The organism is Oceanispirochaeta sp. M1 (genome assembly GCF_003346715.1).
Lineage (GTDB): Bacteria > Spirochaetota > Spirochaetia > DSM-2461 > DSM-2461 > Oceanispirochaeta.
On the sequence record NZ_QQPQ01000003.1, the window covers coordinates 57,672 to 115,342 of the forward strand.

Annotated in this window: 50 protein-coding genes (2 of these 50 cut by a window edge); 31 read left to right on the forward strand and 19 right to left on the reverse strand. The window is 43.2% G+C overall.

From position 1 onward, the window contains the following. The 4 genes from DV872_RS02450 to DV872_RS02465 form a co-directional block, all read left to right on the forward strand. Positions 1–645 carry the end of an RNA-binding domain-containing protein gene (locus DV872_RS02450; RefSeq protein WP_114628257.1) on the forward strand. Its footprint begins 876 nt before the window's first position, so 645 of the gene's 1,521 nt are visible here — the last part of the coding sequence; the start codon falls outside the window, past its left edge; the stop codon is at positions 643–645. Positions 646–1,009: 364 nt separating this feature from the next. Next, entirely contained in the window at positions 1,010–3,370 is a 2,361-nt protein-coding gene (locus tag DV872_RS02455) for a DEAD/DEAH box helicase family protein (protein ID WP_230391404.1), read from the forward strand. A 432-nt stretch (positions 3,371–3,802) separates the two neighbouring features. Then, positions 3,803–3,988, forward strand: coding sequence for a hypothetical protein (locus DV872_RS26355; RefSeq protein WP_147283087.1), 186 nt, complete (start codon positions 3,803–3,805; stop codon positions 3,986–3,988). Positions 3,989–4,370: 382 nt separating this feature from the next. Next, complete coding sequence (locus DV872_RS02465) at positions 4,371–4,994, forward strand: DUF6088 family protein (RefSeq protein WP_114628259.1); 624 nt, start codon at positions 4,371–4,373, stop codon at positions 4,992–4,994. A 182-nt stretch (positions 4,995–5,176) separates the two neighbouring features. Here the strand turns inward: DV872_RS02465 and DV872_RS02470 are convergent, their stop codons facing one another. Further along, positions 5,177–6,337 carry a tyrosine-type recombinase/integrase gene (locus DV872_RS02470; protein WP_114628260.1) on the reverse strand — a complete coding sequence of 387 codons (1,161 nt, stop codon included), beginning with the start codon at positions 6,335–6,337 and terminating at the stop codon, positions 5,177–5,179. A gap of 239 nt (positions 6,338–6,576) precedes the next feature. On the opposite strand from DV872_RS02470, the gene DV872_RS02475 reads away from it, so the two are divergent. From DV872_RS02475 to DV872_RS02490, 4 genes are read left to right on the forward strand one after another with little or no spacing between them, the layout of a single operon-like run. Then, entirely contained in the window at positions 6,577–6,939 is a 363-nt protein-coding gene (locus DV872_RS02475; protein WP_158546793.1) for a DUF1893 domain-containing protein, read from the forward strand. Continuing rightward, positions 6,939–7,601, forward strand: coding sequence for a metal ABC transporter ATP-binding protein (locus DV872_RS02480; protein WP_114628262.1), 663 nt, complete (start codon positions 6,939–6,941; stop codon positions 7,599–7,601). The genes DV872_RS02475 and DV872_RS02480 overlap by 1 nt, the downstream gene beginning before the upstream one ends. Next, positions 7,598–8,410 carry a metal ABC transporter permease gene (locus tag DV872_RS02485; protein WP_114628263.1) on the forward strand — a complete coding sequence of 271 codons (813 nt, stop codon included), beginning with the start codon at positions 7,598–7,600 and terminating at the stop codon, positions 8,408–8,410. Before DV872_RS02480 ends, DV872_RS02485 begins: the two co-directional genes overlap by 4 nt. Continuing rightward, positions 8,394–9,146, forward strand: coding sequence for a hypothetical protein (locus DV872_RS02490; RefSeq protein WP_114628264.1), 753 nt, complete (start codon positions 8,394–8,396; stop codon positions 9,144–9,146). The genes DV872_RS02485 and DV872_RS02490 overlap by 17 nt, the downstream gene beginning before the upstream one ends. 35 nt (positions 9,147–9,181) lie before the next feature. On the opposite strand, the gene DV872_RS02495 is transcribed toward DV872_RS02490, so the two are convergent. Together DV872_RS02495 and DV872_RS02500 are read right to left on the reverse strand one after the other, a co-directional pair. Then, positions 9,182–12,328 carry an efflux RND transporter permease subunit gene (locus DV872_RS02495; protein ID WP_114628265.1) on the reverse strand — a complete coding sequence of 1,049 codons (3,147 nt, stop codon included), beginning with the start codon at positions 12,326–12,328 and terminating at the stop codon, positions 9,182–9,184. Further along, positions 12,325–13,485, reverse strand: coding sequence for an efflux RND transporter periplasmic adaptor subunit (locus tag DV872_RS02500; protein ID WP_158546794.1), 1,161 nt, complete (start codon positions 13,483–13,485; stop codon positions 12,325–12,327). The genes DV872_RS02495 and DV872_RS02500 overlap by 4 nt, the downstream gene beginning before the upstream one ends. 354 nt (positions 13,486–13,839) lie before the next feature. On the opposite strand from DV872_RS02500, the gene DV872_RS02505 reads away from it, so the two are divergent. Together DV872_RS02505 and DV872_RS02510 are read left to right on the forward strand one after the other, a co-directional pair. After that, positions 13,840–14,226, forward strand: coding sequence for a hypothetical protein (locus DV872_RS02505; RefSeq protein ID WP_114628267.1), 387 nt, complete (start codon positions 13,840–13,842; stop codon positions 14,224–14,226). 290 nt (positions 14,227–14,516) lie between these two features. Further along, entirely contained in the window at positions 14,517–14,882 is a 366-nt protein-coding gene (locus DV872_RS02510; protein ID WP_114628268.1) for a hypothetical protein, read from the forward strand. Between the two features lie 35 nt (positions 14,883–14,917). On the opposite strand, the gene trpA is transcribed toward DV872_RS02510, so the two are convergent. The 7 genes from trpA to DV872_RS02545 form a co-directional block, all read right to left on the reverse strand. Further along, positions 14,918–15,661, reverse strand: a complete 744-nt coding sequence (gene trpA / locus DV872_RS02515; RefSeq protein WP_158546795.1) for a tryptophan synthase subunit alpha — start codon at positions 15,659–15,661, stop codon at positions 14,918–14,920. After that, positions 15,651–16,871: a tryptophan synthase subunit beta gene (gene trpB, locus DV872_RS02520; protein ID WP_114628270.1), complete on the reverse strand. Its 1,221-nt coding sequence runs from the start codon at positions 16,869–16,871 to the stop codon at positions 15,651–15,653. The genes trpA and trpB overlap by 11 nt, the downstream gene beginning before the upstream one ends. Then, complete coding sequence (locus tag DV872_RS02525; RefSeq protein WP_114628271.1) at positions 16,858–18,288, reverse strand: bifunctional indole-3-glycerol phosphate synthase/phosphoribosylanthranilate isomerase; 1,431 nt, start codon at positions 18,286–18,288, stop codon at positions 16,858–16,860. The genes trpB and DV872_RS02525 overlap by 14 nt, the downstream gene beginning before the upstream one ends. Continuing rightward, positions 18,285–19,886 carry a bifunctional anthranilate synthase component II/anthranilate phosphoribosyltransferase gene (locus tag DV872_RS02530; protein WP_114628272.1) on the reverse strand — a complete coding sequence of 534 codons (1,602 nt, stop codon included), beginning with the start codon at positions 19,884–19,886 and terminating at the stop codon, positions 18,285–18,287. Before DV872_RS02530 ends, DV872_RS02525 begins: the two co-directional genes overlap by 4 nt. Further along, positions 19,883–21,289: an anthranilate synthase component I family protein gene (locus DV872_RS02535; protein ID WP_114628273.1), complete on the reverse strand. Its 1,407-nt coding sequence runs from the start codon at positions 21,287–21,289 to the stop codon at positions 19,883–19,885. The genes DV872_RS02530 and DV872_RS02535 overlap by 4 nt, the downstream gene beginning before the upstream one ends. 167 nt (positions 21,290–21,456) lie before the next feature. Further along, complete coding sequence (locus tag DV872_RS02540; RefSeq protein WP_114628274.1) at positions 21,457–22,104, reverse strand: rhomboid family intramembrane serine protease; 648 nt, start codon at positions 22,102–22,104, stop codon at positions 21,457–21,459. Between the two features lie 68 nt (positions 22,105–22,172). Then, a complete protein-coding gene (locus DV872_RS02545; RefSeq protein ID WP_114628275.1) occupies positions 22,173–22,934 on the reverse strand; it encodes an exodeoxyribonuclease III in 762 nt (253 codons plus the stop codon). Between the two features lie 310 nt (positions 22,935–23,244). Here DV872_RS02545 and DV872_RS02550 point away from each other — a divergent pair, with 310 nt between their 5' ends. The 4 genes from DV872_RS02550 to DV872_RS02565 all read left to right on the forward strand — a co-directional run bounded on the left by DV872_RS02550 (position 23,245) and on the right by DV872_RS02565 (position 26,797). Continuing rightward, entirely contained in the window at positions 23,245–24,537 is a 1,293-nt protein-coding gene (locus DV872_RS02550; protein ID WP_114628276.1) for a pyridoxal phosphate-dependent aminotransferase, read from the forward strand. 119 nt (positions 24,538–24,656) lie between these two features. Continuing rightward, positions 24,657–25,124: a low molecular weight protein-tyrosine-phosphatase gene (locus tag DV872_RS02555; RefSeq protein WP_114628277.1), complete on the forward strand. Its 468-nt coding sequence runs from the start codon at positions 24,657–24,659 to the stop codon at positions 25,122–25,124. Further along, positions 25,124–26,023, forward strand: a complete 900-nt coding sequence (locus DV872_RS02560) for a fructosamine kinase family protein (protein WP_114628278.1) — start codon at positions 25,124–25,126, stop codon at positions 26,021–26,023. Before DV872_RS02555 ends, DV872_RS02560 begins: the two co-directional genes overlap by 1 nt. Positions 26,024–26,047: 24 nt before the next feature. Further along, entirely contained in the window at positions 26,048–26,797 is a 750-nt protein-coding gene (locus DV872_RS02565) for a sulfite exporter TauE/SafE family protein (protein ID WP_158546796.1), read from the forward strand. 69 nt (positions 26,798–26,866) lie between these two features. Here the strand turns inward: DV872_RS02565 and DV872_RS02570 are convergent, their stop codons facing one another. Both DV872_RS02570 and trkA read right to left on the reverse strand, forming a co-directional pair. Beyond that, a complete protein-coding gene (locus tag DV872_RS02570) occupies positions 26,867–28,324 on the reverse strand; it encodes a TrkH family potassium uptake protein (RefSeq protein WP_114628280.1) in 1,458 nt (485 codons plus the stop codon). 4 nt (positions 28,325–28,328) lie between these two features. After that, positions 28,329–29,729, reverse strand: a complete 1,401-nt coding sequence (gene trkA, locus DV872_RS02575) for a Trk system potassium transporter TrkA (protein WP_114628281.1) — start codon at positions 29,727–29,729, stop codon at positions 28,329–28,331. Positions 29,730–30,006: 277 nt separating this feature from the next. On the opposite strand from trkA, the gene DV872_RS02580 reads away from it, so the two are divergent. The 10 genes from DV872_RS02580 to DV872_RS02625 all read left to right on the forward strand — a co-directional run bounded on the left by DV872_RS02580 (position 30,007) and on the right by DV872_RS02625 (position 41,022). Further along, the gene (locus DV872_RS02580) at positions 30,007–31,332 is read left to right on the forward strand and encodes a PhoH family protein (protein ID WP_114628282.1); all 1,326 of its coding nucleotides are present in this window, start codon (positions 30,007–30,009) and stop codon (positions 31,330–31,332) included. 1 nt (position 31,333) lies between these two features. Beyond that, entirely contained in the window at positions 31,334–31,660 is a 327-nt protein-coding gene (locus DV872_RS02585; protein ID WP_114628283.1) for a hypothetical protein, read from the forward strand. A gap of 35 nt (positions 31,661–31,695) precedes the next feature. After that, positions 31,696–31,938: a hypothetical protein gene (locus DV872_RS02590; RefSeq protein WP_114628284.1), complete on the forward strand. Its 243-nt coding sequence runs from the start codon at positions 31,696–31,698 to the stop codon at positions 31,936–31,938. 47 nt (positions 31,939–31,985) lie between these two features. Continuing rightward, the gene (locus tag DV872_RS02595; RefSeq protein WP_114628285.1) at positions 31,986–34,250 is read left to right on the forward strand and encodes a polysaccharide deacetylase family protein; all 2,265 of its coding nucleotides are present in this window, start codon (positions 31,986–31,988) and stop codon (positions 34,248–34,250) included. A 177-nt stretch (positions 34,251–34,427) separates the two neighbouring features. Then, entirely contained in the window at positions 34,428–34,844 is a 417-nt protein-coding gene (gene fliS, locus DV872_RS02600) for a flagellar export chaperone FliS (protein ID WP_114628286.1), read from the forward strand. A 3-nt stretch (positions 34,845–34,847) separates the two neighbouring features. Beyond that, the gene (locus DV872_RS02605) at positions 34,848–35,261 is read left to right on the forward strand and encodes a hypothetical protein (RefSeq protein ID WP_114628287.1); all 414 of its coding nucleotides are present in this window, start codon (positions 34,848–34,850) and stop codon (positions 35,259–35,261) included. After that, entirely contained in the window at positions 35,258–37,948 is a 2,691-nt protein-coding gene (polA, locus tag DV872_RS02610; protein WP_114628288.1) for a DNA polymerase I, read from the forward strand. Before DV872_RS02605 ends, polA begins: the two co-directional genes overlap by 4 nt. Before the next feature lie 2 nt (positions 37,949–37,950). After that, on the forward strand, positions 37,951–38,541 hold the full coding sequence (coaE, locus tag DV872_RS02615) for a dephospho-CoA kinase (RefSeq protein WP_114628289.1): 591 nt from the start codon (positions 37,951–37,953) through the stop codon (positions 38,539–38,541). A 5-nt stretch (positions 38,542–38,546) separates the two neighbouring features. Beyond that, the gene (locus DV872_RS02620) at positions 38,547–39,206 is read left to right on the forward strand and encodes an SPOR domain-containing protein (protein ID WP_114628290.1); all 660 of its coding nucleotides are present in this window, start codon (positions 38,547–38,549) and stop codon (positions 39,204–39,206) included. A gap of 88 nt (positions 39,207–39,294) precedes the next feature. Beyond that, on the forward strand, positions 39,295–41,022 hold the full coding sequence (locus DV872_RS02625) for a sugar phosphorylase (protein WP_114628291.1): 1,728 nt from the start codon (positions 39,295–39,297) through the stop codon (positions 41,020–41,022). On the opposite strand, the gene DV872_RS02630 is transcribed toward DV872_RS02625, so the two are convergent. Further along, the gene (locus tag DV872_RS02630; protein ID WP_158546797.1) at positions 41,019–43,097 is read right to left on the reverse strand and encodes an adenylate/guanylate cyclase domain-containing protein; all 2,079 of its coding nucleotides are present in this window, start codon (positions 43,095–43,097) and stop codon (positions 41,019–41,021) included. The two genes, DV872_RS02625 and DV872_RS02630, sit on opposite strands and share 4 nt — an antisense overlap. A gap of 195 nt (positions 43,098–43,292) precedes the next feature. Between DV872_RS02630 and pyrF the strand changes: the two genes are divergently transcribed. Both pyrF and DV872_RS02640 read left to right on the forward strand, forming a co-directional pair. Beyond that, entirely contained in the window at positions 43,293–44,717 is a 1,425-nt protein-coding gene (gene pyrF, locus DV872_RS02635; protein WP_114628293.1) for an orotidine-5'-phosphate decarboxylase, read from the forward strand. Between the two features lie 2 nt (positions 44,718–44,719). Continuing rightward, complete coding sequence (locus DV872_RS02640; protein ID WP_114628294.1) at positions 44,720–45,973, forward strand: mechanosensitive ion channel family protein; 1,254 nt, start codon at positions 44,720–44,722, stop codon at positions 45,971–45,973. 3 nt (positions 45,974–45,976) lie between these two features. Here the strand turns inward: DV872_RS02640 and DV872_RS02645 are convergent, their stop codons facing one another. From DV872_RS02645 to DV872_RS02660, 4 genes are all read right to left on the reverse strand, one after another. Then, positions 45,977–47,185: a methyltransferase gene (locus DV872_RS02645; protein ID WP_114628295.1), complete on the reverse strand. Its 1,209-nt coding sequence runs from the start codon at positions 47,183–47,185 to the stop codon at positions 45,977–45,979. Between the two features lie 6 nt (positions 47,186–47,191). Then, the gene (gene efp / locus DV872_RS02650) at positions 47,192–47,761 is read right to left on the reverse strand and encodes an elongation factor P (RefSeq protein WP_114628296.1); all 570 of its coding nucleotides are present in this window, start codon (positions 47,759–47,761) and stop codon (positions 47,192–47,194) included. Positions 47,762–47,808: 47 nt separating this feature from the next. After that, positions 47,809–48,795 carry an amino acid--tRNA ligase-related protein gene (locus DV872_RS02655; RefSeq protein WP_114628297.1) on the reverse strand — a complete coding sequence of 329 codons (987 nt, stop codon included), beginning with the start codon at positions 48,793–48,795 and terminating at the stop codon, positions 47,809–47,811. A 111-nt stretch (positions 48,796–48,906) separates the two neighbouring features. Further along, a complete protein-coding gene (locus DV872_RS02660) occupies positions 48,907–49,080 on the reverse strand; it encodes a 4Fe-4S binding protein (protein WP_114628298.1) in 174 nt (57 codons plus the stop codon). Positions 49,081–49,460: 380 nt separating this feature from the next. On the opposite strand from DV872_RS02660, the gene DV872_RS02665 reads away from it, so the two are divergent. From DV872_RS02665 to DV872_RS02675, 3 genes are all read left to right on the forward strand, one after another. Then, positions 49,461–51,368 (forward strand): long-chain fatty acid--CoA ligase, encoded by a 1,908-nt coding sequence (locus tag DV872_RS02665; RefSeq protein ID WP_158546798.1) that lies wholly within the window; start codon positions 49,461–49,463, stop codon positions 51,366–51,368. A gap of 131 nt (positions 51,369–51,499) precedes the next feature. Further along, the gene (locus DV872_RS02670) at positions 51,500–52,054 is read left to right on the forward strand and encodes a DJ-1 family glyoxalase III (protein ID WP_114628300.1); all 555 of its coding nucleotides are present in this window, start codon (positions 51,500–51,502) and stop codon (positions 52,052–52,054) included. 14 nt (positions 52,055–52,068) lie between these two features. Beyond that, on the forward strand, positions 52,069–53,283 hold the full coding sequence (locus DV872_RS02675; protein ID WP_114628301.1) for a TIGR00300 family protein: 1,215 nt from the start codon (positions 52,069–52,071) through the stop codon (positions 53,281–53,283). Between the two features lie 148 nt (positions 53,284–53,431). Here the strand turns inward: DV872_RS02675 and DV872_RS02680 are convergent, their stop codons facing one another. Next, positions 53,432–54,766 carry an acetate kinase gene (locus tag DV872_RS02680; RefSeq protein WP_114628302.1) on the reverse strand — a complete coding sequence of 445 codons (1,335 nt, stop codon included), beginning with the start codon at positions 54,764–54,766 and terminating at the stop codon, positions 53,432–53,434. A gap of 240 nt (positions 54,767–55,006) precedes the next feature. Between DV872_RS02680 and DV872_RS02685 the strand changes: the two genes are divergently transcribed. Beyond that, positions 55,007–55,972 carry an alpha/beta fold hydrolase gene (locus DV872_RS02685; protein ID WP_147283088.1) on the forward strand — a complete coding sequence of 322 codons (966 nt, stop codon included), beginning with the start codon at positions 55,007–55,009 and terminating at the stop codon, positions 55,970–55,972. 62 nt (positions 55,973–56,034) lie between these two features. Further along, positions 56,035–57,393, forward strand: a complete 1,359-nt coding sequence (locus DV872_RS02690; protein WP_114628304.1) for a hypothetical protein — start codon at positions 56,035–56,037, stop codon at positions 57,391–57,393. 2 nt (positions 57,394–57,395) lie between these two features. On the opposite strand, the gene DV872_RS02695 is transcribed toward DV872_RS02690, so the two are convergent. Beyond that, on the reverse strand, positions 57,396–57,671 hold the end of the coding sequence (locus DV872_RS02695) for a glycoside hydrolase family 18 protein (protein ID WP_114628305.1). The gene runs 786 nt beyond the window's last position; only the last 276 of its 1,062 coding nucleotides appear in the window; its start codon lies beyond the right edge, outside the window; its stop codon occupies positions 57,396–57,398.

Genomic DNA, 57,671 nt, shown 5'->3' on the forward strand with positions numbered 1-57,671 from the left:
ATTTCACACCGTGACTATATAAGTGCCTCCCCTGGGCGGCTAATGATCTATAAGGACAAAGTCATCTTTGACAATCCCTGCACTCAGCACTTTTTCGGTGAGATCACACCTGATAATTTACAACCTTATTCCCATAATCCAGTTATCTGTAAATTTATGATCCAGCTGGGACGTTTTGATGAACTCGGTTCTGGAGTGAGGAACATCAATAAATATCTGCCTCTCTACTCAAATGGTTCCAAACCTGTTTTTAATGAGGATAAACAATACTTTAAACTGGTTCTTCCTTTAGAGGGTCCAGTCAAGGGTCCAGTCAAGGGTCCAGTCAAGGGTCCAGTCAAGGGTCCAGTCAAGGGTCCAGTCAAGGGTCCAGTCAAGGGTCCAGTCAAGGGTCCAGTCGAATTGGATAATTTACAGAGACAAATCTTGTCTGTTTGTAAAAAACAGGCCTTATCTCGGGAAGAGATATTAAATCAACTGGGTATAGAAGTTTCCGGTCACTTTAAACGGAAGTTAAAGTCTCTTCTTGAACAAGTGTATCTTGAATATACCATCCCGGGAAAACCGACAAGTCGATTACAAAAATATAGACTAACTCCAAAAGGAAGAAAAATATCAATTTCAATAGACATAGATAAGTCTTAATGAGCATAATACATCAAACAAAATAACATTATCACTTCAAACACCTTTGGCTTCCTGGAGAAAGTGAATTCGTAAGTATTTAATAATTTTCTGTAGATGTAGAAAGAGGTTTTCAGAATTAAGCGTAAGCGCTAATATCTGCTAGGATGGTTAATTGCTTTCTTCCGACAATCTAATACAAATCCTAAAAATCGATCGACCATCACGATACTGCTTACATCTTTTGGACTATTCTTTACCATAAAGATTGCTCCCTGGATTTTTTTCTTCTCAGGATAGAAAATCCCTGTCATGATACAAGTATATGGCTTCTATGGAAATGGATAAGATAACATCGTTAAAGGCAGAAATATCATCTCTAGAAATGCAGCTGTCAAATAAGAAAACCGAACTCAAAAAGCTTCTTTCAGAAACTTCCTCCAATCATTCTGATCAAGGTGAAGAGATTAATAATATTTCATCTCCAGATGAGAAGATAAAGCTGTTTCGTTCTCTCTTCTCTGGCCGGGATGATGTATATGCCAAACGTTTCGAATCTGCTGTTTCCGGTCAATCCGGATATCAGCCTGCCTGCCAGAATGAATGGAAAGAGGGAATTTGTGAAAAACCAAAAATCAAATGTGCCTCCTGTCTCCAGAGGCAGTTTATTCCTGTTAGCGATGAAATCATCTCTTTTCATCTTAAGGGAGAAGCTCCCCCCGAAGAAACCTGGCGTAAACCAAAACCCTTTGTCATGGGAATCTACCCCTTGCTCCCAGATGAAACCTGCCGATTTTTAGCATTAGATTTTGACAAGGAAAACTGGCAGCAAGATGTCCAGACATTTTTAGAAACCTGTAGTGAAGAAGGGATTCCAGCCAGCCTTGAGAGATCTCGCTCTGGGAATGGGGGACATGTATGGATTTTTTTCAACGAAGCGATCCAAGCCCGACAAGCTAGAAATCTAGGCTCTATGCTCCTCACGAAATCCCTGGATAACCGTCCGGAAATCGGTCTCGACTCATTCGACCGATTCTTTCCGAATCAGGACACCATGCCAAGAGGTGGCTTTGGAAATCTAATTGCTTTGCCCCTTCAAAAGATGGCCAGGCAAAAAAAACATTCAGTGTTTATAAATGAAGACTTCCAACCTTTTGAAGATCAATGGAGCTTCCTCTCTTCCATCCAGAAGATGAGTAGACACGATGTTGATAATTACCTTGCGATGGCCATGGGAAATCAAAACTCTATACTACCCGTATCCCATGATCAGGAGGATGAGAATCTTCCCTGGATGAAATCATCAAAATCCAACTATCCTCCAATTGAAACTCCACTTCCTGTATCCACCAAGGTAATCCTCTCAAATCAGATATTTTTGGATTACACAGGTCTACCCCCTATTCTCAGAAATAGAATACTGAGGCTTGCTTCATTCTCTAATCCCGAATTCTACAAGGCCCAAGCCATGAGATTACCGACCTGGAATAAACCTCGGATTCTCCATTGTTATGAACAAAAAGGATCTTATATTGCTCTTCCAATAGGCTGCCTTGATGCTTTAAAGAAACTCTTAGAGCATTATAAAATTAAACTCCTATTTGAAGAGAAAAGAAATAAGGGAAAGACCATAAGCTGTAAATTTCAGGGGGCGCTTCTTGATGAACAGCAACGGGCCGCTGAAGTACTTACTAAATACAACACCGGTGTTCTTTCGGCAACAACAGCGTTTGGTAAAACCGTTCTGGCTTTATGGCTCATCGCAGAGAGGGGAGTAAATACTCTTGTTCTTGTCCATCGCAAGCAGCTTATGGATCAATGGGTCCAAAGAGCTCAGCAATTTCTAGATCTTTCAAAAAAAGAGATCGGTTGTTTTGGTGGAGGTCGCAAGAAACGAACAGGGATACTGGATATCGCCGTCATACAAAGTGTTAGCCGTAAAGGGGAAATTGTAGATTGGCTTGATGAATATGGACAGATCATCGTTGATGAGTGTCATCATATATCTGCCGTCTCCTTTGAACAGGCCATCCGGCAGAGTCCCGCATATTACAAACTCGGATTATCGGCAACTCTCACCCGTAAGGATGGACAGCATCCGATCATATTCATGAACCTGGGAGATGTTCGCTACTCTGTGAGTGCTAAGAAGCAAGCTGCTACCAGATCTTTTACGCATAAGGTGATCCCCAGAGAGACTGACTTCCATGTAGACTTTGCTGAGAGCGCTTCTGATAGGATACAGGATCTGTTTAGGATTCTTGCTGGTGATGAAAGCAGAAATGATTTTATTCTTTCAGACATCAAGAATGCCATTTTCAGGAAGCAGAAGATACTTGTCATTACTGAACGAAAAGAACACCTGGAGCAGCTTTCAAAAAAACTGAAAGCATTCACAGACAATCTGTTTATCCTCCAAGGTGGGTTGGGTAAAAAGCAAATTAAAGCTGTAATGCAAGGTATCGAGAAGATTACTGATGATCAAGATATCGTAATTCTCGCGACTGGTCGCTATCTAGGTGAGGGCTTCGATCTTCCCTTTCTCGAGACTCTTTTTCTTACTTTCCCTGTGTCCTGGAAAGGGACTCTGACTCAGTATGCCGGACGCCTTCACAGAGAATACCATGGGAAAGAAGAGGTTATGATTTACGATTATGTAGATGCGCAGGTGCCTGTCCTTTCAAGGATGTTTCAGAAACGTATAAAGGGATATAAGGCTTTAGGATACACAATAAAGGATAGTTGAGATCCATTTATTTAAGCCAATAGCAAAATATAAATAAATTGCTGGTCTTTTTACTTTCTAATTTCAGGTCACCGTTTGTTCCTATCTATTAAGTGATGGTTTAGATAAAGAGCTGTAATTAAACTAATAGTGTATTTACAGCCCCTTTATTAAACTGTGAAATCAATATCATAAGCTCCCCCCCTTTTTCCAACGGATTGTCTCCGGGTGAGTATCATGGCTGTGAAGAACCTGTAAAGGCCACAGCCCTTCGGGTGCCTGCGGCAGCCTGTACAGAACCATTCACCTCCATGATAAGAGTTGGGCAAGCCGTTGGCAAAAGAGGAAAGGCTTCTTTTGCCGAAGTTTTGGACCAATCTTTTAGGAAGATTCTGTATGAAAAAGAATGATAGGAAGGTGTACACGCCACAGATAGATGAAGAATAGGTCTTCATGTTGCGCCGGGTGGCCTGGGCAGCTGAAAAGCCCATGACCAAGTCTCTGGATGCCTGTATTCAGAACATCGTGAGTAATCTGGATAGAAAGGCTGTCTGCTCCGCCTGTAAGGATCATAGATGCCTTGAATGTCCTATTTCCTGGGAGGATAGGAAGTCTGAAATCGATTGTATCTTACTTTAATTATTAACTTGAATTGATCTAGCAATATCCCCTTTACTCAAGGGGATACTGCATGGAGCCATTCCTCCTTTTCACCCATGATAAGATTTCTTTTGAAAAACCAGAACTCTCAAGTGATAACAAGTGTCCGGCAGTATTTTGGTAATGCCGGACTGGATCTATGCTTTTTTCAATCATCTCTATGTCATGACTCTAGCGAGTTCTTATCACCCTGGGGGGTAGGGAATACCCTACCTTTGCGATCCTGAAAGTCATGATGGTTGAATTGGTCGGTCATGTACAATTCTATATACTTTTCCTAATTACAAAATGTTGAATTTGATTATTCCTATCCGTCGTAATACTATAGTTACAGGATATTGAATTATTGATCGGATAAATTATGGATAAAGTAACAGTCAAAGTAGAATCATATGTCAAGCATCTCAATTATGGGGAAGTATTTACTTTCAGAACTGTGTTGAAACATACAAATAATGCTCCCAAAGATACGGTGAATCATGCTCTTAAAAAAGAGATCAATAATAATAACATTATCCATATAAGAAAAGGCATCTATGCTAAGCCAAAAATGAGTCGATTCGGTCCTCTTCCTATTGGACCTGATAAAGTGGTTCAGGTATTAGCCAAGGAAAATAGAGCAGCAATATATCCCTCTGGTGCCTTTGCTTTAAATGCTCTTGGCCTTACAACTCAAATTCCCATGACCCATTCCTATATAGCAACGAAACGAATCTCGTCGTTTAAGCATTCATCAGGACAAGTCTCCATACGCTATTCTCAGGCTCTGTCGAAAGCAGTTACCATCTTCCGTGGAGTGAACAAGGATGAGAAGGATAGAGCTATTTTATTCTGGATATCACTGGAGTATCTTGGTGATCGAGAGGCTAACACTATGCATGAATCATTAAAGAAGGTTTTTAATAATCTATCTCCTAAAACCCAGGAGAAATTTATTAAGTCTCTCGGCCGCAAATTGGCCTGGTCAGAAAAGATTCTTATATAGAGAGTCATTCCTCCTTTTCATTCATGATAAGATTTCTTTTGAAAAACCAGAACTCTCAAGTGATAACAAGTGTCCGGCAGTGTGTTGGCAATGCCGGACCGGATCTATGCTTTTTTCAATCATCTCTATGTCATGACTCTAGCGGGCTCTTATCACTCTGGGGCCTAGGGAATACCCTAGGTTTATGATCCTGTAACATCTGTGAGAGTAAAAATCTGTGCCTGTACTGCCCCCACATCCTGAAAGTCACTATGATTGAAATGGGTGTAGTGGTCAGTCATGGCCATTGAACTGTGACCGGTGAGACTCTGCAGCTTGCTGTCAGAGATATCATGGCTCCGCATAAGGGTATTGAAATAGTGCCGCCAGCTATGGAATGAGTAATTCATCTTTTTCTGTTCGTTCTCTGAAATACCAATATTATGTAAAGCTTTTTTCAGATTACTTAGAACATAGTTATGAGTCAGGGGATTTCCTTTCCCATCAATCGATAGAACAAAAGAATCCGCGCCTCCATCTGATAATGCCCTCAACTCCTTTTCCAATTCAGGAGGGATGGGTATCTCCCTGGACTTTTTATTCTTTGTGGGCTGGATGCCGATGCCTCTAATATATTGTTTTGTGACAGCAATATAGCCTGGAAAGATATCCTTGTTCTGTAAGCCGACAACTTCACTCATTCTCATTCCGGTGCAGGCTGCCAGAAGATTGGCGTAATAGTACTCTTTGCATAACCAGTTCTTTTCAATCTTATTACGATCAAATAGCTTGGCTACAATCTCCTGAGAAAAGATGCCTTTAGGTTTGGAACTGTTTTTCAGGGCAGGGATATTCTTTGTTACATCAGTTAATAGAATCTCCCTTCTGACTGCCTCCGCCATCATTAAATGAAATACCCTGGAATAGATATTTACAGAAGAGTTTGAAATTCCCAATCCAACTAGATAATCTATCCATTTTTCCACATGAAATCTCTTGATGGATCTGATCTTGTAATCCTGAAAGTAGGGAATTATGTGGTTTTGCGTTATCTGGGAACAAGCTTTGATGTAATTGTAACTCAGAGTTCTTCGGGACTTTCTGTACTCTAAATATTTACACTTGCCCGTGACCCACCAGCCAATAGCAAACTCCCCAAAAGTCAGGTTATTCAGACTATTGGGAACCAATAAGTCTTCTTTCTCAAGTTTTCTGCAGTAGGCCCTGGCAGCAGATTTTATTGTCTGCCCAGTTGACCTGGCGCTGTTTCTCTTGTTAAATTCATCATAAGTCTGGTAGTACCAGACAATCAGACCGGACTTCATCTTTCTTGGATATACCGTGAAGGGCTCTCTGTATCTCATGGTTTCTCTCTCTATAGACCTTTGAAATACTGCTTACACAGATGCTTCAACGGTCCATTTTGTTAGATTTAGAGAGGGTTGAAATGGGGTTTAACTTGTTATCATGTAAAGAATAATATCGTTTTATGAATTTGTCAATAAATCGATTCTACTTCTTTGTTATAAATCATATAAGATGTAATATCATTTGAATGGTCTTTGGGGTATGATAAAGACCTTTTATCTATCGGAGGACTAACTTGAATTTAAGTGTTTCCCATCACAACGAAATAATATTCAGCAATGACGGCCACTGGCTGCATCCTCTTTTTGCCTTAGAGGATTTTCTTGATTCAGCAGATTACAGTCCCTCCGAACTTTATCTGACTGACAAGCTGATCGGCAGGGGTGCTGCCGTCCTGATTCACAGAATGGGTATACGCCGTTGTCACGGTCTGACTGTCAGCTCAAGGGGCCTCTCATATTTTAATAGAATGAGTGTGGAATGCAGTTATGATAATCTGGTGGAGAAGCTGGATTGCCAGACAGAGTTAATTCTTACAGATGATATGAGCTCTGAAGAGGCTTATGCCGAACTCTGCCGCAGAGCAGGCAGACCCTGATGAATCCTGTCCTCGAGATCCGTGACCTGCATATTCGAAGACAGAACCGTGAGGTTCTGAAGGGTGCAGAACTCTGCCTTGGAAAAGGGGAGGCTGCAGTTCTCAGCGGTTCCAACGGCTGCGGTAAAACAACACTCCTCCGCTGTATTGCAGGTCTTCTACCCAGTGATCAGGGGGCTGTTACAATTCTCGGAATGGAATTGAAGAGCAGCGAATGGAAAAAAAACAGACACCACCTTGCCTATGTTTCTCAGGAACTCCAGAGTCGTGATTTTCCGGTAACAGTAGAAGAGATGGCGGCAACCGGGCTTGCCGGAATATCGATGTCTGCATCCAAGCGTAAAACAACTATTGCAAAAGCTCTTGAAGATACAGGGTGTATCTCTCTGAAAGACAGATATTTCTTTTCATTATCAGGAGGAGAAAGGCAGAGAGTCGCATTGGCACGCTGTCTCTGTCAGGGTGCCCGAATCCTGCTGCTGGATGAGCCCCTGACTTATCTCGATAAAGAGGGGCGTAGAAGTTTCTCTATCCTTCTTGAGAATATCCGAAGGAATTACGGAATAACAATCCTCCTTGTGACTCATACTGAAGATGAACTGAGCGCTGTCGGCTGGAAAAGAATCCATCTTGAAGACGGAATACTGGAGATGATTAAATGATGGAACTCCTCTTATTCCCACCCGTTCTCCGCGGATTCATATCTCTGTTGGTAGCTGGTTTCTGCCTTCCTGTTACAGGTGTATTCATTCTCCGTCTGAATCTACTTAATCTCCGTTTTATGCTGATGCACGGGGTCATGCTGGCCGGAGCGATTGCACTCTCAGCCTCCCTGGATCCTCTTCTCTGTGCTGTGGGAATCAATCTTTTTCTGGTACTGCTGATCACCGCCATGTCCCGGCGTTCCAATATACCTACCGGAGGGCTGACTACTTTTTTTATGGTAATATCCGTAGGTGTGGCCATGCTTCTTATCTATAAAAACCGTGTACCCGTACAGGATACGATGAATCTTCTCTGGGGCAGCATATTCGCTCTGACAAACCGGGATTTTTATTTTCTGCTTGTATTCTGTGTTGTTATTCTGCTGTTTATTGTATTGAAATACAGACAGATTGCGGCTGTTTTAATAGATCCTGAAACTGCCAGAACAGCCGGAGTCAATGAGCCTCTTCTGTTTTACATGATTATGATTCTTACAGGAATCTCCATCGCCTTTGCCATGCGCCTTGTGGGTGCGCTGCTGCTGGATGCAATTGTACTCCTGCCGGCCATGACAGCAGTCTCTTTTTCCCGTTCACTTAAATCCATGTTTCTTACAGCCATGCTTTCAGGATTTCTCTATAGTCTGGGTGGTTTTATTTTGGCTCTTAAGGCAGATCTACCAGTCAGTTCAGGAGTCATCCTGGTTGCGGGAGTCTGTTTTGGAATAACATACTTAATAAGGACTTTATATGAAAAATATCACTAGGATCTTACTATTTTTAATTCTTCTCCCCATGGGCCTCAGTGCTCAGACTGTTGTTGTTACAAACGGATGGACCGCTTCCTTTGCTTCCCTTGCGGGAATTAAAGATATTCAGGTACTTGCTCCCTACGAAATGAAACATCCCCCTGAATATGAGATCTCTTTGAAAGAGATGCAGATGGTTGCCAAGGCTGATTATCTGATTTTTGCAGGATATGAAACCATGATGAGCCGGATAAAAGAGGCTCTCGGAGATGACAGTGATGTACAGCTGATTCAGATTAAAACCGTAAACAGTCAAAAAGTGATCCATGAATCTGTGATGAAAATAGCAGAAGCCCTGGGAACTGAGGTTGAAGCTGAAAAAAATCTAAAAGAAATTGATGCTTTTTTTGATTTATGGAGAGCCGATATGAAAGGACATGAAGATCTCCTTAACTCTGTGGTGGTTCACATCCATCAACAGGGGCTGGCAGCTTCACTGGGATTTAATCCCGCACTGGTTTTCGGGCCTGCATCACCGTCTTTATCTGAAACCAGAACCGTATTGAATACAAAGCCCATGCTGATAATAGATAATTATCATAATCCTGCGTCTGCTTCATTCCTTGAAATGAAGGATAAGCCTGCTTTCGTAAGCTGGATCAATTTTCCCGGAGCTAAAGGGACAAAGAGCCTTTTTGATGTTCTGGAATATAACAGGAACGAGCTTAATATTGTTCTTCTGGATGAGCTTTAAGAGTAATAACTGCCCCCCTTGCAGGGGGCATCAATTTACTCAGCTAGCAGTACAGGTCCTGCATTGAGTACGGACAGATTTTCTTTTTCTTCATTTTCATCTTCAATTGCCGGCTCTTCCCGGGCATCACTCTTATTTTTCATCATCCCAAGGACAACAGGTAGGACTGCCAGAGTAAGGAAGGTTCCGAACAGAAGACCCCAGGCAATGGATATCCCGATTGGCACCAGCATCTGACCACCCACACTCTTTTGAAAGATAAGAGGGGTAAGACCTATAGATGTAGTCAATGTTGTCATAATAATGGGTCTGAATCTCTGCAGAGCCGCTTCTCTTATAGCAATTGCTCTTGGAATTCCTGCCCGCAGTTTTTTGTTGAAGCAGTCAATCAATACAACCGAGTCATTTACAATAATACCACCCAGAGCAACCGAACCGAGGAAGGAAATGAAGGATATGGGTTTTCCCATGATTATATGTCCATAGACAGCTCCCAGAAATCCCAGAGGGATAAGACTGAGAACAAGAAGAGCCTGCCCCCAGGACTTCATCTGGAACAGCAGCAGGGTGAACATGATAAGAAGGGCCATCGCCATACTGAAGGCCATGGATTTGATCATCTTATTAACCATCTCCGCCTGACCTCCCTGGGAGAGGGTCACGCCTTCGACCTGTGCCAGAATATCCGGAAGGATCACTTCATTTATTTCTTTCATAACAACATTGAGCTCGGCCTTTTCAGCATCAATTCCGGCCATGACACTTAATGCTCTGTAACCGTTTTCTCTTCTGATGCGACGCTGGCTTCTTCTGAGTGAAAAATCGGCAACTTCCTTAAAAGGAACCATTGAACCTGCTGGTGTTATTATCTGCAGATTTTCAACATCACTTAATGAAGCTCTGTCTTTCTGGGGATACCTTACAATCAGGGGTACTTCATTTCGTCCTTCCTGTATGCTCATTATCTCATTTCCATAAAATCCCATCCTCACCTGATTTGATACATCAGCAGTCGTGAGGCCCAGGGCTTTTCCCCTATTATTGAGATGGATCAGAAATTCTTTCTGCCCAAGAGGTGTGTCATCCCTGATATCTTTGACTCCCTCTATGGTTTTGAGTCTCTCCTTGAACAGATCGGCCGCTGCCCGGAGGTCCTCATCGTTTTTACCCAGGAAGCGGATATAGACAGGATCTCCGCCGAACATGGCATCATTCCCGATAAATGCAGATTCCAGGACAGAATTTTCAGGCAGCTCTCTTGCAAGAGCCAGAGAAAATTCATTTACAGAAAAATCCCTGATCTTGTTATCCTGGAGTATCAGGTAAACCCAGAGCTGAGTGTTGTTTCCCCATGATAGGTAATCCACAATGGCATTATCATATGCACCATTTTCGTCTGCCCAGGATTTACCGAATTCCATGGCAAACTCTTCCAGTTCTCTTCTTGTTTCATTCACCACATCGGCGGTTGTTCCAGAAGGAAAACTCAGTTCCGCATAGACATAGGGTGCTTCAATATCAGGGAAAAAGGTCGCCTCAATATGATTTCCCGCTACAGCACCCACTGATATCATTAATGAACCTGCAAGGAGAGAAAGAATCACTCCCTTATGTGCCAGAGAAAAGTCCAGAAAGGGTGCATAGATTCTGTTTATAAGATAATCCTGCCAGCTCTGAAGCCTGGCCCTGAACTTGCCTGGTATTCTTGCCTCTTCTGTCATGGCTTTTGAATGGGCCAGATGGGCAGGAAGGAGAATAATGGCTTCAACAAGAGAGAAGAGGAGGCTGATAATAACAACAAGACCTATCTGGCTTGTGTATTTTCCCATTTCCCCATAGATAAAAAAGTAGGGAGCAAAGGCCACAATGGTGGTTGCTATGGATATCAGTACGGGGGCCAGAACATCCATTGTTCCGTCTACTGCCGCCTGTGCCCGTGGTTTCCCCAGCCTGTGCCAGTGATCATAGATACTCTCTCCGATAACGATTCCATCATCCACAAGTATCCCGATAATCATGATCATACCAAAAAGAGACATCTCATTTATTGTGATTTTCATCACCCATTCTATAAAGATAAGTCCCAGGAAGGAGATGGGGATTCCCAATGCCACCCAGAATGATATCCGTGTATTTAAAAATAATCCCAGCACCAGGAGTACAAGGAGAAGGCCTCCAAGACCGCTTTTTGTCAATGTTCCCAGACGTTCGTGAAGTTCATCAACATCTCTTATATAGGTCTGAAAGGTTACCTGATCCTTATACTTCTCACTGTATTCAGCCAGCTTCAGATCAACCATTTTTGAAATAGCGATAACATCTTCCGTGTTACCGTACATAATCTGAAAACCTATGGCGTCCTGACCGTTTGCTCTGGTATACAGGGCATTTTCAGCACGTCCTCTTCTAATCTCACAGATATCTTTTAACAGGAGAATCCGGCCGTTATCAAGATTCTTGACAGCAATATTCTCAAGCTCGGGTATTGTGGTTTTCTTCTCATAGGTTCTGATCTGAATCTGCTCTGAAGAGGTCAGCACAGAACCGGCAGAAAGATTAAGACTGGAAGCCCTTACGGCTCTGTCTATATCATCCAGGCTGAGGCTGTAACGCTCCAGAGTACTGGGAGCCGGTTCCAGGATAATCTGTTCACCGGGAAATCCCCATGTGTTGATCTGTGTAACCTGACCTGATCGGATCAGATCTTCTCTGAATTCCTCGGCCACATCCTCAAGGAGGGAGAGGTCGTCAGGACCATAGAGGAAGAGCAGCATGACCCTGTTCCATTCAGTCTCCTGATAAACAACAGGTTTTTCTGCATCGTCAGGTAATGAAGTGGTTTCTACAACCTGTCTTACTTTATCCAATGTCTTATCCATAGGATGCCAGGGAGAGGTCTCCAGACCGAACCAGGCTCCTCCGTCTCTTGCGGTGGATGTAACCTGAACAACACCTTCAACACCACGCAGTCTCTCCTCAAGAGGGAGTACAAGACCGTCTTCAACTTCCATGGCTGACGCTCCGTACCAGGAGAGTTCCACAGATATGTAATCAAATTCAATCTTGGGCCATATTCTCTTTTGAAGGTTAATCAGACCGAATGTACCGGCTGCAAAAATCAGAATCATCAGCCAGTTGGTCAGAAGAGAGTTATTAACAAAAAAATTAACAAGCTTTCTCATTCTTCTGATCCTTCTGTTTTAAGTTCCATGCCTTCAAAGGGCTTCTGGATTCTGGTGGTTATAATCTGAATCCCTTCGGGGAGTGTGGGATTTAAAATCATTTGATCTCCCTGGGTTGTCAAAACACTGACCGGGTATTTTTTCAGTTTCCCCTCTTCAAAAACATTTATAGTATTATCAGAGTTCAGCAGTGCTCTGGGAAGACTGAGTGTTTTATCAACAGTCGTACCGGATATTTCCACTTCGGCATAATTCCCGGGAAGAAACAAAGGATTCAGTTCAGGGTTTTCAAAGGCTATATGCAGGTCTATGGTCTGTGAGTTCCGGTCCATGACAGCATCCTGACGCTCCACTCGTCCTACAATAAACCCATTCTCAACACCCGCAGGTGATATGATAACTTCCCTATTCAGAGTTTCCAGTAAAATCAGCTCTTCCCTGGTTAAAGGGATGGCAATTTCCAGATGCTGAGTATCGGTCAGGGTAAGAAGGGGGTGTCCTGGAGATATATAACTGAATTTCTCAATACCGTCACCAGAGATATGGCCGGTAAAGGGGGCATAGATGCTGTAGTCATCCAGCACGTCCTCCAGCTCCCTGACATGATAAAAGGATGCCAGAACTCCATAGGTACTCAATAAGAGTTTTTCTCTTTCAGACTTCAACTCTGGAAGATCTGGAACCAGTTCCGTTGTTGTATTTAAATTCTTCAGATAACCATTCCAACTATTATATAGATTACCCCCTTCCGACTTGAATGCAGAGACAAGCTGGGCTGTTGAACTTATCAGTTCTGATTTTGCAAGAGCCAGGTTATTGGTAATCAGTTCATCATCAAGGTGAATCAGCAGAGTCCCTTCTTCAACGGCTATACCGCTTTTCAGGTCTTCATAGCTGTACATAACCTGACCGCCTGCATTGCTTGAAACCTGCAGTGAGTGGGCAGCCTCAATAAAGCCCTGGCTCTTTACATTTAATGTATACGGCCTGTACTCGAGATTCACAGTTTCCACCAGTCTGACATTCTTATCTTCTTCCGGTGTTTCAACTTCGGCTGAAAATCCGATCAGATAGGCTGTTACACCCCCTGATAAGAGCAGGACTGCTGCAATCATGATAATAGAGCGCTTATTCTTTTTAAAAAAATCCTTAATCATTTCAATTCTCCTGGTGATATATAAGCAAAAGCCGTACCAATAGACTTTTCCCGTTAATTTTTGCTGTTCTTCGGGCAGGGAGTGGTGTTCTTCACCTACCATGGGCTGATACTGCCTTTTTTTTACTTTTCTTTTATTGTAAAACACAATTCAGGGATCAGATTGTTACTGCTTCAGTACTAATTTACATAAAAAAAGGGAGTCCCTTTTTTATTAGTATACGACTGTTACATAGAAATGCACGAAAGACAATATGTAGAAATAATATAATGCGACACGACTTATTATCAAAAAACAAATGGATTTTAATTGCGACATGGTTTACTATTACTTTTAAAAATTTTTGGAGGCTTTATGAAGAAATCTTTATTGTTATTATTAGTTATTTCACTTGGATTGCTTAGCATGTCCTGTGATGAAACAGCGTCGGCAGATCCAGTAAATCCAGCAGTTAGGTTTTATATTGATCCAACTCTGGGTACTACCTATGGTGCATTGGGTACATATAGTATCGACACTGAACAATTTACTACTGAGAGTTCTTGGGTAAGCGCCGACGGTGGTAATTACACTTCATATACATCAGTCAGTGCTGGTTCATATACAGTTCTAAAGGATACTGACTCAGATCACAGTAGAGCTACTGTTTGGACAACTTATTCATATAATTTTGAAAATGATAAGAAATATACAATAAGCTTTACTGCAGCTGGCAGTTTTGTATTGGCAATAGATAACTAAATTATATTATTCTTAATATTAAAGGCTGTTAACTATTGTGACGCAGCCTTTTTTCTAGCAAATCTTTAAATCACTGCATTACTTCATTGAAAAGTAAGCTTATGTTCTAGTCAAATTCTACATTTCTATATCAATTTCTGAATGTCCAATCAAATCTAATGATGAAAAATACTCCAATTGCACAAAAATATGAAAAACACATACCATTATCTATAACTAATTCCAATAGAAATTTGAATGATTATTGATGGATTGTTTAATGTTTAAGTATAAATCTATTGGGGGATTCTATGAAAAAAATAATTTATATTTTGTTAACCATCAGTGTCCTTACCTTTTCAATGTCTTGTGACAAACTTCTTGTAGAGGATCCTGAGGTTCGGGGTTACCTGGACCCCTACTGGAGCTCTGTGTATGGAGCTCTTGGTACTGTTGATGCTGGAGGATTCACAACAGTTACAGACTGGATGTTTATTCCTTCTGGAGGGTTTAGTTCATATACCAGTAGTGACCCTGGAACCTATTACGTAATTTATGACAGTGATACAGACCATTCATCTGCCAGATACTACACAACACCTGTTACAGTAGAATCAAATAAGTCTTATACTTTTTATATTGATAGCAGTGGTTATATGTCCTTTAGTGAAGATTGATCACTTTGAGTCAAGCAGTCAAATTTGATATTGCATTATTCTAATAACTTTTCAATAATGCTTTTTGCCGCATCTTTAGGAGGCATGTTGTTCTTTTTTGCCTCTGTAACAGCACTCACAATCGCCGATCCCACAACTACCGCATCACAGTGAGGCGCCAGCAGCCTGACCTGTTCCGGACTTTTAATACCGAATCCTGCCATTACCTTCGACTTCAGTAGTTTCAGACTATCCAGCAAACCAAGATTGGTTTCATCAATATTTGTATAACTGCCTGTAATTCCGCTTCTCAGGGCAGTATAGATCCATTCTGGTTCAAGATCTGTCAGTTCCTTCAGTCTTGATGCAGAAACCGCAGGAGTGATGACCGGAACAACACAGATCCCTTCTTTGTTTCCCAGAGCATAGAGACCTTCATCTCGTCCATAGACAAGATCGGGGATGATAAGACCGGCAGCACCTGCAGCTTTGGCCTGTTTTACCATGGATTCCATCCCTCTGGCAAAGAGTATATTTCCATAGCTCATCAGAAAGACCGGGATATCCAGTTCCGTTGTGAGGGTCTTCAACAAGTTCATGGCTCCATCAACGGTGCAGCCTTTTTCAAGTGACAGTCGGCAGGCATTTTCAATAACAGGCCCGTCCGCCGAAGGGTCGGAAAAGGGGATCTGCATTTCCAGGTAGGATGCTCCGCCTTCTGCCAGACCTCTGGCGGTTTCCAGAGACCCTTCCATATCAGGATAACCGGCAATAAAGTGAGATACAATTTTAGTCGACATACTTCCTCCTGCTCTCCTTTTCAAGGAAATTTCTCCAGTTCTCACCATCCAGTGCAGCCGCTGATATAAAGATATCTTTGTCACCACGGCCGGACATATTGATTATCAGGTTCTGATCACAGGACATCTCCTTTGCTATTTTCATGGCAGCCGCACCGGCATGGGCAGATTCCATGGCAAAGATTATCCCTTCATTTTTTGCAAAAAACTGCAGTGCCTCCAGGGCTTCATCATCTCCGGCTTCTGTAAACTCAATTCGTCCCGATTCTCCCAGAGCTGCCAGCTGAGGGCCTATGCCCGGGTAGTCCAGACCGGCTGAGATGGAGTGAGTATCCAGTACCTGTCCGTCATCATCATGAAGGAAAAGGCTTTTATAACCCTGAATAATTCCGGGGCGTCCAGTATCGGCCATGCGGACAGCATTATTGCCCACACCCTTTCCTCTGCCTCCGGCTTCTACACCGATCATACGGATCTTTTTATTATCCAGGAAGGGTGACAGAAAACCTATGGCATTGGAACCGCCGCCCACACAGGCAATCATTGTATCTATTCTGAAATCAGCCTGTTCTTTGATCTCTTTTCCAATAACAGACTGGAACTCTCTGACCATATCAGGGTAGGGGGAGGGACCCAGTGCAGAACCCAGAAGATAATGGGTATCAACGCTATTAGCCGTCCAGTCCCTGAACGCTTCATTCACTGCATCCTTAAGGGTTCTGGAACCCGAGCAAACCGGTCTCACTTCAGCGCCGTACATCTCCATCCAGTACACGTTGGGATGCTGTCTGCGGATATCCACTTCTCCCATATATATCACACAGGGGAGTCCCAGCCGGGCACAGGCTGCAGCAGTGGCAACACCATGCTGCCCGGCTCCTGTTTCGGCAATAATTCTCTTCTTACCCATTCTTTTGGCAAGTAGTGCCTGACCGGCTGCATTGTTGATCTTATGGGCACCTGTATTGGCGAGTCCTTCCATCTTTATGTAGATCTGGGCTCCACCGAGAGCCTTTGATGCATTTTTTGCCGGCAGAAGGGGGGTGGGACGACCAATAAAGTCCTTACAGAATGCTTCAAATTCTTTTATAAACTCAGGATCATCCAGAGCTTCCTGAAAGGCTTTTTCCAGTTCTGCAAGGGGGGGCTGCAGAACTTCTGGGACATAACGTCCCCCATAGGGACCAAAAAAATCATTATATCGCGGCATAGGATTCAATCTCCTTGAAAAATGCTTTTACTTTTACAGGGTCTTTCTTTCCTGGAGAGGCTTCAAGACCGCTGGATAAATCTACAAGATCCGGTTCAAAATCTTCAAGAACCTTTCTGATATTCCGGGGATTAAGTCCACCGGCCAGCCAGAGTTCTCCCTTCTCCTTAGCCTTCTGAACCAGCTCAGGTGAAATCTGTTTTCCAGTACCACCGGCCTGATGTGCGGAAAAAGCATCTATAAGAGAGGGCCTGGGATAATACTCTGTCATCTTATCCAGATCATCCTCACATCGAATTCTGAGAGCCTTGTATCCCTCAATCACTGCAACGGTTTCTGATGATTCTTTTCCATGATACTGAATCAGATCCAGGTATCCATCTTTTACCAGAGATGTAATCTCTCCAGGCAGATTTTCATTCTCAGCCAGCACAACAACACCCACTTTAAGTGCCTCTGATTCCGGCAGTGATCTGATGAAGTCAGGAGTCGTCTGCCTGGGAGAGTCTGCCAGGATAAACCCGCAGAGATCTGCTCCAAGTGTAACAGCCTGCTCGAAATCTTCTCTATTTGTGAGTCCGCAGATTTTTACAAGTGGTTTCTCGGCTCTCCATCGACTGCACAGTTTTGTCCAGGGATCTTTTGACACAGTTGTACTCTCATGAGTCAAAATATTCTTGAGCTCTGAAATGAGTCCGGGATTTTTGACAACCCCTTCTCCCACCAGCAGGCCGGAGAATCCTGCATTCAAGGCAAATGCCCCGTCTTCTTTTTTAAGTATTCCTGATTCATAGACAACACGGCAATCCCAGTCTATGAGACTGCGAATCTTCAGGGGCTGCAGAGGATAGATCCTGAAGTTCTTAAGATTCCTGCAATTGATCCCTACAAGTCCGGGTTTGAAATCTTTCGTTTTTATCACATCATCCATTGAATGAAGTTCAACCAGAGCGGCCATTCCAAGTTCCTCACAGCGCATATGCATGGCTATAAGAAGATCCTGCTCCAGGAGTGATGCAATCAGCAGACAGGCATCGGCCCCGGCTCTGTAGGATATATTAATATCTTTAACAGACAGGAGAAAATCCTTTCTGAGAACAGCCAGATCGGGACAGGCTGCCTTTACTTCCATCAGATCATTCAGTGATCCGGAAAAGTAATCGGGTTCTGTCAGCACACTGACATGGGCAGCTCCGTTTTTCTGATACATCTGAGCCTGAACTGACGCAGAGGGTATTTCATCAATCTTCCCTTTTGAGGGACTGCTGCGCTTTACTTCACAGATCAGCATTTTATCCTGTGTAAAAGAACTGAGGGGATGCAGTCTTTTTTCAGGAATAACAAATCCCTCTTCATGACCCAGGGATGCAATTCTCAGCTCACGTTTATCGGCAATTTCTCTGCGGATATCCTTCATTTCTGAATATCCTTGTTGATTTGTCTTAATTTTTGAACAAGTCTGAGAACCTTGCCTTCCTCCAGGCTAGTTTTTGCCATGGCATAACCATCTTCTATGGAATCTGCCTTTCCGTAGACAAAGGCTGCCGCACCGGCATTAAGGCAGCAGGCTTCAATACAGGCCTGATTTCCCTGTCCCTTAAGGATGGATACTGCCATTCTTGCATTATCTTCGGCGCTGCCGCCGTTCAGGTCATCCGTTTTAAAGCCTTTGATTCCCATTGATGCCGGATCAAATACTGTATCAGTTTCAATTCCATCCTGATTGATGAAAAAGATTCTTGTGGGTGCTGCTGGTGATATTTCATCAAGTCCATCCTGACTGTGAACTGTCATGACTCTCTGTACACCCAGCAATCTGGCGGCTCTGGCCATAACAGGACAGAGTTCGGAATCATAGACTCCCATAAGCTGGCATTCTGCTTCAGCCGGATTTGAGAGGGGACCGACCAGATTCATAATTGTTTTTATTCCCAGTTCTTTTCTGACAGGTGCTGCATGGCGCATGGCTCCATGAAAAAGAGGAGCATAGAGGAATGAGAATCCGGTTTTACTGATCATCTCTGCAGCCTGATCAGGAGCAGTTTCAACAGGTATTTTAAGGCTTCGGTAAAAATCGGCACTACCGCTTTTAGAACTGACTGCTCTGTTTCCATGTTTGGCAACAGGAATTCCCATAGCAGCAGTTATGAGGGCTGAAAATGAGGATATGTTGAAGGTCCCTCTTCCGTCGCCGCCTGTACCGCAGGTATCTATTGTTTTTCCGGGAACTTTTACAGATTTCTTTTTCTTCTGCAGTATCCTGGCACATCCGGCAACTTCATGGGCCTTGATTCCTTTTGCGTTCAGGGCTGTAAGAATGGCTGCAATGAATGATTCTGAGAGACTGCCTTCGGTGAGTTCATCCATAAAATTTTCGGCTTCTTTTTCATCCAGATCCTGTCCGGCCAGAAGTTTCTTGAGAAGCCCCGGTTTATTCAGAGGTTCTCTCTTATATTTCAGAAAGTTTTTAAGAAGGGTTCTACCGTCTTCACTTCCGATGGATTCAGGATGAAACTGTACACCCTCAAGAACAAAGGATTTATGTCTGACAGCCATAATTTCACCGTCCGAGGAAGAGGATGTTACCTCAAGACATTCGGGTAGACTGGATTCTTCCGCAGCCAGAGAGTGGTATCGGGTAAATCGGGCGGGGGAGGCCATATTACGGAAAATACCTTTTCCGTCATGTTCCATCTCCTCTACTTTTCCATGAACTATGCGGGCAGCAGAAACAATATTACCCCCCAGAGCCTGGACAATGGCCTGGTGTCCGAGACAGATTCCCAGGATCGGTACTTTCCCTGCAAAATGATTTACTACATCCAGAGATATCCCTGCATCCTCCGGCCGCCCGGGACCCGGGGAAATAATAATTTTTCCAGGGTTCATATTGGCAAGCTCGGAAAGGCTGATCTTATCATTACGGAATACCTGAACATCCTCTTCGGTAATCTCCTTCAGATACTGATATATATTGAAAGTAAATGAATCGTAGTTATCTATAAGGGCAATCATACTTCTACTCCTGCTGCCAGGGCCATGGCCCTCATCTTTTCTTTGGTTTCCTCAAGTTCGCGTTCAGCTGTTGAATCATAAACAATTCCGCCACCCGCCTGGAGATAGAGGAATTCACCTTTTTTAAGAGCGGATCTTATGGTTATACAGCTGTCCATACTGCCATCACATCCGAAGTACCCTACTAAACCTGCGTAAAAACCGCGGTTGATCTTTTCGAGTTTTGATATGGTCTTTATGGCCTGGATTTTCGGTGCACCCGAAACTGTCCCGGCAGGAAAAGTTGCTCTGATAACATCAGCTGCACTCACATCAGCTCTCAGATGCCCTGTGACCTCCGATACAATATGCATGACCTTGGAATAACGCTCAACAATCATCATTTCTGTTATCTCAATACTCCCGGCTTCACAGACACGGCCCAGATCATTTCTGGCAAGATCTACCAGCATAAGATGTTCGGCTTTCTCTTTCTCATCACTTAAAAGTTCTTTTTCCAGAGCCCTGTCTTCCTTCTCATTCCTGCCCCGTCTTCTGGTTCCGGCGATGGGACGTATAATGGCTTCCCCATGACCCACCTTCACATGTACTTCGGGAGAGGCTCCCAGAAGTTGATATCCGTCAAAATCAAGATAGAACTGATAGGGAGAAGGATTGCTGGATCTGAGGTTTCTATAGGCATCCATGGCACTCTGCTCTGTATGAACGGTGAGTCTTCTGGAGGGGACAGCCTGTAGAAGATTTCCTTTGATAATTTCTTCTTTGAGGGTGTTAACCATCTTCGTGTAGTCTTTTTCACTTTCAGGGTCCGGGAGGAGTGTCCCTTTGCTGCTGTTGTTCTGTTCTGTAAGGTAATTAAAGTCAAAGTCAAAGATTTTGGCTTTGACAGCTTCAACAGCTTTTTCCAGATTGACTTCAAAATCCGGGTAGTTTAATCCTATAAGAGTTATCTCATCGGTATAGTGATCAAATACCAGTACGATATGACCGAATATAAATTCCCCCAGAGGAAGGCCAAGTGCATCTTCCCTGTCTACAAATGAAATGTCGTCACAGAAGGCAGCGAACTCAAAAGATAGAAAACCAATTCCGCCGGAGGGGACTGGGAATTCTTCTTCCACATCTTCGTGATAAGCGGCAAGTTTTTGAAGAACATGAAGTATATCTTCATTGTTATGGCTGATTCTGTGTTTGCCTTTAGAAGACTGTCTGTAGACTACATCCTTTTCCTGAATAATTCGAAAGGCTTCATCAACAAGGAGGATGGAGTAGCGGGAGTGACCGCCTGAGAGGGATGAAGACTCCAAAAGACACCTGGCATTCAGCTTGATTGCCAGAGCACAGGGAGTGAACTTGTCTCCAGGAACTTTTATACGGTAATAGCGCTTATTTATATCCGTCATAATTAATCCTATATGTTTCTTTAAGTAGTAACGTTGTTATGAGTAGAAACATATAAGATTTGAGTGCTTCTGTCAATAGAAACACTCTTTGTAATTTATTTATGAACTCCCCATGGGTACTTAAGGAAGGAATAACTCTGAAAACTAACTATGAGTCCCACAGGGTTTTATTGGATTATAGTCTCTTTTGCACCAGCACCGCCTGATGACGGGGCAGGTTTTGAATCGCCGGATTTACCCTTTTTGGCTGGAAGCTGTGTAAAGAAATTAAGGAACAGACCGTATATAGCTCCACAGACACCTCCTACAATATGAGACATCTGGGATATATCATCATTCCTGAAAATATTAAGAAATTCTTTTACAAGATAAAGACCCAGTACTGCCAGGAATGAGATGGGGATCTCTTTTTCTTTAGAACCTGCAAAAGAGGTTAGAAGAATCATCATAAAGGCAATACCGCTGGCACCAAGCAGTTCTGTAGGGAAAAACAGTGCATTCAGCAGGCCGTTGATCATTGTGGTGATCAGCATCATAAATGCAACTCTGCCGGAACCGTATTTATCTTCCAGCACGGGGCCCAGCAGAAGGATGAATGTGAGATTCTGAAGCAGGTGATCCCAGTTTGCATGTCCGAACCCATGGGTCATAAGACGTATATAAGCAGGAAAGTCATCCAGTTGAAAAGTCAGTGCTCCCTCTGCAGTGAACACTCCCTGTACCAGTCCGGGGACAAGATATTGGTCGCAAACCAGGATAAAAGTACAGATCAGTCCAAAGGTAAGGGATACAGGGGCATTATATTTCAATCTCATCTCTTGTCATTCTCCTTCTACGATTGTCGGCTTCTGAGTGAGATTTTTTAGGTTTTCTGGTGAATCAATCATTTTAGAATAATTTCTACAGGGCAGTGATCACTTCCCAATACTTCCTGATGAATGCAGGAATCTCCCACTTTTTCAATAAAGCTGTTATTTACACACCAGTAGTCAAGACGCCAGCCCACATTCCTGTCTCTGGCTTTCATACGATAGGACCACCAGCTGTACTGCTCCGGTTCTTTATGGAAAACTCTGAAGGTATCTGTGTATCCATTGTCGATAAACTCATCCATCCAGGCCCTTTCTTCAGGCAGATATCCGGGGTTTTTCTCATTGTTTTTGGGGTGAGTCAGATCAATTGGTTTATGGGCAACATTGAAGTCTCCGCAGATCAAGACATTTCCCCCTTCTTCTACTATTTTATCAGCCCTCTCTTTGAGTGCCTGATTGAACCGGAGTTTATATTCCAGCCTTTTTCCTTCATGCTGTGAATTGGGAAAATAGCAGTTTATAAGGGTATAGTCTTTAAATTCAGCAATCAACGCCCTGCCTTCGGCATCGAATTCTTCTATACCAATGGGAGAGACACGGAGAGGTTCTTCCTTGGAGTAGAGTGCTACACCGCTGTATCCTTTGCGCTCTGCCGAGAGAAAATAACTTGAGTAACCTTCTCTATTCAGAAAATGTTCCTTGAGCTGTTCTTCCTGGGCCTTAGTCTCCTGTAAACAGAGAATATCCGGATTAAACTCATCCATCCATTCATAGAGCCCTTTACCTTCGGCTGCTCTGATGCCGTTTACATTCCAGGATACCAGTTTTTTCATAATCACCTCGCCCGCAGAGTTTACACTTATGAAGCCCTAATTAAAAGAGGAATCATCAGATCCGGGCCATCTGAAATCAACCCTCTTGACGAAAATAAAGCATGAGATTACGATACGCGTAATGAACAAGCGATCAGATCTGTACACAAACAGTATTCTCAGCGCAGCGGCAGCGGCGGCATTCCAACATGGAATCGCAGGCTGACGAGTTCAAAGATTGTCAAAACCGCCGCGGTTCCTCAGGGATCGCGGCTTTTTTTTGTTTAAATCAGCTGCATCCCCGATAATCCATGGTGGAAGGAAGGTTGGAATGAGAAGAAATATTGTCTGGGAAGGGGCTGATCAGCTCCATTACGAAATTCGGGAAATTGTAGGGACAGCTCATAAGCTTGAGGAACTGGGAGTCTCTGTCATCTATGAAAATATAGGTGATCCCGTACAGAAGGGTGAAGAGATTGCCCCCTGGATCAGAGAAATTATTACAGGGCTTGTCTCAGAAAGCAGATCCTATGCCTATACGGCCACAGAAGGTGACAGGCATACTAGGGAATTTCTTTCTGAAAATGTCAATAAAAGGGGAGGCTGCCGGATTACAGAAGACGATATAATCTTCTTTAATGGGCTGGGTGACGCAGTTTCCACTGTTTTTGCATTTTTAAAGCGGGAAGCCCGGGTTATCGGTCCCTCACCGGCATACTCGACACTCTCCTCTGCCGAAGCGGCTCATTCAGGATACAGTCATACTACCTATAAACTTGACCCTGAAAATAACTGGATGCCCGATCTGGAAGACCTTGAAAACAAGGTGCGCTACAATGATTCCATTGCCGGAATCTTACTCATCAATCCGGATAACCCGACGGGTGCGGTCTATCCTCCTGAGGTTCTCAGTCAGATTGTAGATATAGCCCGGCGCTACGACCTTTTTGTAATCTGTGATGAAACCTATGCTCACATTGTGTACAACGGTGGTATACCCTGTCATCTAAGTGAGGTGATCGGAGAGGTCCCCGCTATAGCAATGCGAAGTATAAGCAAGGAATATCCCTGGCCCGGGGGCAGGTGCGGCTGGCTGGAGGTGTTCAATCGGCACAGAGATTCCAATTTTGAAAGTTTTATCCAGACCCTGATCAATGCCAAACGGCTGGAGGTCTGTTCCACAACATTGCCTCAGCTCTCCATACCTCTTATTATGGGCGATCCACGCTATAAAGTTCATCTGGAGAGACGAGCTTCCATGTTTGCCGACCGTGCAGTTGAGGCTGTTGATATTCTGAATAAGGCTCCAGGGGTGAGGGTTAATCTTCCCAGAGGTGCTTTTTATCTGACAGTTCTGATTGATCCGAAGGCTCTTGATAGCTTTAAGCATCTTCCTATGAATAAGGCGGTGGAGGACTTTCTGTCTATTCCCATGGAGAATGCTGCTCCTGATAAAAAACTTGTTTATAATCTGCTGGGGGCCACAGGGATCTGTACGGTTCCATTGAGCGGCTTTTGTTCCGATCTGCCGGGATTCAGGGTCACTCTACTGGAGAATGATGATGAAAAGAGGGTGGGGATCTGGAATACTCTGGTTGAATCTCTAACACAAATGCTTGGATAATGAACAGTTGATAAAGTAGCAGCAGAAGAAACAGGGAATAAGCATATCTGCATTCTCAAGAATTCGGAACTTAAACTTTCCCCTTTCCCCTGAAAGGAACTCTGAATATAATACTCATTATGAGTGATTTAAAAGTTATGTTTGTATGTCTTGGAAATATATGCCGATCTCCCCTGGCCCATGCTGTGTTTGAACACAGGGCGGCTCAGGAGGGATTGGATATTTTTACTGAATCCTGCGGAACGGGTGCCTGGCATGTGGGTGAGCCTGCTGATGCGAGGATGCGCCGGACGGCAGAGGATCATGGTGTTACGATCAATCACAATGCCCGCCGGTTTCAACCCTCCGATCTGGATGAATATGATCTGATAATTCCTATGGATAAGGAAAATCTGAATGACATAGAGGGCTTTGCAGGACCTGAGCATAAGGACAAAATCCATCTGATGAGAGAGTGGGACCCGGAAGGCGGGACAGATGTACCCGATCCCTGGTACGGTGGACCCGAAGGTTTTGAAACCGTATTTGAAATTGTAGATCGAAGCTGCAAAGTTCTTGTGAACGAGCTTAAAGAAAAACTGTCCTGATGGATAAACCTCTGCCCCGTTTCAACTCACTGACTGAAGCTCTTAATTCCATTGAGAAAACAGGATGTGTTGTTAAAGGGGAGAGGGGAGTCGGCGGAGGCTGTATCAACAGCTGCAGTATTCTGACACTCAGTACGGGACGAAAACTCTTTATCAAGAGAAATAATTCTGAGGGTGAAGAAATGTTTTTGCGGGAGGCATCAGGCCTTTCCGCCCTGGCTTCAGTCGCTGAAGCGCCGCCAGTCCCTGAAGTTCTGGCATACGGAATTGACAGCTCTTTTTCTTTTCTCCTGATGGAATATCTTGAACCCGCAGCAAAAAACAATAATTTCTGGGAAGACTTTGGACGTTCACTGGCACGAATGCATAGATACGGACGGAATTCCCAATGCGGATTCACTGAGGATAATTATATCGGCGCCAGCCCTCAGGTCAACTCGGTTCTGGATGACTGGATTGATTTTTTCAGAATCCGCCGGCTGGAATATCAGCTGAAAATGGCCAGGGACCGTGGGCTGGCAGACTCTTTTATGCAGAGCCTTGTACAATCTGTAATGGATAATCTTGATCAGATACTGATCCCCTGTGATAAGGGGGGTGCCAGTCTTCTGCATGGTGATCTCTGGTCAGGGAATTTCATAACAGGACCTCAGGGGAGAGCCTGTATCATTGATCCGGCCGTCTATTACGGACACAGAGAAGCTGATCTGGCAATGACACGCCTTTTTGGTGCCTATGACCCGGTTTTCTATAGTTCTTATAATGAAGAGTGGCCTCTGGAGCCCGGTTCTACGGAACGTATGGATCTTTACAATCTTTATCATATGCTGAATCACTTGAATCTTTTCGGTGGAAGCTATGCGGGCTCTGTACTCAGTATCGCCCGGAAATATGCCTGAATATACTACATCAAGGAGACTACATTGCTTAGCGAAATACTGACCTGGAAAGACTTTATCATACTGGCTCTCTGTGCATTGACCATAGGAGGAAACAAGGCAGGTCTGAGAGGGATCAATATCATTGTTATTCCTATTTTTGCCTCTTATTTCGGAGGGAGAACTTCTGCATCCACCGTACTTCCCCTATTAATCCTGGGAGATATCTTTTCTGTTTATATTTATCGCAAATCCATTAAATGGTCTTATCTCAGGCAGCTGCTCCCGTCTACACTGCTGGGCCTTACAGCCGGTATGATAATGGGTCAGATGGTACCGGACAGGGTTTTCATGATGGTAATGGCCATATTTATTCTGATATGTCTGATTCTGATGCTGATTAAAGAGTTTTCAAAGACGGGAATAAAGCTGCCTGATCATTGGCTGGCTCATGGGGCTGCCGGTTTTACAGGTGGATTCTCAACCATGGTGGGAAATGCGGCCGGACCGATTATGTCTCTCTATCTTCTGTCTATGAATCTGCCCAAGATGGTATTTATAGGAACCGGTGCGGTCTTCTTTTTTACAGTAAACCTTATTAAAGTTCCGGTGCATGCTCTGGTCTGGAAATCAATGACCTGGGAGACATTGAAAATCTCTCTGGCACTGGCTCCCTTTGTACTTCTTGGATTATTTATTGGTTTAAAACTTGTTAAGAAAATCCCCGAAAGACCCTTCAGACTGTTTATTATCCTGGGCACGCTTGCGGGTACAATTAAACTTTTTCTTGGATAATCCCGGGGCTCATAAACTTTATTAGTTCATAAACTTTATTAGTTCATAAAACTGATAAACTCAAAAGAACTAGAGCTTTTTCCAGAAATGGGGAGTGAAGAGTACAAGAACTGTGTAAATCTCAAGACGTCCCATCATCATCGCCAGACTGAGGAACCATTTAATTCCGGGCTGGAAGAATGAATAATTCATGGTAGGACCTACAAGATTGAAACCCGGACCGATATTACCAACTGTAACCAGAGCTGTGGAGAAGGAGGTCAGTATATCATACCCCCCCCCGGAAACAACAACCGTTGTAACCAGCAGGCTCACTACATACAGAAATACAAATCCTGTGATTACAGAGATGATATCTTTACGAACCACCATTTTATTGAGTCTCAGATGAAAAACCGCTCTGGGATAAATCAGTCTTTTCAGTTCTCTTACAGAGAGTTTGAAGAGAGTCACAATACGGACAACCTTCATACCACCTCCGGTTGACCCGGCACATCCGCCTACAAACATCATCAGGAAGAGGATGGTTTTACTGAATTCAGGCCATATATCATAGTCTGTAGTCGCAAAACCGGTTGTTGTTATTATGGATGCCACCTGAAATGCCGCGTACTGCAGACCTTCAAAAAATCCATCAAAAACATCATGTTTTAATAGAGAAAATGTTATAGCCAGTGAAGCGATCGCAAAAATCCCGAGGTAGGCCTTCATTTCGGTATCTATCAGAACATCCTTGATTCTACCGGTAAGCAGTTTGAAATAGAGGGCAAAGTTCATGCCTGCAAGAATCATAAAGATGGTTATTACCCAGTGTATCCAGGCCGAATCGTAGAAACCTACACTTGTATTTTTTGGAGAGAATCCCCCGGTTGCCATAGTTCCGAATGCATGGGTCAGGGAATCAAATAAGTTCATTCCACCCAGCATAAGGAGAATAGTTTCAAGTACAGTGAGTCCCAGGTAGATAAACCACAGGTATTTAGCTGTATGGGCGATTTTAGGTGTTATCTTGTCAACCGAAGGTCCCGGAGCTTCTGCCTTAAGCAGCTGCAGGCCTCCGATTCCCAGAAGAGGAAAGATTGCTACAGTAAGTACAACAATTCCCATTCCACCCAGCCAGTGTGTAAGACTCCTCCAGAAAAGGATGGAGTAGGGCAGACCCTCGATGGCAGTAAGGATAGATGCTCCGGTAGTTGTGAAACCGCTCATGGTCTCAAAATAGGCATCCGTATAATTCGGTATGGCTCCAGAGAGATAAAAGGGGAGGGCTCCCAGGGCTGATGCAGAGATCCAGGCCAGGGAGACAAGCATGAAACCGTCTCGCGGACTCATGACTCTGTTTCTATTACTGCGTGTATAAAAATAGACAAACGCCGCGATGGGTATCAGAAATACAATAGGGAGAAGAAAGGCCTTAAGGCTTTCGGTCTCTCCATAAAAGAAGGCGATCCCTGCGGGGATGATCATGAACAGTGCAATAATTACAAGAAGAATCGCCAGAACATGAAAGATGAGTTTCATTTTCATTGTTTTATCCGGATATGAGCTTTTCCATGCGGGCTACAGATTCTCGTTCCAGAATCAGCACTACATAATCACCGCTTTTGATTACGGTATCCCCTCTGGGAATAATATCCTGCCCCTCGTGGGAGAGGAAGATGATCAGGGATTTCTCCGGAAGTTTCAGATCGATGATCTTTTTTCCGGCAATAGGTGAATCCTCTTCAATCTGAAATTCAACTACTTCAAGTTTACCACCTGAAAGTGCATGAACATTCTTTATATTTCCCTTACGGACTATCTTGAGGATAGAGTTTACAACTGTATCATTCAGGCAGACTGTAACATCAATATCCAGGTTATGAGCTATAGTTCTATAGCTGTTACGTATAACGAGGGCCATTGCCTTATCTACACCAAGGGTCTTGGCGTAGATCCCGGTAATCAGGTTCAATTCCTGATTATTGGTTGCCGTAATAATCAGATCTGTATCATCCAGAAAATCTTCTTCGTTGAAGTTGTCTTCAGTAACATCCGCATGAGTTATAAGGGCCTGAGGAAAGCGTTCCGCAAGCTCTTTGCAGCGTTCATAATCTTTTTCGATGATCTGGAGTGATTTCTTCTGCTTTTTATTCAGAAGACGCCCAAGACGGGTTTTTCCAAAATGACTCTCCGGTTCCTGATCAAGGAGTTCTTCGGCAACATAGGCAGATATATGGCCGCCGCCTACCAGGGTTATTCTGTTCAGTTCAGATTTACCCAGATCCTCAAGGTCGAAAATTGTTTCAAATCCCTTTTCTGAAGAGATTATGTAAATCTGATCTCCTTCCTTTATCTCAGTATCTCCAGTGGGGATGATATAGTGATCATCTCTGAGAATTGCAGCGATAAGAAAGGCAAAGTCCATATGCTGCCGTACAGACTTGAGACTCTGGCCGATAAAGATGGAGTCTTTACGGATAGTGAGGTTTCTCATCTGAAGACTTGTATTTTCAAACAGCATTATATCGCTTCGGGCACCATGACTTATGGCGTAGCTTATGATTTTAGCTGCTTCAATTTCAGGATTAATAACATGATCGATTCCAAGAAAAGAGTTGGATATCATTTTTGTCCGGGAATAATCAAGATTTCTGACCCGGGCGATGGTCTTTACCTTCTCATATTCTGCGGATACAAGACCGCAGGCTATCAGGTTTGTCTCATCACTGGCAGTTACACTGACAAAGATATCCGCTTTTTGTATACCGGCTTTTGTAAGACTTTCCAGGTTGTTGCCTTCATCATTGATGACAAGACAGTCCAGCTTGTTGGCTGCGTCCCTGGCTTTTTCAGAGTCCCTCTCAATGAGAGCCACGTCCTTTTTTTCCAGTATCAATTGCCTGGCCAGCTGTGTTCCCACTCTACCGGCACCTAATATTACGATATACATACTTCGAAGAGAATACTCACATAACTGCAGTCTTGTCAATTTCTATGAATATATATAAAACAGCGTTTCAAAAAATATTTATATATTGTGTTATGGAAAAGGTACAGAATTCAGAGACTCTTCAGAGTCTTTCAAAGAGAGCACAAGGCAGTATCATGTGAAAATCCATATTGTCATCAGCCCCTTTGGCCGATGTTTGAGTAAGGAGCTTTTTTTTAAATTTCTAACATTTTTTTTTTTGATTTACTGTATAATATTATTAGTGTGAGGCATAAGAATGAGTGTAAATAATGTCAAGACTTTTGTTATTGATACCAATGTTCTGATTCATCGTCCTGATGCCATTCTGTCATTCCGGGACAGTGAAGTTGTCATTCCCATCTGGGTTCTGGAAGAACTGGACAAACTTAAAGGTGAACTTGAAGGACGTGGAAGAAGCGCCCGTGCAGCAATCCGTTTTCTGAATGAGGTCAGTCGTCACGGCAACCTTCAGCAGGGTGTCAAACTGGAATCCGGCGGAACTTTGAAAGTCGTTCTGGATTATGACAGATCTGTAGAGGATTCACTCTCATCAACAAAGATGGATAATAAGATTATTCTCTGTGCCAAATATCTGCAGCGAAACAGTCTGGAAAGAAGAAATCCTGATGTATTTTTTGTTTCTAAGGATATTAATGCAAGAATCAAGGCTATTTCCATAGGAATCAAGGCCGTTGATTATGAAAAACATAAGATCAATATCCAGCATCTATACGATGGATTTAGAGAACTCCATGGTGAAAAACAGGTAATAAAAGAGCTGAAGAAGAGTGGTGAAACTCCAATTCCCGATGTTTCTGTCTTTCCCAATGAGTATCTGATCCTGAAAGAAAATGCAGATTCCAAATCCTTTATACTCGCACGCTGCGATACAAAAGACGGGATGCTCCGTCTGGTGGAATCAACAATTGAACCGGTTCTTGGTATTCGCCCACTCAATCCGGAGCAGCGAATTGCCCTCGATCTTTTATTAAATGACAATATCAATCTGGTCACATTGATCGGAAAAGCAGGGACTGGAAAAACCCTGCTCTCACTGGCCGCAGGTCTCAGAAAAACCATGGAAGAGAAAAACTATACCAGAGTGCTTTTAAGCCGTCCGATTATTCCAATGGGAAAGGATATCGGTTATCTTCCGGGTGCCAAAAGTCAGAAAATGAGTCACTGGATGCAGCCGCTCTTTGACAATCTGGAGTATATCATTGATGTGGCTCATAAACAGAATCTCAAGAGTATCGACCAGGTTATGAATAACAAAATTATTGAAATTGAAGCCCTTACCTATATCAGGGGAAGATCTCTGCCAAAGCAGTATATTATTATTGATGAGGCTCAGAATCTCTCTCCCCATGAAGTTAAAACAATTGTCAGCCGCGCAGGGGAGGGTACCAAGGTTGTAATAACCGGAGATCCTCATCAGATAGATAATCCCTATCTGGATGCCGAATCAAATGGCCTTACCTGTCTTGTTGAAGCCTTCAGGGATGTCGACATTGCAGGACATGTAACCCTGGGACATTCAGAGAGAAGTCCTCTGGCGGAATTGGCATCGGAGTTATTGTAATATGCCGGAGTATTCAAAGAAAATTAAATCAGAATTAGTCAAACTTAAGAAGAAAGCCTTCCTTACAGCTCAGAAGAGTGAATTGGAAATTCTCAGCAAAGAGTTTGATAAGTGGAAAAAGAAACGTATCTCTGCCGATGCCCTGGAGCTGGCCATTGATAATCATAAAGGTTTCAAAAAAGAGATTCTGGAAAATCAGTATCAGGAAGACGGCGATCCGGGCATTCCTGTGGCCGATGCTTTAATCAGAGGCTATCTTAAAAGAGAAGATTTAAGCAGGGATGCATATTATTCTATTGAGATTTTGATTGATCTGAGTAATATTTAAAGTAGGACCTTTGTGTCTTATTTTGAGGAGATGCTATGGATGAGGTAAAATTCTGCTCCTATTGCGGCAAACTGACCAGCTCCAGTTACAGCTACTGTCCCTGGTGTGGAAAGAGTCTCGAAAATAAAGGCAATATTGCTGAAGTAATAAATACATCTCTCGATAAACTGGAAAAAAATCAGATGGAAGATCGTCTGATGGAACTTGAGAAGCTTGAAATTTGTCTGGAAAATCTTGAAGAAGAGATAGAAGCCTTTCTTTCCAAAGCCTCATCCTGATTTTAGACCTTTTCTTATTGTCATAATAAACCGATAATAAACAGCATATGCGCCGAATAATTTCATTATTTATACTATTACTCACTCTTTCAGTACTCCTGCCTGCACAACAACGGAAGCTTGAATTCATATCACCCGATATAAATGACCGTAATGAAATAATCATGACGGTTAAGCTGCCTTCTCTTTCAGGGAATACCTACAGAACACTTGTTCGGGGGCGTGCAGATACTCTGGCTCTGGAAGCACTGACTCTTTTTCCGGAAAAATCTTTCTATTTTCCATCAAGAAATGAAGTTATGGTTTATAACCATTTTGGTTGTTACGGCTTTGACGGAGACAACGGGAACTGGCAGGAATTAAATTTTATGCCCTCCTTCTCATCGGGACAGCCTATTTCTCCACTTTCACTGAGAACTCTGGAAATGAGTCCCGACGGGCGTTATGCCGCCTATATCAGAGAAGATGAAGAGAATACGGCATCTCTGATATTATATGACAGGGATATGCAGGTCAGCCTCACAGTTACAAGCCGTTTGAAAAGGGAATATCTGGAAAAAATAGTGAAGTGGGCTCCCGATTCAAAGTATTTTATCTATCGCCGGGGACGTGATCTTTATTATTTCTCTATTGAACAGTATCAGTCGGGACGTATCCCGGCAGAATCTTTTAGAAACACCGGTTTCAAGGATATGCAGTCGGTACAGTGGAAAGCGGGAAATTATCTTTATATTCTGAAAGAGAGACATCTGTATAGAATTCATAGCTCTGAGTTTTTTACACGCTCCTTCTATTCAGAACCCTTCAGACGGGGAACAGTCAGGGGCCGATTGCCTGTTAATTATGATCCTGTCTTTGACAGCTATGTGCTGAATGACGGCGGAACTGATCTCTTTCTTATCAAGAATGGTCAGTATGGAATGGTTATTCCTCTTGCCTACGATATAGAGAGCCCGGAAGCAGCTCAGACTCCGTTGATTAATCTTGGTTCTGATAATGAGATCCTCAGCGCTGAATGGCTTGAAAATGATATTCTCATACTTCTTGTGGGGAGCAGAAAAGACGGAAAATCAACTCTTTTTCGCTATGAGGACAGGAAACAACCCTTTTTTCTCCCTCTGCGCAGCGGATCATTCAGCGGTCTTTCAGCTTCTCCTGATGGCAGCCGATTTGCCCTTTTTACAGAGGATTCTGTTGATATATATAAAGCACATGAAGATACAGCAGTAAACAGCTTCAGTCATAATGAGGCTATGCAGCTCCACTGGGGCAGTGATGTCTATTATTCTCTGGGGAAAAAAACCATAAGAACCCTCGATCCTCTGAAAGGAAGTTCCAGAGTTATCGGACTGAGTCAGAGTGATGCTGCCGGTTTTAATGCAGGTGGTGATCTGATATGTGGAATCGGAGATAATCAATTCCGCTATGACGAAGCACTCAGCTGGATACCATTGAAAGATGATGTTGAGATAAGTGGAGCAAAGAACACAACAAAAGAGTATCGAATCTATCTGGAGAATCTCCGGGGCGGCTGGTACTCTTCATCATTGAAAGTCAGAAATATTGAAAGCTACTATACTTCGGATTTTATCCCTCCCTTTCATTCTCAGTTCAGTCTTGAGGTTCCTCAACAGCTGCGGCCGGACAGTAGTTCTAATCCCTGGTACTTTGATCATGGTCAGAGTACAGAGCGAAAAGAAGTAGCTCTTGTTATCAATGCTGTTGATTCAGCAGAAGGAACTGCCCGGCTTCTGAAGACACTTGAAAGCTACAGTGTCCAGACAACATTTTTTATAAATGGAGATTTTATCCATGCCAATCCAATGGAGACAAAAATCATTGCCGAAAGCGGGCATACCGTGGGGTCATTGTTCTATACCTGGTTTGATTTATCAGCCCCTGGTTATCAGATAGATAAAACATTTCTCAAGAAAGGGTTAGCAAGGAATGAGGATGATTATTTCATCGCTACAGGGCGTGAAATGGCAATGCTCTGGCATACACCCGGATATTATATAAATTCTGAAATCCTTGAGACTTCAGCATCTATGCAGTATGTTTTTATAGGGACGGACATTCCGGTTCAGGATAGAATCAACAGAATAAATGCACCTACATACAATGCCGTTGAAGAAGCTGAACAACTGCTTCTCAGAATTAAACCCGGTTCAATTATTTCTTTGACTCTGGGAGAAGAGGCGGGGCAGAATGAATATCTGTTCCAGATGCTTCCAATGATATTTGATGAACTTGTAAGGAATGGTTATGAATTTGTCGACCTTCAGGATATGATGCAGAGCAGTTTGTATTAGCCTGTTTAAAATAGATTTGTCTACAGAATATGAACTGTTTTAGCCTTGATTATTCTGCAGATGATATATATTTTTTACAACACAGGAAAACAAAATATTTTTTTATGAAACTTTTATTTAAGAATCGACTGAATATTGCCGAGAATATATTGAAGAATTAGGGGAGGATTTTCTTACATGAATAAAAATCCGTTAAATGCCTATCGTCAGACTAAAGTTAAAACAGCCAGTCAGGGTCGCCTGATTGTTATGTTGTATGACGAGGCTTTAAAACAGCTGGATATTGGAATAGAAGAAATGAACAGGCCTCAGAAAAGGCTGGACAAGGTTCATAACTGTATTGTTAAGACCCAGGATGTTATAACTGAACTGATGGCTTCCCTCGATTTTGAAAAGGGCGGAGATATCGCCACTAATCTTTATAATTTGTATATGTTTTTCAATAAGCAGCTGCTGCAGGCAAATATGGATAAAACTTCAGATTCATTAAGCGAAATACGCCGTATGATGAATGAACTCCGTACAGCATGGGCCTCCATTGAAGGACAGCCGCATACCGGAGCATCTCCTCTGGGTGTCAATATAGCAGGTTGATTCATGCCTTCCGTCGGGCAGTGGTTTCCTCTCCAGATTAAAACCCTCTGCAGTGACTACCGTGAATATAATAAAGTTATCCTTTATCTGATCAAACAAAGTGAAAACCCTCTCAAGTCAAAATTTGACAGAATCCTTCTCGAAGAAAAGAGACTTTCTGAAAAAATTCTCCATGAGGAGAAGATTCTGTCTCGCTGGCTTGATGATGCCGCATCTTTTAAAGAGGAATTCAGCGAAGAATTATCCCGACTGCAGGATCTGAGAAATGAATCTCTTAAATTGCGGAATAAGGGTAGAAGCTCCCTCAAAACTGGATTAACCTTAGTAGATCAGGAGCAGCATAAAATTGAAAAGAATTTGCTGCCCAAATCTACAAAAAAGGAAGCAGCTCCACGGCTGATTGACATTACACTATGAAAGATCCTCTCTATCTTCTGGACGGTTACAGTCTAATATACCGTTCCTACTTCGGATTCATCCGTAATCCTCTCAAAAATCCTGAAGGAAAGAATATATCCGCCGTTTTCGGTTTTTTCAGAGCCCTTATCAATATCCTGAATAAAAGGGATACCTGTCGTTTTGTTGTCACCATGGATTCAAAAACCAAGACTTTCCGTCATGACATGTATCCCGAATATAAAGCCACAAGAGATAAGTCTCCCGATGATCTGTTTGAGCAGATTCCCATTATTGAAGAAATCCTTAAGCTGATGGAGATTCCGACCATCAGGGTTGATGGTTTCGAGGCTGATGACATCATGGGTACTCTGGCTGTCCGTGCGCGGGAAGAAGACAGGCCCTGCTATATTATTACCGGAGATAAAGACCTGCTTCAGTTTGCGGGTGACGGTATCAAAATCATGAAGCTTGAAAAGGGCCAATTCATCGAGATGGACCGGGACGAGGTCTTTGAAGACAAGGGAGTCTGGCCTGAGCAGATTGTTGATTACCTCTCTCTTGTAGGTGATACGGCAGATAATATTCCCGGAGCCGCAGGAATCGGTCCCAAGACAGCGTCAAAACTTCTGCAGGACTATGGGACTCTGGACGGTATATACGAACATCTGGATAAGATAAAAAGTAAGAATCAGCAACAGAAGCTGATTGATAGTAAAGAGAACGCCTATTTCAGCAAAGAGCTGGTTATTATTCGCGTGGATGTGCCTGTGGATATGACTGTTGATGAGATGCTGGTGAAAAATCTTCACTCTGAGGAGGCTGCGAGGCTTCTGATGAAAGAGGGAATGCAGAGCCTGGCATTGGAACTGGTTCCCGATCTCAGTATCAGTGAAGATCCTGAAGATGAGAGAGCAGCAGCCGAAAAGGGTGAATACAGTGCCGTTCTGAGTGTTGAAGACCTTGATAAATGGATTCAGGCTGTTCGTGACAAGGGTATGGTTTCTCTGGATACCGAAACCGACAGTATAAATGCCATGAAGGCTAATCCTGTTGGTATATGTCTCTCTGTGGGAGACGAAAAAGCCTGTTATATCCCTATCCGGGCAGAGGGTGCTGACTGTCTGCCTGAAGATCTTATCCGCAGTAAAATGAAAGAGCTCCTGGAAGATGAAAAGATAAAAATCATCGGACAGAATATAAAATATGATTACAAGGTTCTCAGGCGATGGGGAATCAATCCGGCCAATCTCTATTTTGATACCATGATTGCTGCCTGGATGATAGATGCGGGCTCTCCTCTGAATATGGATTTTCTTGCAGAGCGCTATCTTGCCTATAAGACTGTACATTTCAAGGATGTAGTTCCCAAAGGGGGAATATTCTCGGATGTCCCTCTTGAGGATGCTGTAGATTATGCCGCCGAAGATGCGGATGTCACCTGGCGTCTGTACGAAGTACTTAAAAAGAAGCTTGAAGAAGATAATCTGGGTGATCTGTTCAGCAGCCTGGAGATGGAACTTGTCCGTATTTTTGCAGATATGGAGATACGCGGTATTTCTCTGAACAGGGAAGAGCTTATCGAATACGGTGTTGAGCTTGAAGAAGCCCTGACAGTTCTCAGAACCGAAATTTATGATCTCTGCGGTAAAGAATTCAATATCAACTCTACAAAACAGCTACAGGAAGTACTGTTTACAGACAGAAAACTGCAGCCCACCAAGAAAACAAAGAGCGGATATTCAACGGATACATCCGTACTGAAACAGCTTGCCGAAGAAGATCCTGTACCCGAAAAAATTCTTGTTCACAGAGCATTGGCAAAACTTAAATCCACCTATGTGGATACACTTCCAAAGATGGTACATCCCGACAGCGGCCGTATTCATACATCCTTTGTTCAGACAGGAACGGCTACAGGAAGAATTTCAAGTAAAGATCCCAATCTGCAGAATATTCCTGTAAAAGATGAGAACGGAAGACGGATCAGACGGGCTTTCAGACCAAAGGAAGGATCTGTTTTCCTCTCTGCAGACTACTCGCAGATTGAGCTTGTTGTTCTGGCTCATCTTTCCCAGGACTCCGGTCTGAAAGAGGCATTTATCAGCGGTGATGATGTTCACAGCAAGACTGCGGCAACAATTTTCAAAGTTGATATTGCCGAGGTAACTCCGGCTCAGAGGCGTATCGCCAAGACCATCAACTTCGGTGTTATGTATGGTATGTCTGCTTTCCGACTCTCCAATGAACTTAAGATTTCAAGAGGGGAGGCTGCCGGGTTTATCGAGACCTATTTTGAAGAGTATTCCGGAATTAAAAAGTTTGTTGATGATACGGTTGCTCAGGCAGAGATCGACGGCGGAGTCTATACAATTCTTGGCCGTTTCCGTCCTGTCAGGGAAATTACCAGTAAGAATAAAATGGAAAAATCTGCTGCCGTCAGGGTTGCTGTAAATACCAGGATTCAGGGTTCGGCAGCGGATATAGTTAAAAGAGCCATGATTGGTATTGACTGGGCCATAAAACAGAGAAATCTCAAGGCCTCCGTTCTGTTACAGGTTCATGATGAGATTATCCTGGAGGTACCCGAAGATGAAGTTGAGACCTGTAAGTTTCTTCTGTCAAAGGTGATGGAAAGTGCATGGGAGATGGATGTGCCCCTTAGAGTCAACGTAGAAGAGGGTGCCAACTGGGGAGATATTCACTAGATATGATTATCGGTCTGGCTGGTAAAAGCTGCTCCGGCAAGAATCAGGTGGCAGCTATCCTCAAAGAAAGGGGTTTTGATACCTTGGACATGGACCTGATGGCTCATGACAGCCTTAATTCCCTGGCTGCCTCTCTCTCTGCCGCATTCGGCAGTGATATCCTTGATGAGGATGATAATGTCGACCGGATAACTCTGGGTGCAAAGGTATTCAATAAGCCTGATTCACTGCAGAGGCTGGAGGATATTCTTTATCCGGAACTTCATAGAGAGCTTGATGACTATATCAGAAATATGAAGGAAGGAACCTCCCTTATTGTGAATGCAGCCGCCCTGGAAAAAGCTGATTTCTGGAAAAAATGTGATCATATACTCTGGGTGCAGGCACCCTTCTTAATTCGTCTTTACAGGGCCTGGAAAAGAGACAGCCGTTCCCTTGAAAATCTAATGAGCCGATTCCGGTCTCAGAGGGAACTTAAGTCTCAATATTTTTTTTCCAGAGTCGATACTTATATTATAAGAAACAGTTCCACCCGGGCAGTATTGCGTAAAAGGGTGGACAAGTGGATAAAACATCTTCCACCGGAGAGATAAACTGTATGGATAATCAAGAAAACAATCGTCCCGTAGATAATCATCTTAAAACACTGTGGGTCCTCCTTTCGGCATTAGGACTTCTGATCATAGTAGGCACAGCCGGATTTTTCTTTTTCTCACCTGATAAAAATACAGATGCCCTGAAGCCTGCATTGGCGGCAACTACGCTGGTTCCTGAGAAAAATAATGAATTCGATCCCATTGAACTGGCAAGAGACAGTGATGAGGTACCCGGTATGATGGATAAAACCGAGGATTCCATCGAGATCGAACTGATTGATGCCGACAGTACGGAAGTTGAAAGTACTGAAGAAATCGTTGATAATACTCCTGCTCCTGCTGTAATCAAAGCTCCTGTAATTAAAGCTCCCGAGGCTCAGTACAAAGATGTTACTGTACAGGTCTTCTGGATTCAGGTAGGTTCCTACAGTTCACTGACAAAAGCTGAATCAGTCAGTGACTCCCTCAAATCCAGGGGTCTTACTACAACCGTTCAGTCAAAGAGTGTCGGGGGTAATGCAGTTTTCCGTGTGAGAATCGGTGCATTCAACACTAAGGCTGAAGCTGATAAGTTCTCAGTACAGGTAAAGGGGCTGGAAGGTTATGAAGAGAGTTTTGTTATTCAGTCTCCCATGATTAAAAAAGTTCCTCTTAACTCCTGAAATACAAATAAATAAGAATTTACAAGGCAGAACTACGGTTCTGTCTTTTTTTTTTGAAACACAGCCCGCTTGTCTTATACTTTATTATATGAAGACCAAAAAAGAACTTATAGAATTTATTTATGGCAGTGATATCGCTCCCTCCATTGAAAAGAGGATTGATCAATTACAGGAGCAGTGGTCCGAATTGATCAATGTACCAAAGATTCCCAGGGGAAAACTTCCGCTGACATCAGATGATGTTGTGATGATCAGCTATGGAGACTCCATCAGGAAAGAGGGGATGTCTCCGCTGCAGGCTCTCAAGGAGTTTGCTGATCTTTGGCTGAAGGATATGCTGTCGGGTATTCATATCCTTCCATTTTCACCCTATACCTCGGATGACGGCTTCTCTGTAGTCGACTACAGGCAGATCAATCCTGATCTTGGCAGCTGGGATGATATAGAGGATCTGGGAGAGAAATTCAACCTTATGTTTGACCTGGTTTTAAACCACTGCAGCGCTTCAAGCGATTGGTTTAAAGGGTTTATGGCAGGTGATAAAAAATATAAAAACTATTTTCACTCTGTAGATCCATCTACAGATCTATCATCAGTATTTCGTCCAAGGGCACTGCCCCTTTTAAGTGAATTCGAAACACACAAAGGTACTGAATATATATGGACTACCTTCAGTCCCGATCAGGTGGATCTTGATTTTTCTAATCCTGATGTACTTCTGGAGTTTCTTGATATCTTTCTGCTGTATGCGGCTAAGGGAGCCCAGATTATCCGCCTGGATGCTATCGGTTTTCTCTGGAAAGAAATTGGTACCAGCTGTATGCATCATCCTAAAACCCATGCTGTCGTACAGCTCTACAGAGCCGTTCTAAATGAAGTGGCTCCTCATGTGATTCTCCTGACCGAGACCAACGTGCCTCATAAAGAGAATATATCCTATTTCGGAGACGGAAGGGATGAGGCTCATATGGTATACCAATTTACATTGCCGCCTCTCACCCTTGATGCTTTTGCACGGGAAAGTGCAGTCCATCTGACAGACTGGGCATCTTCACTGCCCGATGTTAACTCAGACCATACCTACTTCAACTTCATGTCCAGCCATGATGGAATCGGTGTTCTTCCTGCAAGAGGCTACCTCAGTGATGATGAGCTGGATAATCTGATTTCTGTTGTTAAATCAAGGGGAGGAAAGGTCTCATACAAGGCTACTCCCGATGGAGAGATTCCCTATGAGCTGAATATCAACTACAGGGATGCTGTTAATCATCCGGATTTGCCGGTTGATCTGAAAGCAATGCAGTTTCTATCCTCTCAGGCTGTCATGCTCTGTATGGCGGGTGTTCCGGGTATTTATGTTCACAGTATTCTCGGTTCGGGTAACTGGACGAAGGGTGTGGAGGAATCCGGTATCAACCGGCGTATTAACAGAGAAAAACTTGACAGCCTTACCCTTGTCAGGGAACTTGAGGAAGAGGATTCTCTCAGAAATCTGATTTATAGAGGATATAAGGATCTGCTTAAGATCAGACGCAGTCACAAGGCTTTTGATCCTTCATCACCTCAGTCGGTACTCAAGCTTGACCCCGAGGTCTTTGCTCTGATCAGAACAGCCTATGACGGCAGTGAGTCTATCCTCTGTTTGCAGAATACCTCACGCAGAAGACTTCATATGACCCTGGATGGAAGGAACTGTCCTGTTGCCCTGCCTGCTGAGTGCAGCAGTTTGACAGACGGCGGCTCAGTGATAGAAGCATCCGAGGGCAGATGGGGAATTATACTGGAACCCTACGAGGTCTGCTGGGCAGCTTTTTAAGGTTTTTTCTCATCAATCGGCACCATTACATCCAGGCATTCAGCTTCTTCACATCTAGAAATGAAGAGGCTGGATGCTTTGTCTGCTGGATAATGATTAAGAACTTCATGGAACTTTTCTCTGGCTTCTTTCAGGCGGAGAGTTTCAAAAAGTACAATTCCCTGTTCAAAAATTTCCCTTGTTTCAATTTTCTTCTCTTTTTCTGCCCTGGCAAGACCGTCCAGAATCTCCAGTACAATAATAGGATGACGTTTCCCTTTGACTACTGTTGATCCGAGTTTTCTGATTTCAAATTTGTCAGGATGTTCCAGACTATGGTACATGTCGTCACTGATAATAATGGAGGCGCCGTACTGCTTTGAAAGTTGTTCCATCCGGGAGGCTATATTTACTGTGTCGGATATAACAGTTGTTTCCATTCTGTCCATCGCTCCGATTGTACCAAGCATCAGACCCCCTGTATGAAGTCCAATTCCCAGACAGATATCAATATAACCGGCCCTGCTTCTGGCTTCATTGTATTTATGTACTGCAAGCTGCAGGTTGACCGCAGTCTGCAGGCCGCTGTCTGTGGACTGGGGAAAGAGTGCCATAATACCGTCACCGATAAATTTATCTACAAATCCGCCGCCCTCTCTGATAACCGGCACAACTTGAGAGAGAAAAGAGTTGAGGAATTTAAAGTTCTCTTCGGGTGTCATAACCTCAGACAGGGTTGTAAAAGATCGGATATCTGCAAAAAGTATAGTCATATTTCGTAATGTCTGATCACCGAGCTCTACTTCAAGAATGCTGTTTTTATTAAGATATTCGAGAAACTGAAAGGGTACAAAACGGGAGAGTGATTTATTGAAGTCCTTTAGATTGACAGTCAGATCTTCGATGGTTCTGAAGGAGTAGGCATATCTCCTTGAAAGTATCAAACTCTGACTTACTATGAAAAAGATGAATCCAAGGGGAGCTGCATAGAAAGAGTGGAAGATCTGGTTGGAATAGAGTATATCATTGATAACAGATATTAATAGAATCCCTACGGATATCAATATCATCAGTGCACCGTTTCTTTTTTGCCTCAGGGCACGTATTACAACAACGATAGAGTAGATCATTCCAAGGAAAAGGTTCAGCTCTCCTGCCAGTATAAAATGATTGGAAAACCGGACAGGAAGGGCTATAAATATAAATCCAAAAACAGAAACAATAATTGTAAATACTTTTAGAAACTTTTTGTTAAATTCAAAGGGATAGAGGCTGTAGAAATACCAGATAGCAAAAGCAGAAGCCGCAGAGAAGGGTAAAAACTCCATTCTTCTGGCAATTTCCCAGGGGAAGGTCGGAATGAGATAAGTCAGTAGCTGTTCACCTGTTGTCAGAAGCCGTAACAGAAGTACCAGACAAATCAGCCCGAAGTAAAACTCGGCCCGTTCTTCTTTACGAAAGAAATAGAGACTTAAATGATATACCGTCACAAAAGCCAAAAGACCGATAAGGAAGGCTTCAAGTATCAGTTTCTTCTGATAATAGGATGAAAGCACTTCGGGTTTTCCAATTAATAAATCCCGCCAGATACCGCTTTTTCTGTAATGATAATTACTTATCTGAAGATTGAGCTGTACCGGATCATCACCGGCATTAAAAATAACTGTTCCCGGCCTGAATGCGGGTCGCGAACTTTTTCTCTCTTTCCCCACCTCGCCGTTGGATGAGATAAGTTTTCCATTCAGATATAAATTATATGCTGATACGCTTTCAGGTACATAGAGTTCATAATCATTTCCTCTGCTGAGTCCTCTGAGTTCAAGTGAATAACTGGCAAATCCGGAAGCCGGATATTCTCCTTCTGCCGCCCAGTTTCCCGGAACTGTCATAAAGGTCTCGTCTTTATTCTCTGTCTCTGTAAGTAATTGATTCCAGTAGAAGCCCCATTCTCCCTGAAGTGAGTAGATGTCGGATCCCCGGTCGATGCCTGAAAGATCAATTGAGCCCTTTACAGCCGTAGGCAGAACTTCATCTGCGGTGAGAGAAATGAGGAAAGAAAACAGTATTCCGCTTATAAAAATAATTTTTTTTGTCATAGCTTTATGACATACTATTATAATAGTCAGTGAATATTCAATTCTATTTTTTAATGAGTCAGCCTTTCTGAGCATATTTATGACTGTTCAGCCGGGTATTTTTTGAATATAATGACAAAAAATTAAAATATGATAACGGCGGTGCAGCGGTACAAGCGGTACAGCAGTAAAATAAATCAAGCGGAGTAATGATTAATGACATTTTTTGAAAAACTGGAATCAGTCTGTAGAGAGAAAGATACACTTCTCTGTGTAGGTCTGGATCCCCGTGTGGATGCAAAGAAAGGATCAGGAAAGGCACTGAAAGCCATTGTGGAACAGAACAGACGTATCATTGAGGAAACCCTCCCATATACTGCCTGTTACAAACCTAATATCGCTTTTTATGAAGTGTACGGACCTGAGGGGCTTAAAGCCCTGAATGAAACCCTTTCTCTGATTCCCAGGGAAATTCCTGTTCTCATAGATGCCAAAAGAAATGATATTGGATCAACCGCTCAGGCCTACGCCGATTCACTGATTGATTATTACAAGGCTGATGCCGTAACCCTTTCACCATATATGGGAAGAGATGCTGTAGATCCCTTTCTGGCAAAGGGTGATCACCATGGTGTATTCCTTCTGTGCCGGACCACCAATCCCGGAGCCGGAGCCGTTCAGGATCTGCAGGTTCAGAGACCGGGAGGCGAGTTTGAAGATCTTTACATTACAATCGCCAGAGAGTGTATCAGCTGGGGTTCTCAGATCGGGCTTGTTGTTGCAGGAAATGATACGGAGGCCCTGAAAAAAGTAAGAGCCGCCTGTCCCGATACATGGTTCCTTACTCCCGGAATCGGAACTCAGGGCGGTGATATGCTGGAAGCTGTTTCAGCAGGATGCCGTGCTGACGGACTGGGAATCCTTCCTAATGTTTCAAGATCCGTAGCCGGAGCTGCAGATCCCGGAAAGGCTGCTAAAGAGTTCAGGGATAAGCTGAATGATGCCAGAGCTAAAAGGGTTTCTGTCCCCGGATTAAGTCAGAAGGATTTCCGTAAAGACAAAATTATGAAGGGACTGATCAAGACCGAGTGTTTCAGAGTGGGGGAGTTCACATTGAAATCAGGTAAGAAATCTCCCTTCTACATCGATCTGCGACGGACGTCTTCTGACGCATCTCTTCTTGCTGAAGTGGCCAGAGGATATGCCGAACTGATCAAAGATCTCAAATATGACAGAATCGCCGGTATTCCTGTGGCAGCGCTGCCCCTGGCAACCGCGGTTTCTCTAGAAGCAGGAATCCCCATGATCTATCCCCGTATGACCATGAAAGAACATGGAACGGGAAACAAAATTGAAGGTGAATATAAGAAGGGAGAGAGAGTTCTTCTTCTTGATGATCTGATCACAACCGGAAAATCCAAGGTGGAGGCCATAGAGATCCTCAGAGGCGCCGGATTGGTAGTTGAGGACCTTATTGTTCTCCTTGAGCGCGGTGTACAGGGGCGAAAGGATATGGAAGCTGCAGGAATCAATCTCTACAGCTATGCTCATGTAAAAGAGCTTCTGCAGCCCTGCCATGATCTCGGACTGATTGATGATGCCCAGCTGAAAGATATGCTGGAATATGCGGCTCAAGAATAGTTATGGATTTATTCAGAACCCTGATTGACATTCTCACTCAAAATATTTCTGTGGGGACTGTTTCTCTGCCTTTCAGTATCCTGGGTCTTGTCACCCGGGTCGCCCTTCCTTTCATAGGAATGGTTCTTGCCTATTACCTTCTTATGTGGGGAACACGTAAGATTCTCGCCCTTACAAAATTAAAGGATGAGATTTCCGGAAGGGTTCTGAAGTATGTAAAACTTTTTCTGAAGTTTCTTGTCCTGGGAGGTCTGGTTGCATCCGTAGGCAGCCTTCTGGAGAAGGAAATATATTACTGGTTCAGCCGCTTTCTGGGTGTTATGAATCAGCCGTTTTTTGTATCCGGTAACACAAGAGTTTCCGTTGTTACCCTGTTGATGCTTATTCCGGTATTTTACCTGGCTTCCTGGTCGGGCAAGTATGCACGAAGGCTTCTTGATTCCTCACTGTTTAGGCAATTCGGGATGGATGAGGCCAAGCGTTTTTCAATAGGCAGTCTTACACGCTATCTTGTAATGACAGTAGTCCTTCTCTTCGGCCTGTCTGTTGTGGGAATTGACCTTTCTGCCCTGGGGGTTCTCCTGGGTGTCCTTGGTATTGGACTTGGTTTTGGTCTGCAGAGCATTGTGGCCAACTTCTTTGCCGGTTTCATCATTATCTCAACAAGACCTATAAAAGAAGGGGATAGAGTCCTTGTAAACGGTTATGACGGTATAGTGCAGAATATCCGTTTTATCTCCACCGATATAAAAACCTTTCAGAATGAAAATATTATCATTCCAAACTCCTTCTTTGTAGATAATGCCGTACATAACTACTCCTATACTGATAGAAAGATCGTTATTGTCAATGAGGTGGGTGTTTCCTATAATTCTGATCTGGAAAGAGTGCGTGTTATACTGGAAGAGGTAAATGAGATGAATCCCTACAGACTGCAGGGGCCTGAAAATGTCGTTCGTATACTCAGTTTCGGTGATAATGGTATACAAGTTGCTCTCCGCTCACTTGTAAAGGATGTCTCCTTCAAGGCAGATTCCTTTTCCTGGACAAATATGGAAATTTGGAAGGCCTTCAAGAAAGAAGGAATTGAGATTCCCTTTCCACAGAGAGTTGTACATATTGAGTCCATGCCGGGTGTTGATAAAAAGAAGCCTGCAGATTCTAATTTCACAGCTGACGCGGTTATTAAAGAGAACCTTGAACAAGAATTTAAGATAGATAATTTACCTGATTTTGAAGTTATTGAAGAGACTTGAGCTTTATTTCTTTTTGAGAAGCATTCCCCGGTTACCCTTGAATCTGTCATCCTCAATAGTCTTGAAACCTTTAAGATGTTTTTCCAGTTGAGACATATCGGAGCTTCTGCCCATAATAAAACAAAACTTGCCGGTTCTGGTCAGTCTTAAAGCCGTAGCAGCAAGATCCTGATGCCATTTGACCTTGGGTATGGGGTCTAAATTCAGGAATACACAGCTGAACTCCTCTTCCTGGTATAAGTCTTTTAAATAAACTTCATCGGGGACTAAGGCTGATTCCACCTCACCCTCATATACTTTTGAGAGGTTGTATTCCGTAATCTTATTCTGCAGAGAATCTCTTGAGGCGATGTTGATGGATTTAAATTCGTTTGTCATTCTGCTGTTCAGCCATACGGGAAGATGACCCTGACCCGGATTCCAGAAGAGAGCCTTACCTGAAAAAGAAGTTTTATACAGAATCTCACCGGACACATGTATCCAGTAGCTGAGCTGATCAAAATCGGGAAGGTTATAAACTGTGGAGAGCTTATATTTATCCTCAATAAGTTTAAAGCGGCCTGTATGACGGATATATCTGTCAAAGTTCAGTTCTCTTGTCTCTGTTCCTGCACCGAAGTGAAAGACAGAGTGCATTTTTGTGGCTTCTGTGTGAATCACATGGGCGCCACAGGCTTTAATGGCATCAGATACCACTTCCTTCAGGCTGTCTACGATAACAACCGCTACACGCCCTTCAGGAGTAATTGTGGATGATGCCTTGAAGATAAAGTCACTGATGACATGATCTCCCGCTTTTGCGGGAATGTTGCATATAATAAGATCCTGAGAACCCGCCTCTGTATTATCCAGGAGCAGACCCGTATGAAGATCTTTTTTATGTAGGATTATCTCATTAAGAGCTGCATTATGAGCCGTAAAGCTAACAGCCAGTGCATCCCTGTCCTGAAACTTTATCTGCATTTCGGGATATTTCTTTTTAAGACAGATTCCCAATACACCCGTACCGCAGCCTGTATCTATGGCCTTTTTATATTCTCCCAGAGGAGCTTCCTTGGCCAATGATTTCAGAAGAAGCCGGGAACCGGCATCTATATCAAAGCTGCTGAATAAGCCCATGGAGAGGTCAAATTTGAGTTTCTCTCCATGGAATTGAAAGGCTACCTGTTTGTTTACAAGTTTTTGTAGGCGGGGGTCTGTCTTATATTTCATAGTTTATTAATTATTAACTCTTTCCTGATATTCTTTGGTTTCTACATTGATTCTGATTTTTTCACCCTCTTTGATGAAGATGGGAACCTTTACGGTCAAACCGGTTTCAACTTTTACATATTTGGTGGCACCCTGAACGGTGTCTCCCTTAACAGCATCCTCAGCTTCAGTAACAATAAGATCCATTTTAGGAGGGAGTTTGATATCAAGAGATTCATTTTCCCAACGGACTACCTTATAGCTTTCACCTTCTCTCAGGAAGAACTGCATCTCATCCATGGAGGCCATAGGTATTTCATACTGCTCGAAGGTATCGGCATTCATGAAATGGAAGCTTTCTCCATCAGAGTAGAGGAACTGTGAAGTTACATCTTCCACATCAATTTCTTGAATTATGTCCTGTGTTTTATGAGTTACTTTGAGAACGGCACCTGTTCTGAGGTTTTTCAGTTTCAGTCTTGCAAAGGCTGAACCCTTTCCTGGGCTGACAAATTCTCTTTCAATAACAATAAAGGGGATATCTTTTTCAAGAAGAAATGTTCCCTTGGCGATAGCGCCTGCTTTAATCTGTCCCATTATATTATCCTTTACTATATTTAATTAAGCTTGAATCAAATATTGATTCAGCTGTTTTTTGCTTCAGGGAGTATAGCATCAAGAGGAAATAAAATCACCCCCTGAATACTCTTATCTCCGATTAGGGCTGCAGTTAATCTGTCTACTCCTATAGCCGTACCGGAGCAGGAGGGGAAATCTTTCATTCCCTTCACCCAGGAACTTGAAATGCGGACAGGAACTCTGGAATTCAGACTCTTTTTCTGTCCCTCTTTTTCATAGTAGTTTCTGATTTTTTCGATATCAGTCTCTTCAGTATAACAGTTGGCAATTTCAGTACCATCCATGTACAGCTCCCAGCGGTCAGACCAGGGGCTTTCCTCAATATCTGCCGCCAGTGTGGCAAGTCTTCGGGGGTAGTTTTTAAGAACAAGAGGTCTGTCACAGGGAAGCTCAGGCTCTACAAGTGTTAAAAAGAGTTTATGGTAGAGAACCTCCCAGCCTTCATTTTCTTCAGCGGGGATACCCGCAAGCTGCAGCTGTTTCAGCAGAGTCGGGATTTCCATATTTTCTTCAAGTGAGAAGCCTGCAAATTCAATAAAAGCCTCTTCCACAGTCATCTGCCGGAAAGGGGGCCTGCATGAGTCAGGAGTTTCAGGAAGACAGATTGAAGAGATCAGAAGCTCACAGATGCGGATATTCTCATCTGCTGTGATGCCGGTTTTATACCATTCCAACATGGTAAATTCAGGATTATGCACAGGACTGATCTGCTCATTATTTCTGAAGCTCTTGCAGATCTGGAATATATCGCCTGAGCCCTGAGCCAGAAGCTGTTTCATCCATATTTCGGGAGATGGTGTCAGATAGAGGGGGATATCATCTCTGTATGGACTGATAAGAGATGCTTTGAAATTCTCAATGGATGATTCCGGGATAAGATGGGGTGAAAGGAGGGGAGTGTCCACTTCAAGGAAATCGCTCTCAAAAAAGAAGTTTCTGATCCTGTTTATCAGAACAGCTCTTTTTTTAATTTTATCAATTGAAAGGTTCATCCTGATCCCCTGTATTTTAATCTTAATCCTTTTGGAAGCCAAAGATAACATAATTATGAGTAATAAAAAAAAGCCGTCCATTCAGACGGCTTTTTTTATTAACGTCAGCTATTAAGCTTCAGTGATACACTCAGTGGGACATACATCCGCACAAGCACCGCAGCTGGTACACAGATCAGCGTCGATAAATCTTGCATCATCTTTTTCACTGATTGCGTCTACGGGACATTCGCCTTCACAGGCTGCGCAGTTAACACAGTCATCTGCTGCAATTACATAGGCCATGGGAATCCTCCATAACAGTTTTATTAGGTACAAAATAGCGTATAAAGCAGGGAGAATCAATAATCTATGAGGATTTGCTTACCTTTTTTTCATAAGTATCTGTGAAATACCTGCTTCTTCAAAGATTTCACCCTTCTCAGCATCCCGGCTTCATTGAGGCTCAATGATTCCAATGGCTCCTTTTGTCATGTTTTTAGAATAATCTTTTATCCGGTCGATTAAATATTGAATAGATTGACGGAAGTGATGGCCTGTAATATCTTTATGTATCTAATAGTATATATACACTAGTAGATAATTTGTCTATTATCCGTAGCTGAATTGGACCCTGAAGTCCACTTGATATCAGTATGCAAAAGATCGTTTTTGAGGAGAGATATATGATGGAACCGACAATAATGAAACAGCTGCAGAAAATTGTGCAGAAATTTCCAAATGCAACAGCACAGCTCAGTAAGGATAAGGATGGTGTTTATCAGCCGACAATCTATACTCAGTTATATAAGGAAGCTCAGTACTGTGCTGCCGGATTCCAGTCAATCGGAATTAAAAGGGGAGATACAGTAGGTATCATCGCAGATAACAGGAAAGAGTGGCTTATCTGTGATCTTGGTCTTCTTTCTCTCGGTGCCAATGATGCACCCCGGGGCTGTGACATCAATTCAAAAATACTGGCACATATCATCAGTATCCCTTCCTGTGAAACAACTGTTCTTGAAAATTCACTGCAGTTGGAAAAACTTCTTGAAGTACAGGCTGATCTTCCTGCTTTGAAACAAATTGTAATGATTGAAGAGGCCGATGCTGAAACTGCAGCTAAAGCTGAAAAATATAAGATAATCAATTTTTCAGACCTTATGAAAAAGGGTGAGGAGCTCCTTGCCGTAGATTCTGATCTGATTGAGAAAGAGATAGCACAGGGAAGTGAAGAGGATATTGCAACTATTATCTTTACCTCCGGTACCACCGGTATTCCCAAGGGTGTCATGCTGAGTAACAGAAGTTATATCTATCAGGCCACAGCAATGCTGGATTCAATTCCTGTTTCTGAAACTGATACATGGCTCACAATTCTGCCGGTTTGGCACTCTTTTGAGAGAATTATCCAGTATGTTTCATGTCTGAACGGAGCCTGTCTTGCTTATTCAAAACCAATAGGTAAAACACTCCTGATGGATCTTCAGGAGGTTCAGCCTACACTGATGACAGCAGTACCCCGACTCTGGGAAGCTCTTTATGCAGGTATCATCAGGAATATTAAAGCAAAGGGTGACAAAGTAGAGAATATGTTCCACTTCTTTGTTAAGAAATCGGTTGCAGATGAGCATTTTTGCTGTCTGCTGCAGGATCGATATCCTAATTATACCGGTAATGCCGGAGCAATTAAAAAGATTGGCGCTGCATTCGGTCGTATTCATACTGCACCTCTCCGTTATGCAGGTGATAAAATCCTTTTTTCAAAAGTTGTTAAAAAAATGTTTCCGGCCCTCAGAGCAGGTATCTCTGGAGGCGGTGCTCTGCAGAGAGATGTTGATAATTTCTTTGCAGCCATCGGGGTTAAGATCCTTGAAGGATACGGTCTGACAGAGTCAGGACCTGTTATCTCTGTAAGAAAAGAATCACATCCTGTTGTAAATACAGTTGGACCCGCTTTTATCGGAACTCAGATCAAGGCACTGGATGCAGAGGGTAAGGAAGTTAAAACAGGAGAGCGAGGTGTTCTTCATGTTAAAGGTCCGCAGGTTATGGAAGGCTATTACGGAAATCAGGAACTTACAAATTCTGTACTTACAAAAGACGGCTGGCTTGATACCGGTGATATTGCTGTAATTTCACGTGATAATGAAATCTCTCTTGTAGGACGTGCAAAAGATACTATCGTTCTGCTGGGTGGAGAAAATGTTGAGCCTGTTCCCCTTGAGTCCAAGATGAAGGAATCACCATATATTGATAATGTGGTTGTTATCGGACAGGATAGGAAATTTCTTTCTGCGCTGATTGTTCCTGACTTTGATACTCTGGAAGAGTATGCAAAGAAATATAATGTAATGTATGAGAATAGAACTCTTATGGGAGAGGCTCCTGAGCTGAAGGAACTTATAAATCAGGAAATTGCCGACCTTGTCTCTCCTGCAACCGGTTTTTCAAGTTTTGAGAGAATCTATCAGTTCTCTATTCTTCAGAATCATTTTGAAGTGGGCCGGGAGCTGTCTGCAAAGATGGAACTCCTGAGACCTACGATTTATGAATTATACAATAAAGAAATGGATGAACTGCTAAATCGTTGATGTTACATAAGGGGGCCATATGGTCCCCTTATTTTTTTTCTGCCCTAAGGCTTCGGGTATGAAAAATACCAGTACAATATTTGCTTTTTTGTAGTAGAATTAATTAGGCATTGACCTTAAGGAGAACCTTTATGAAATCTGTAGCGGTAATTCTGGCAGATGGTCTTGAGGAAGTTGAGGCCATCACTCCCATTGATTTTTTGAGAAGAGCGGGGATAGATGTAACAACTGTAGCCCTCAAAGAGAGACTCATCGAGGGCTCTCACGGTGTCCATCTCAAGGCGGATGTTCTTCTGAATGATTTTCCAGAAGAAGCTGATGCCATTCTCATCCCCGGAGGCATGCCCGGCTCAGCCCATATTGCAGCAGATCCGACCGTAATTGATCTAGTTAAAAAATTTCATGACCAGGGTAAACTGGTTGCCGCTATCTGCGCAGCTCCTTCACTTGTATTAGGTGCTGCGGGCATACTGAAAGATAAACGATATACCTGTTATCCGGGATTTGAAGACAAAGCCGGTCCTTATGGAATATATAGCACTGACCGTGTTGTCTGTGATAAAAATGTAATAACAGGCTGCGGTGTCGGTGGTGCTGCCGAATTTTCAAGAGAGATAATTGCATATCTTATTGGAGATGAGAAAGCGGACACCATAATGAGAGCGACACTGCAGGCCGGATATTAACTAAAGGGAATTTAATGAAAGACATTACAATTATCTCAGAGGGACATCTGATTGATTCAGGTATTCTTTCTGATATGCTGAACCTGATAACAGATGAAAATTTGGACTACCGGATAGAAAAAATTGACATCGGAAAAATAGTTAATGAGACATCCCGGGTCGAAATCAAAATTTTCGGAGAAGATACTGAATCACTGGATCAGATACTACCCAAGCTGACAGCTATCGGAGCCTATGAAAAGGGTGCCGTGAATGCTCATTTTGAAATTTCCAACAAGGATGCCCATGCTCCCGAGGGATTCTACTCCTCCACAAATCACCGTACTGAAGTTTATGAGGACAATTCCTGGAATAAGGTCTCTCAGCAGAGAATGGATGCTGTGATTGTTAAAAAAGAGAGTCGTTATATCTGTACAAAAATCAGGGATATCAAGAAAGGGGATGCCATACTCTGTGGAAGTGAATCTATCCGTGTTTATCCCCCTGCAGCAGAAAAGAAGGATGACGGCTTTGCCTTTATGACTAATGAGGTCTCTTCCGAGCGCAGCTATGATGTTGCCGTTGATACCATTGCTGCAGAGTTAAAGCATATAAAATCAAAGGGCGGCAAGACAGTTGTTGTCTGCGGTCCTGTTGTCATACATACAGGGGGTGCGCCGGCTCTGGCAGCCCTTATCCGAGAAGGATATCTACAGGGATTCCTCGGCGGGAATGCTGTTGCTGTTCATGACCTGGAGACCTATTATTACGGAACATCTCTGGGTGTTGACATGAAGAGCGGCAAGCCCACACATGGTGGTCATAATCACCATATGAGGGCGATCAACAGAATCAATGGCTACGGCTCAATCAAAGAGGCCATTGATGCCGGAGATCTGAATGACGGTCTTATGTATCAGGTAATCAAGTCCGATATTCCCTATTGTCTTGCTGGTTCCATTCGGGATGACGGTCCTCTTCCTGAGACTGTGAATGACATGATTGAGGCTCAGGCACAGTATTCAGAAATCATCAAGGATACGGATATGATTCTGATGCTCAGCTCAATGCTTCATTCCATCGGTACCGGCAATATGACACCTTCCTGGGTCAAGACTGTATGTATTGATATTAATCCTGCGGTTGTTACAAAGCTGGCAGACAGAGGAACAGGCCAGGCAGTGGGCATTGTAAGTGATGTGGGCCTTTTTCTTATTGCTCTTGCAGGGAGACTGGGACTGGATTTTTAAATCAATTCAGTCGGTGACTGTAACCGGACATAAAAAAAAGCAGAGCATTCAGGAAAATCCCCGGGCTCTGCTTTTTTATTTGCATATCTAAAATCAGCGGCCTTATTGAATCCATTGATTCAGTTTCGGCCGCCGTTCCTACTTAGATTTATGCTTCGACAATAACATCTTTCAGTGCAGGATTCTTTTTGATATTACCGGGAAGAGCTCTTTCTCTTGCCTTGTTCTTATACTCTTTGCTCTGGAAGTAGTATGTATAGTTTTCATGTACATCGTAGCTTCCGTTCATGAGTGCAAAAGTGTCTTCAGTCATGACAAGTTCTTCATCTGTGGGAATTACAAAAACCTTTACAGGAGAATTATCTGCTGAAATACAGGTTTCACAGTTTCTGGAAATAGACGCAAGGTTCTTTTTCTCATCAATTATGATTCCCATGTTTTCAAGGCCCATGAGAGATTTCGCTCTGTAGCTGGGGTTCATCTCTCCCACACCGGCTGTGAACACAATTGCATCAACACGGCCGATGGCTGCATAGTAGGAACCTATGTATTTCTTGATTCTGTAGGCTTCCATATCCTGAGCCAGGGTACAGATGATATCACCTTTATCTACTCCGGCCTGAACATCTCTTCTGTCTACAAATTCTTTTGTAATTCCCAGTACACCGCTCTTCTTGTTAAGAGTGGCGTCCATCTCTTTTGTATCCATCCCTTTTTCGTTCATCATATAGGTAACGATGGCAGGATCGATGTCACCGCTTCTTGTTCCCATCATGAGACCTTCCAGAGGAGTCATACCCATGGATGTATCATATCCCTTACCGTCTTTAACGGCACACATGGATGCACCGTTTCCGATATGGGCAATGATTACATTGGTTTCAGAAGCTTTTTTACCCATGAGAACGGCAGCTCTCTTGGCTGTATAAAGGTAGGACGTTCCGTGAAATCCATAACGTCGGACATTGTTTTTTTCATACCAGTCATAAGGAAGGGCGTACATAAAGGAGAGGGAAGGCATGGTCTGATGCCATGCTGTATCCATAATTGCACAATGAGGAACATTGGGAAGAGCCAGCATAGCTCCTCTGATACCAAGAATATTTGCCGGATTGTGAAGGGGAGCAAGATGGTTAAGCTCTTCGAAAGCCTTCAGTACTGATTCATCAACAATCACTGATTTTTTAAAAGCTTCTCCGCCGTGAACGACTCTGTGACCTACAGCTTTAATTTCAGACATATCGCTGATACATCCGGCATCTTTGTCAAGAATGGTACTGATAATCCACTCTACGGCTTCTTTATGTGTGGGACATGCTTTTTTCTCTTCGAATTCGGGTTTTCCCAGGGGGCTGTGCTCTATGTTTGAGAGACTTTCACCGATTCTCTCGACCATTCCTACACCCAGGACTTCTTTCTTTTCCCAGTCATATACCTGAAATTTTGCGGAAGAACTTCCGCAATTCAGTGTTAAAATAACCATATTTTCCTCCAGAACTGTTTAAACATCTTGATACTGATATAGATAATACCTTTTCAAGGTTAAAATTGAATTTTTATATAATTGTACCTGTAGGAATGGAAAATGCAATAGACAACAGAAAAACTATCTCCAAAACAGTATAAAATTATCTAAATAAATCTTTTAAAACGTTTGCAGCACTGAAAAAATACATTGAAAAAAAAGTTTGTTCATTGGCGGAAACAAGTGTATAATATCGCTGTGACAGAAGAATATCCCGAATTGACAGAAGCAGAAGCCTTCACATTTAAGGGTGAAGGAAATGAAACAATCCATGCCCTGAAGTGGCTACCACCCAAAAACGACACAAAAGCTCTTATCATCATAAACCATGGTATGGCTGAGCATATTGAACGTTACTCACGTTTTGCATCCTATCTGGTTTCAAAGGGTTTTGCTGTATACGGTGAAGATCATAGAGGTCATGGCTTAACTGCGGGCAGTGAAGAGAATACCGGATATTTTGCTGATGAACAGGGCTGGATAAAAGTAATTGGAGATATACGTTCTCTCTACCTTTTGGCCTCAAAAGAACAGAAAAGCGTTCCTGTATTCTTTTTCGGTCACTCCATGGGTTCTTTCCTGACACGCCACTATCTGAGCCTCTATGGTTCTGAACTGGCTGGAGCAGTTCTTTCAGGAACAGGTTCGCATCCTTCAGCATTGCTGACAATTGCCGGTACTATGGCAAAAATAGAATCATCTCTGAAGGGACGGAAACATAGAAGCAAAATGCTTGATACAATGAGCTTTGGTGCCTATAACAAACCTTTTGCTCAGGAAAACCAGACCGGTTTTGAATGGCTGTCAAGGGATAGTAAAGAAGTTCAGAAGTATGTTGAAGATCCATATTGCGGTTTTATCAGTAAAAGCGGCATGTATGCAGATCTGTTTAAAGGTCTTCAGATTATTAATCACCCCGACTGTTTTAAAGCAACAGATTCGAAGCTTCCCCTTCTTTTGTATTCAGGGAAATCTGATCCCGTGGGCGGAGAGCAGGGAAAAGGCGTGAAAACTGTTGCTGATTCCTACAGAAAGGCCGGTGTTGAAGATCTGACACTGATACTTAAAGATGATTTAAGACACGAATGCCTGAACGAGTTGGACCGGGATAAGGTCTTTGAAGAAATATATGATTGGTTGGCGGCCCGGATAACGGGCCCATAAGGTAAATAAAAGGAGATTATGAGTATCCTAATCAGATACTCATAGTAAAAAGGAGCTAGAGGTTGTCACCAAATGGAGGCAGCCTCTTTTTTTATCTTCCTTTGAAGTACCAGGCACAGTGGACAGCTATCATATATATGCTTGTGTTTGTATTGCTGCTCTTGATGCTGCCAGGTTCTCTCTACTCCGAGCAGATCGTAAGAACCGATCTTAATCTGCAGGAGGGGATCTCTCTATTCTACAGAGTTGAAGACAACGCGGCTCTTGCCGAGATAAGGCTGCTATGCAGCAGGGAGGGAGAGTTTCTCCCCTCCCGTTTTATCCTCGAAACAGAAAGGCTCCTGTTCGGCTCCTTCCAGGCGGCAGGGATGTGGAAGTTTATCTCTATGGATTCTCTTGTCAGCTCTGCTTCTCTGAAAGATGCACCGGGCCTGAACCCGGATAGAAGTTCTAAGAATGCTCTTGAGAATCCCGCTGCGGCATATCTGCTTCCCGGTAGAGGCGGTGTTATGATGCTCAGTGGGGAAGACAGTATACAGTCAGCCCTATGGGTAAAATTTAAACCTGGAAATTATACGGAAGTGAATACGGGGGTATCCCTTGTACTGCCTGACCCGGAACCCGAAGATTCCAGTCATGAAGAGTGGTTTGGGGATTCAGGAAAAGGACAGAACAGTCCTCTGTACCACTCGGTCACAGAGTTCATTACAGAAAGAGCAAGAACTACCTACAGAATCTCAGCAGCTGTCTCAGCAGCATCCATGAGGGTTCCAGGCTGTTCAATACTCCCGGTTTTCACTTACTACGGTGAATTCTGGGATTTCAACAGTCGATTCTGGTACAACAGTCCCGGCTGGTTGAACAATAAGCTTGAAAGGGCTGACTCTCAGTTTTACTGGGAGAATGTATATACCATGAAACTGAATAATGGGCTTCAGACTCTGTTCAAATGGTTTACGGCTACTGATTATCAGGAAGGAAATCTTCCGATTCATGGACTTCAGTGCAGAGGAGAGATGCTGTTTTCTTCCTGTCCCTTTCTCATTGAATATAAGCTTCTGCCGCCGGACAAGTCTTCTGAAATAAATCATTTTTACAGGATCAGGACAGGGTGGAATGGAAGAGTGTGGAGCACCAGAGGGGAGGCATCAATAACCCATGACAGGGAGAGGATTCAGGAATGGAAAGTCTCTGCTGAGCTGAAGAGGGCTCCCCGGAGCGGACGATACAGCCGATTTCGATGTTCCTTCAAGGCTGAACCAGGCGTTCTGAGCATTTCACCCGGGATGGAGGAATCATTTTCTCTGGGAGCTTTCCGTTTCAAGGTCTCTGGTGGATATTTGTTTGAACTGCCTGATGCAGCCTATTATGATCCTGAGTCTCTCAATCTTTCGATTGCAGTGGAATGGAAGAAAAACTGATATTATTCAGGACGCAGGGTTTTGTTCAGTACGGCAGTAAGAGAATCTCTGCCGAATGAATCCTGGCCGATCTCCCATACAAAAAAACCGTTGATTCCGAGGTTTACACCCATTTCAGCCTTTTTCCTTACAGTGTCCATCCCGTTGAAGTAGTAGCCGTCAGCTTCATCATCCTGGGGCAGTACTTCATTCTGAAAGACTATCTCTCTGTAGGATTGTGCTTTTTTCCAGTAATCAGGCGAGTAGCCGTCAAAAATTCTGCCGTAAAAAGGAATCCC

Coding starts and splice junctions, on each gene's coding strand:
- DV872_RS02485 (WP_114628263.1), top strand. CDS start 7,598: ATGATGGAACTCCTCTTATTCCCACCCGTTCTCCGCGGATTCATATCT.
- DV872_RS02655 (WP_114628297.1), bottom strand. CDS start 48,795: ATGAACCTTTCAATTGATAAAATTAAAAAAAGAGCTGTTCTGATAAAC.
- trpA (WP_158546795.1), bottom strand. CDS start 15,661: ATGTCGACTAAAATTGTATCTCACTTTATTGCCGGTTATCCTGATATG.
- DV872_RS02630 (WP_158546797.1), bottom strand. CDS start 43,097: ATGACAAAAAAAATTATTTTTATAAGCGGAATACTGTTTTCTTTCCTC.
- coaE (WP_114628289.1), top strand. CDS start 37,951: ATGATTATCGGTCTGGCTGGTAAAAGCTGCTCCGGCAAGAATCAGGTG.
- DV872_RS02660 (WP_114628298.1), bottom strand. CDS start 49,080: ATGGCCTATGTAATTGCAGCAGATGACTGTGTTAACTGCGCAGCCTGT.
- DV872_RS02500 (WP_158546794.1), bottom strand. CDS start 13,485: ATGATTAAGGATTTTTTTAAAAAGAATAAGCGCTCTATTATCATGATT.
- DV872_RS26355 (WP_147283087.1), top strand. CDS start 3,803: ATGTTGCGCCGGGTGGCCTGGGCAGCTGAAAAGCCCATGACCAAGTCT.
- DV872_RS02680 (WP_114628302.1), bottom strand. CDS start 54,766: ATGGTTATTTTAACACTGAATTGCGGAAGTTCTTCCGCAAAATTTCAG.
- trkA (WP_114628281.1), bottom strand. CDS start 29,729: ATGTATATCGTAATATTAGGTGCCGGTAGAGTGGGAACACAGCTGGCC.
- DV872_RS02670 (WP_114628300.1), top strand. CDS start 51,500: ATGAAATCTGTAGCGGTAATTCTGGCAGATGGTCTTGAGGAAGTTGAG.
- DV872_RS02585 (WP_114628283.1), top strand. CDS start 31,334: ATGCCGGAGTATTCAAAGAAAATTAAATCAGAATTAGTCAAACTTAAG.
- DV872_RS02555 (WP_114628277.1), top strand. CDS start 24,657: ATGAGTGATTTAAAAGTTATGTTTGTATGTCTTGGAAATATATGCCGA.
- DV872_RS02580 (WP_114628282.1), top strand. CDS start 30,007: ATGAGTGTAAATAATGTCAAGACTTTTGTTATTGATACCAATGTTCTG.
- DV872_RS02490 (WP_114628264.1), top strand. CDS start 8,394: ATGAAAAATATCACTAGGATCTTACTATTTTTAATTCTTCTCCCCATG.
- DV872_RS02645 (WP_114628295.1), bottom strand. CDS start 47,185: ATGAAATATAAGACAGACCCCCGCCTACAAAAACTTGTAAACAAACAG.
- DV872_RS02495 (WP_114628265.1), bottom strand. CDS start 12,328: ATGAGAAAGCTTGTTAATTTTTTTGTTAATAACTCTCTTCTGACCAAC.
- trpB (WP_114628270.1), bottom strand. CDS start 16,871: ATGCCGCGATATAATGATTTTTTTGGTCCCTATGGGGGACGTTATGTC.
- efp (WP_114628296.1), bottom strand. CDS start 47,761: ATGGGACAGATTAAAGCAGGCGCTATCGCCAAGGGAACATTTCTTCTT.
- DV872_RS02480 (WP_114628262.1), top strand. CDS start 6,939: ATGAATCCTGTCCTCGAGATCCGTGACCTGCATATTCGAAGACAGAAC.
- DV872_RS02535 (WP_114628273.1), bottom strand. CDS start 21,289: ATGACGGATATAAATAAGCGCTATTACCGTATAAAAGTTCCTGGAGAC.
- DV872_RS02550 (WP_114628276.1), top strand. CDS start 23,245: ATGAGAAGAAATATTGTCTGGGAAGGGGCTGATCAGCTCCATTACGAA.
- DV872_RS02510 (WP_114628268.1), top strand. CDS start 14,517: ATGAAAAAAATAATTTATATTTTGTTAACCATCAGTGTCCTTACCTTT.
- DV872_RS02540 (WP_114628274.1), bottom strand. CDS start 22,104: ATGAGATTGAAATATAATGCCCCTGTATCCCTTACCTTTGGACTGATC.
- DV872_RS02570 (WP_114628280.1), bottom strand. CDS start 28,324: ATGAAAATGAAACTCATCTTTCATGTTCTGGCGATTCTTCTTGTAATT.
- fliS (WP_114628286.1), top strand. CDS start 34,428: ATGAATAAAAATCCGTTAAATGCCTATCGTCAGACTAAAGTTAAAACA.
- DV872_RS02465 (WP_114628259.1), top strand. CDS start 4,371: ATGGATAAAGTAACAGTCAAAGTAGAATCATATGTCAAGCATCTCAAT.
- DV872_RS02625 (WP_114628291.1), top strand. CDS start 39,295: ATGAAGACCAAAAAAGAACTTATAGAATTTATTTATGGCAGTGATATC.
- DV872_RS02455 (WP_230391404.1), top strand. CDS start 1,010: ATGCAGCTGTCAAATAAGAAAACCGAACTCAAAAAGCTTCTTTCAGAA.
- DV872_RS02470 (WP_114628260.1), bottom strand. CDS start 6,337: ATGAGATACAGAGAGCCCTTCACGGTATATCCAAGAAAGATGAAGTCC.
- DV872_RS02525 (WP_114628271.1), bottom strand. CDS start 18,288: ATGAAGGATATCCGCAGAGAAATTGCCGATAAACGTGAGCTGAGAATT.
- pyrF (WP_114628293.1), top strand. CDS start 43,293: ATGACATTTTTTGAAAAACTGGAATCAGTCTGTAGAGAGAAAGATACA.
- DV872_RS02665 (WP_158546798.1), top strand. CDS start 49,461: ATGATGGAACCGACAATAATGAAACAGCTGCAGAAAATTGTGCAGAAA.
- polA (WP_114628288.1), top strand. CDS start 35,258: ATGAAAGATCCTCTCTATCTTCTGGACGGTTACAGTCTAATATACCGT.
- DV872_RS02590 (WP_114628284.1), top strand. CDS start 31,696: ATGGATGAGGTAAAATTCTGCTCCTATTGCGGCAAACTGACCAGCTCC.
- DV872_RS02545 (WP_114628275.1), bottom strand. CDS start 22,934: ATGAAAAAACTGGTATCCTGGAATGTAAACGGCATCAGAGCAGCCGAA.
- DV872_RS02505 (WP_114628267.1), top strand. CDS start 13,840: ATGAAGAAATCTTTATTGTTATTATTAGTTATTTCACTTGGATTGCTT.
- DV872_RS02675 (WP_114628301.1), top strand. CDS start 52,069: ATGAAAGACATTACAATTATCTCAGAGGGACATCTGATTGATTCAGGT.
- DV872_RS02595 (WP_114628285.1), top strand. CDS start 31,986: ATGCGCCGAATAATTTCATTATTTATACTATTACTCACTCTTTCAGTA.
- DV872_RS02640 (WP_114628294.1), top strand. CDS start 44,720: ATGGATTTATTCAGAACCCTGATTGACATTCTCACTCAAAATATTTCT.
- DV872_RS02605 (WP_114628287.1), top strand. CDS start 34,848: ATGCCTTCCGTCGGGCAGTGGTTTCCTCTCCAGATTAAAACCCTCTGC.
- DV872_RS02620 (WP_114628290.1), top strand. CDS start 38,547: ATGGATAATCAAGAAAACAATCGTCCCGTAGATAATCATCTTAAAACA.
- DV872_RS02530 (WP_114628272.1), bottom strand. CDS start 19,886: ATGATTGCCCTTATAGATAACTACGATTCATTTACTTTCAATATATAT.
- DV872_RS02560 (WP_114628278.1), top strand. CDS start 25,124: ATGGATAAACCTCTGCCCCGTTTCAACTCACTGACTGAAGCTCTTAAT.